The following is a 57,671-nucleotide window of genomic DNA, read 5'->3' on the forward strand; positions in this document are numbered from 1 at the left end:
GTTGCTAGGAATAACATAATTCGCTTCATTACTTTTCTCCGAGGAAGCTTATCGTTTTTTTAAAACGGATTGTTATAAGGAACAAATGGTAATCGCTATAAAAGCCAATTCCGTTGATTTTCATGTTCCGTACGTTATAGATATAGTCTATCCGCGATAAAAACAAGGTTAAGCAATAAATTGCAACATTTGTTTTCGGGACTGAAATATTTGATTCAAGCGATTTCAAAACATACTTTGGTAGGAGCTGGAACCTCCGTTCATATACATTTATCAAAATGATAAAATAAGCTCTGAGCTACCCATCATCTATTGATAGATGATCTTGGTGTTAAATCTATCACCTCTTCGCAACTTAGCTAGAAATTTTTTAATAGACCAAAAACAGTACGTTAGCTCTGCTATAGACTTTGGTCTTATTGTGCGGCCACATGGACATGCTAAATTCGAATGAGATGAACAAAACAGAGCCACTCTAAGTACATTGCAAAAAGTGCATTGGGTGAGCTCAAAAACTCCATGTATTGAGGGAAAAACCATGGTAGAAACTAACGACTATCAAATGGCTATTGATTTACTGCGTTGTCACCTAGGCATCTCAGAGGACGAGGCAAAGCAACAACTTGGTATTTCAACCGATCATCATATGTCTCAGCGTGTTGCTGAAACACAACAAGCATTGATGGGGCTCAGCCAAGATAAGTAATCTGACTTTTTAGGTTACACCAACAAGAAAGGGCTGCATTGCGCAGCCCTTTGGGTTTTTTAGTCTTTTATCCTAAACACCATTAGTCAGTGTTTAGCAACGGCTCTACATTAATGTACTTGCCCAACTCTTTGCGTTTAGCACTTGGAATATATGGAATTTCCCCAAGCTTAGGTGCATCGATACGTGCTTCTAGCATCTCGATAATGTCAGCGTAGTGCTCTGTGCCAGGGTTGACGCGGTTTGCCACCCAGCCAACAAGATTCAAACCATCCGCTTTAATACTCTCCGCTGTGAGTAAAGCGTGGCTCAAACAGCCTAATTTAATGCCAACCACCAGTACAACAGGTAACTGCTCTTCTTTTACCCATGTAGATAAACAGTCCGTATCGGATACTGGCACACGCCAGCCTCCAGCACCTTCAACGAGAACAACATCGGCTTGCTGCTTATGTTGAGCCAGTTTTTGACTCAGAACATCGTAGCTTATTTCGACATGTTCATGCTTCGCTGCAATGTGGGGAGAAGCAGGCAACTCTAAAGCGTATGGGTTCACATCATCATAGGCCACATCGAGTGTTGCGGCGTCTTGTAAGTGTAAAGCATCAGAGTTACGCCATCCGGCTTCAGTCTTGTCACTCCCTGCTGCCACTGGCTTATAACCAATAGTGTTTAGTCCTTTTGCAGCGATCGCTTGCAAAATGGCTTTAGACGCTACCGTCTTTCCAACATCAGTATCCGTACCAGCAATAAAAAAAGCATCAATCATAGATGTATTACTCCAAAACAAACCTGATAACTTGCAGGTAGAAGACCTTGATCGTTTTTAAACGCTTGGTACGCATGCTCAACTTTTAACAAAGTCTCGCGACTAGTTAAACCGTGTGAGCGCCCGCTTACGTGATTTGCACCTATACCTTTGAGGTCACGCATAACTGAAAATGCAGAGTCGTACCAAACTGTGATGGTGGTCAAGTCTAGTTGATGGCTGTCACATCGAGATTGCGCTAACGCAATTTTTACCTGATTGAGCGTTAGAAAGTTATTGACGTGTTGATATGCATCAATTTTTTCCCATGATGCACGCAGCTCATACAGTGATCCATCAACCAGTGTAGAGAACCACGCTTTCCCACCATTTTTTAGCACGCGGCGCACTTCTTTTAGTGGGTAACTTAAATCTGTACACCATTGCAGCGCTAAACTTGAAAACACGTAATCGAAGCTATCATCGTCAAATGGTAAGTTTTCAGCATCAGCAACTTGGTAATGCATTCGTACTGCACCACAACGCTGCTCTGCTTTATCTAACATGGCTTGAGAGATATCGCCGCAGACTACTTCCGCACCGCGTTGTTGAAGTAGTTGGGAGAAATAACCCGTGCCACAACCTAAATCCAATACACGTTTTCGCGTCAAGTTTTCAGGAAGTTTATCAAGCAGCTGATGCCCGACATCACGTTGAAAAGCCGCATGTTTATCGTATGTTTCTGCTGCTTTACCAAACGAAGAGGCAATCGCGTCTTTATCTTGATGGAAACTCTCTAACGCGAGCGTTTGCGCTAATGCGGTAGTTGCATTATCCATTACAGCGCTCCTAATGCTTGCTTCAATGCGATTGAAAGCGTTTTAACTTGTTCATTAGTGTGATTGGCAGTGAGTGTGATTCGAAGACGAGACGTTCCTTTAGGCACCGTCGGAGGGCGAATAGCAGTCACCCAAATACCGTTTTGGCGACAAGCACCTGCTACTCGCAAAGCCAATTCAGATTCACCAATCAAAAAGGGCTTAATCGAAGTTTGAGTCTCAACAAACCCCTCAAGGTCGCTAAGGCTATCTCGATACACTTCACTAAGCTCAGAGAGCTTTTCACGTCGCCAAGACTGCTCTTGAACCATAGAAACCGCATGCGTGAGCGCGTAGGCTTGTGCCGGAGGCATCGCTGTGGAATACACATGGTGACGAGCAAACTGAGTCAAAAAGTCTCCCGTTGCGTGGTCACATAAAATAGCCGCGCCAGACATACCAAACGCTTTGCCGAAAGTAACGATCAGTATCTCGGGTTTAACCGTTGCCAACTCGCAAGAACCACCACCGGATTGACCAAGAACGCCAATACCATGAGCGTCATCGACAGCAAACCAAGCATCATGACTACGAGTGACTTCAGCTATATCGCTAAGCGGCGCACAGTCGCCGTCCATGCTGAATACCCCTTCAGTCACAACTAGATGGTTGTCTTCGCTATTAATCAGCGACTTTAGGTGCTCGATGTCATTGTGTTTGAAGCGCTTCATCTTAGCTGGTGACAACGCCCCCGCTTCCATCAGTGAGGCATGGTTCAAACGGTCTTGGATCAATACGTCTGATTTTTCCAACAAGGTGAACAACAAGGCTTGATTAGCACTGAATCCAGAACCAAACAGAATTGCTCTGTCGTAACCCAACCATTCGGTCAGTGCGGCTTCTAAATTGCTGTGCGCGGCACTAAAGCCAGTCACCATCGGTGATGCTCCACTGCCACTACCATATACGCTTAAACCTTGCTGCCAAGCCCGAACAAGCGCTTGGTCATTAGCCAATCCCAAATAATCATTACTTGAGAAATTAATGTAGCGTCTACCTTCGTGTTCCAAAACGGACTGGTTACCGGCAAACACCACATTCATAGAACGATTCAACCCTTGCGTTTTACGCTCAGCAAGGGCGGACTCGATACGAGATTTAAACGCTGGCATCGTAGAAAAGGTCGTCTTTTGTCGGACGGGCAGCAACGCGCTCTACGACGCGATCGAGTAACTCGTTTTCTTCGATTTCATCAGGCTTTTGAGACACCTCTTGGCTGTTAATACCGAGCTTATTGAACAGCATCATGTCCTTATCTTCAGAAGGATTTGGAGTCGTCAGAAGTTTGCAGCCATAGAAGACTGAGTTTGCACCCGCCATAAAACACAGCGCTTGCATTTGTTCGTTCATGTTTTCACGGCCAGCCGATAGACGAACCGCTGATTGAGGCATCATGATGCGCGCAATCGCAATCAAGCGAATGAAATCGAATGGCTCAACATCGTCCACCTCTTCCAGTGGTGTGCCTTTCACCTTCACGAGCATGTTGATTGGCACACTTTCAGGATGCACTGGCAAGTTAGCTAATTCAACCAACAAACCTGCTCGGTCGTTAGCACTTTCACCCATACCGATGATGCCACCGGAACAGATCTTCATGCCAGCATCACGAACATGAGACAAAGTATCTAAACGGTCTTGATAAGTACGTGTGGTAATGATGTTGCCGTAAAATTCAGGAGACGTATCTAGGTTGTGGTTGTAGTAATCCAAACCTGCGGTTGCCAGTTGTTTTGCTTGATCTGGTGTCAACATGCCTAATGTCATACACGTTTCTAAACCCATGCCCTTCACGCCTTTGATCATGTCGGTCAAATGCGGCATGTCACGCTCTTTTGGATTTTTCCATGCTGCGCCCATACAGAATCGAGTAGAACCAGCATTTTTGGCTTTTTGCGCAGCATCGAGTACGCGTTCTACTTCCATCAGACGCTCTTTCTCGATGTCTGTGGTGTAACGAGCACTCTGAGGACAGTACTTACAATCTTCTGGACAAGCACCTGTCTTAATCGACAGAAGCGTGCTTACTTGAACATGGTTGGTTTGTTGATATTGACGATGTACAAGCTGCGCTTCGAATAGGAGATCCATGAATGGTTTTTCCATGAGATCGCGCACTTCAGCATGCGTCCAGTTATGACGAACTTCCACGTGTATTCCTTTAGTCACTTTTGTTGTTGTGTTGACAGTCTACTGAGTCTCGATAAACTGTCAACACAACGCAAAAGATCAAAGTTTACACCTGTCTGTTTTTTAACCTCAATTATTATTGGAATCGCACATGGATCTCGCCTTCGACCGCCAGCATATCTGGCATCCTTACACTTCGACATTGACACCTCTGACCTGCTACCCAGTGGCATCGGCAAATGGTGTTCATATTAAATTGGAAGACGGTACTGAGCTGGTCGATGGCATGTCTTCTTGGTGGTCGACGATCCACGGCTACAACCATCCGCATTTAAATCAAGCCGCTCACCAGCAAATCGATCAGGTCTCTCACGTGATGTTTGGCGGGATTACCCACCAGCCAGCAATCAGTTTGTGTAAGAAGCTATTGTCCCTTGCACCAAATAACCTTGAACATGTATTCCTTGCCGATTCAGGCTCCGTTGCCGTAGAAGTCAGCTTAAAAATGGCACTGCAATATTGGCATGCAAAAGGCGAACGCCGACCGAAGTTTCTTACTTTGCGACACGGTTATCACGGCGACACCTTTGCGGCTATGTCGGTTACCGATCCTGATAACTCAATGCACTCTCTTTACAAAGGCTTTTTGCCTGAGCATATCTTTGCGGAGTCAGCAACTTGTGGTTATTGGGATGAATGGAAGCCAGAGGACCTTACCGACTTCGAGCACAAGATTGAAACGCACCATGAAGAACTTGCTGCGGTGATCCTAGAACCTATTGTTCAAGGCGCAGGCGGCATGCGCATCTACCATCCAGAATTTCTCAAAGGCGTGCGTAGGCTTTGCGACAAATACGGCTTGTTATTGATTGCAGATGAGATCGCTACCGGATTTGGTCGTACCGGTAAGTTGTTTGCCTGCGAACATGCAGACATTCAACCAGACATTCTGTGTGTCGGGAAAGCACTCACTGGCGGCTACATGACCCTCTCTGCGACCCTGGCGAGCAAACACGTAGCAGACACCGTTTGTGGTGGTGATGCAGGCTGTTTTATGCACGGTCCAACCTTTATGGGGAATCCACTCGCCTGTGCTGTTGCCACCGCAAGTTTGGAATTGATTGAGCAAGGTAATTGGCAGCAACAAACCCAACAAATTGAAACGCTGTTTTCTGAGTTACTACCAAAACTTGAAGAATACGAGTTGGTGAAAAACACCCGTTGGCTAGGTGCCATTGGCGTAGTGGAGACGCATCGCCCTGTGAATATGGAAACCATCCAAGCCTTGTTTGTTGAACACGGAGTTTGGATTCGTCCATTTGGCAAACTGATTTATATGATGCCGCCGTTCATCAGCAAGCCGGAAGATATTGAGAAGCTAGTTAACGCGATTGATGCGGCGTTGCAACGTAAAGACTGCTTCGCTTCATAGTCCAATTCAATACGAAAACGGTTTGAGTATGAGACTCAAACCGTCTCATTATTTATTAGAACAGTAAAGTTATCGGAGTTGACTGTCTTTACTCGCTCGTCGATTGAACAATGCTTGGCGTTGAGACACCAATTCGATTGTTGACTGACATTCGATACACAAACGAACGCCTTTCATAGCAAAACGACGTGCTTCGGGATCTCATCACCACACTCATCGCAATAATGGGCGCTTTCACCCCTTGTGATACTGCCACGAACACGGGAAATCTCGTCGTCTATTGTGTTTTGAATTTGTTGGCTGACGCTATCGTCATTTGCCCACCCTACGGCCATAAGCCCTCCTCGTTACTTGAATGAGAAAATCTACTTACCGTGGTAAGGTGGATGATTATATCGATTACAAATAACAAGATAATTAGGGTAAATTCGAAAACACTATTGCAGCTTAGTAATAATCAATTTTCACTCGACGCAGATAACAAAAAACCCAGCACTAAGGCTGGGTTTTGGTGTTCTAGTGGTTAATGAATTAACCGATGTGCGTTGCGCCCGCCATGTACTTCTGAAGTACTGTAGGGATTGCAATGCGGCCGTCTGCTTCTTGGTTGTTTTCTAGGATAGCAACCATTGTACGACCTACAGCAAGACCAGAACCGTTTAGCGTGTGTACAAGCTCAGGTTTCTTCTCGCCTTTACGACGGAAACGTGCTTGCATACGACGAGCTTGGAAATCCCACATGTTAGAACATGAAGAAATTTCACGGTAAGTTTCTTGAGCAGGAACCCAAACTTCTAGGTCGTAAGTCTTACGAGCGCCGAAGCCCATGTCACCTGTACATAGAACCACTTTACGGTAAGGAAGCTCTAGAAGTTGTAGAACTTTCTCAGCGTGACCTGTTAGCTCTTCTAGTGCGTTCATTGAATCTTCTGGCTTAGTGATTTGTACTAGCTCAACTTTGTCGAACTGGTGCATACGAATCAAACCACGAGTATCACGACCGTAAGAACCTGCTTCTGAACGGAAACATGGCGTGTGAGCTGTCATCTTAATTGGTAGATCCGCTTCGTCAGAAATCGTGTCACGAACTAGGTTCGTTACAGGTACTTCTGCAGTAGGGATTAGAGACAGTTTACGTGGCTCTTCGTCGTTTACTTTTTCTACTAGCGGCTCAGTGTGGAAAAGATCTTTACCAAACTTAGGAAGCTGACCAGTACCGAATAGGCTGTCAGAGTTTACTAGGTAAGGTACGTACATTTCTGTGTAGCCGTGCTCTTCAGTGTGAAGATCCAGCATGAACTGAGCGATTGCACGGTGTAGACGAGCAAATTGGCCTTTCATCACGATGAAACGTGCGCCAGTGATCTTAACTGCACTTGCGAAGTCTAGACCGTCGCCCATTTCGCCTAGGTCAACGTGATCTTTCAGTTCGAAGTCGTAAGACTTTGGCTCACCCCAACGAGAGATTTCAACGTTGTCGTTTTCATCTTTGCCATCTGGCACTTCATCTGCTGGGATGTTTGGTACAGAAAGCGTGAATTCGTCTAGTTGAGCCATTACTTGCTCAAGTTCAACTTTCTTCGCATCAAGATCGCTACCTAGCGTACCGATTTGTTTCTTGATCTCTTCTGCGCCTTCTTTGTCGCCAGCCGCCATTTTTTGGCCGATTTGCTTGGAGATGGAGTTACGCGTGGATTGTAAATTTTCTACTTCTACTTGAATGGACTTACGTTGTTCTTCAAGTTTACGAATAGTATCTACGTCTAGCTTAAAGCCACGACGCGCCAGTTTAGCAGCTGTTTCATCCAGCTCTGTACGAAGTAATTTAGAATCCAGCATTGTTAATCCTATGCTTTTTGTTGTGAAATCACGCGCACTTTCCAAGCGTACGCGTTAAAAAAATTTACTAAACAAATGTATCCAAAAACGCCTACTTTTCATAGCGCTTTTGTGGGCTATTTGCGTCTAAAGTAGCCAAGTAATCTAACTTTTCGCCGATTTTGGTCTCCAGACCACGATTTGTCGGCTGATAGTACCTACGATCGCCCATTTCAGGCGGCAAATATTGCTCACCTGCTGCGTAAGCACCAGGCTCATCGTGAGCATAACGATACTCAGCCCCATAACCCATGTCTTTCATCAAACTGGTTGGCGCATTTCGAAGGTGATGCGGCACTTCATATTCAGGTAAGTTATGAGCGTCCGCTAGCGCTTGTTTCCACGCCACGTAAACAGCATTACTTTTTGGCGCACATGCTAAGTACACGATCGCCTGTGCAATCGCACGTTCACCTTCTGCTGGGCCAACGCGTGTAAAACAGTCCCACGCGGAGAGTGCCACTTGCATGGCTCTAGGGTCCGCATTGCCGACATCTTCTGATGCTATCGCAAGTAATCGACGGGCAATATAAAGAGGATCACAACCCGCAGCAATCATACGTGCAGCCCAGTAAAGCGCCGCATCTGGGTTAGAGCCACGAATGGATTTGTGGACCGCAGAGATTAAGTCATACCAGATATCACCTTTGTTATCGAAGCGAGAGACTTTCTCCCCTGCCACTTCAGCCAGCAACTTAAGCGTGATCTCTTTTTCACCTTGCGCATTGTCTTCTGCCATGTCGTAGAGCAGCTCAAGATAATTGAGAGACATGCGAGCATCACCGTTTACCAGTTCTGCTAGGCGGTCTAATACGTTATCAGCGAAGTGTGCGGGTGTATTGCCCAAGCCACGCTCTTTGTCACTGATCGCTTGATTCAGCGCCAGTGAGATTTCATCTTTATCGAGAGACGTTAGCTTGTAGACACGTGCACGTGACAGCAATGCGTTGTTTAACTCAAACGACGGGTTTTCTGTCGTCGCACCAATAAAGGTAACCGTGCCATCTTCGATATGCGGTAAAAACGCGTCTTGTTGAGATTTGTTGAAGCGATGCACCTCATCCACAAATAAGATGGTGCGGCGGCCCGCCATTTTGTTCTCACGTGCTTTCTCGATTGCTGCACGGATTTCTTTCACACCAGACGTTACGGCAGACACACGCTCTACTTCAGCATTGGCGTAGTTTGCAGCCACTTCCGCTAATGTCGTTTTGCCTGTGCCTGGTGGTCCCCAAAGGATCATAGAGTGAATGTGACCCGCCTCTAGCGCACGGCGCAGTGGCTTACCAGGGCCTAAAATGTGCTGCTGTCCAATGTATTGCTCGATTGTTTCCGGTCTCATACGAGCAGCAAGGGGACGAAAATCTTCGTCCCCCGAGAAATCTAATGTGTAATTACTCACTACCAATTAATTCCTTTGGTCATCCACTTCCACACCTTTTGGAATTGTGAATGTGAATCTGTCTGCTTTTGGTTTACCCAGCTTCACGTTGTTAAAGGTGAACAAACCTTTTTGGCCGTCTTGCTCAACCACATTGAAGCCTTTCACGACACCTTTGGCATCAATATTAATCTGGAATTGACCTTGTGTGGAGTCTACTGCAGTAGGAATGAGAGTGAACTGGTCACCTTTTTGAGATATTTTGTAGTTATTCCAATCACTTGCTCGGTTACGCGTTAGCAAAACAAATGGCGTTTGCTCTGTTGCTTGCTCTTGCCAGTAGATGCTCACTTGCTCGATGAATGGGCTGTAGTACCACAATGTCTTACCGTCAGAGACCAATAGGTTCTCATCAGGGAATGTTGTACTCCAACGGAACAGGCTTGGCCGAGCGATTTCAACCGTACCTTCTCCTTCCATAACCGTTTCGCCTTCAGGGCTGATAACCTGCTGAGAGAAATCCGCACTAAAGCCATCATTCATAGAAAGGCGTTTGTTTAATTCATCTTTAGGAGATGCTGCGTGTGCAGTAGAAAAGAGGGAAAAGCTTAAAACAAGCGCAGAGAAAAGTTTCGCTGAAAATAGTTTTTTCATTCAGATACCTATTATTAGAACCACTCACCTCAGTTGGACTGAGGTGAGTAAAACAAGTTCATTAATCTTTTGGTGGCGCAGGTGCCAGTACTTCACGGTTACCGTTATGACCCGGAGCACTTACGATGCCCTGCGCTTCAAGCTGCTCTACAATACGGGCGGCACGGTTGTAACCTATCTTAAATCGGCGCTGAACACCGGAAACCGAACCTCGACGTGATTGAACCACGTGCTCAACAACTTGATCGAAGAGCGGGTCTACATCTTCATCCGCTTCCATTTGCTCACCTGGCAATAGACTTTCTGGAGTTTGATCTCCACTGATGATCTCTTCAATATAGTTCGGTTTACCACGCGCTTTCCAGTTGTTTACAACAGCATGAACATCATCATCTGATGCAAATGCACCGTGAACACGAGTTGTATGACTAGATCCCGGCGGTAGATACAACATATCACCCATACCAAGTAGTGATTCTGCGCCGCCTTGATCTAGGATTGTACGAGAGTCCGTTTTAGTCGATACCGTAAACGCAACACGAGTTGGAATGTTCGCTTTAATTAGACCGGTAATAACGTCAACCGATGGACGCTGAGTCGCAAGAATTAAGTGAATACCTGCCGCACGCGCTTTTTGCGCCAAGCGAGCAATCAGTTCTTCAACTTTCTTACCTACCACCATCATCAGGTCAGCAAATTCGTCAACAACAACGACGATGTAAGGCAGCTTTTCTAGCAATGGCGGTTCAGTATCCATGCTGTCGCCTTCTTGCCAGAACGGGTCATGGATTGGGTGGCCCGCTTCTGCTGCCATCTTCAATTTTTCGTTGAAGCCCTTCACATTACGTACACCTAATGCCGACATCAATTTGTAACGACGTTCCATCTCGCCCACACACCAACGCAGAGCATTTGATGCGTCTTTCATATCAGTCACAACTTCAGAAAGAAGATGAGGGATACCTTCATAAATAGAAAGCTCTAGCATTTTCGGGTCAATCATGATGAAGCGTACATCTTCTGGACCTGCTTTATACAGCATGCTCAAAATCATCACGTTCACACCCACCGACTTACCAGAACCTGTTGTACCTGCTACTAACACGTGAGGCATCTTCGCAAGATCTGCCACCACAGCTTCGCCCGCAATGTCTTGACCTAGCACAACCGTTGTTGGTGACGTTGCTTGCTCAAACTGAGGGCTACTGATGACATCAGATAAATAGACCGTCTGACGACTCATGTTTGGCAGTTCCAAACCGATGTAAGGCTTGCCAGGGATTACTTCCACAACACGTACCGCCATCGCAGACAATGCACGCGCTAAGTCAGTTGAAAGACCAGAAATACGACTTACTTTCACCCCTGGCGCCAAATCAAGCTCAAAACGAGTGATCACTGGACCAGGATAAATACCAACCACATCGGCTTTGATTTTGTAGTCAGCGAGTTTGCTCTCTACCAATCGAGCGACCTGCTCTAGCGCATCACGGTCGATAAAGTTTTCACGTTTTTCTGGATGATAAAGCAACTCGAGCGTTGGGAGTGGCTCTTCCGGAACTGGCAAGTTTTCTTCTTTCTGTACCAAAAATGGGTTCTGTGTTGCAGCGACTTTGGCTTGCGCATTGGAAACCATATCTTGGAATGCGGTAACATCTTGGTCGTTGTCTTGGACCTCTTCCACCTCCACTTTTTGAGGTGCAGGTTCAAATGTTGTTGAAGGTGTTGCAACTTGCTGATGAGGCGTTGTTGGCTGTGCTTGCTGTGCAGGCTGAGATTCCACTTCGTCTTCATCATCTAACACATCAAAGTCAGAGATCGTAGGCTCAATATGTTGGCTCGATTCTGTTTGCGCCGTGATGCTATCTAATACAGCAGAATCAATTGCAGGCTCTTCATGTACAGGATGCTCAATACTTGGCGGCTGTACTTGCTCTGCTTCAAATTGTTCGTACTCCGCATAATCTGGTTCAACACTGATCGGTTCTTCTGTAGCTGTATGTGGCTCTACATAGGAAGAGTAAGTGTCTGCAAATGATGGTGCTGCCTGTTCTTCAGTTCCCCAGTCATCTGCTTGTTGCGCCGCTGCTTCAAGCTCTTCTATCGTAACATTCAGTTGCTTGGTGCGTTCCAAGAGCGGATCAACGTTATCAGTGTTAACCGTATGGATAGGTTGTATTTGAGGCTCAGGTTCAGAATAAACTGGCGCAGCATTAACCGTAGCCTTGCGTTGTGGTGGCGTCGGTTCTACCATCGCCTGTTCCGCAGGCTTATCAGGTTTCGCTTGCGGCATATAAATAGGATACTCATGCGCTGGCGCCGGCTCTTTCGGTTCATCGACATCGTACGCCGTTAAATGAGGAAGCGGCTCATCATCAATTTCATGGTCTACATTGTGTTTAGGCGTAGAGACTTTGTCTTCTACAAACTCATCAAGCTGAGGTTCTAAAACTTCCTGCTCTGAACCTCTTGCCTTATTTGCAAGCGCGGCAATTAGTGCTAACGCACGATCACCAAGCCATTCCACGATGTTAAGCCATGAGATGCCAGTGAAGAGCGTAAAGCCCGCTCCCCACAAGAACAGCAATACCAATGTGGTACCGAGTACATTCAATGTAGGTAAAGCGAGGCTAGACAACACATCCCCGACCACACCTCCGGATGAAAAATACCAAATGTCATCAAAATTAATATCGGCAAGACCGCAACTGGTCATAATAAGGACGACCAGACCGAGCAGCCTTGTACCCCATAGCATGAAATCAATGGGCTCATCTTCTCCTCGTTTACGGCAAATCACCCATGCAGCCGCCGCTAGCAAGAAAGGGATTGGGTAAGCGAGAGAGCCAAATGTGAAGAATAGAGTATCGGCTAGCCAAGCGCCGAAAAGGCCACCAGCATTATCGATATCCCCTCCCCATGCGGTTTGGGACCAAGAAGGATCGGCCGGACTGAAGGTAAATAGTGCAACCGCAAGCAATACCGAGCTAAGAACGCCAACGATAAAGCAGCACTCTTTTAAGCGTTGGAAGCCATTTAAGCGTGAAGACTGGGGCTCTTCACTGGTTTTGATAATGGTTTCGACTTTCTTTGCGTTCTCTTTGAACATAAATCAACTTGAATATGGAAATGAAATAGGAAATTGCAAAACATTCCGAGCGGCATCAAGCCGCTCGGTAAATTGATTTAACCATATCAAGGAGAAAAACCCAATTACTCTCTGGCGAAAGCGGAAGCATATACCGCTTTCTTTGCAAGAAATTAACGAGTTTTGATCACAAGCTGGTTAGATTGTTTCACTTCTTCCATAACAACGTATGTGCGAGTGTCATTTACGCCAGGTAGACGTAGTAACGTATCGCCCAATAGTCGGCGGTAAGCACCCATATCTGATACACGGGTTTTAAGAAGATAGTCAAAGTCACCTGAAACAAGATGACACTCTTGTATGTCGTCTAGCTTTTGAACAGCTGAGTTAAACTGCTCAAACACATCCGGCGCACCACGGTTTAGCGTAATCTCAACGAATACTAATAGTGATGCATCCAGGAACTGCGGATTCAATAATGCAGTATACCCTGTGATATAACCCTGACGCTCTAAGCGACGTACACGCTCCAAACATGGCGTTGGAGAAAGTCCCACACGTTTTGAAAGCTCAACGTTTGAAATACGACCGTCTTTCTGCAGCTCATTAAGAATGTTGCGGTCGATACGGTCTAGTTCCTTGGACGGCTTTTTATAGTTGTCTGCCATTTTTTATTCCACCTTATTACTTCCTTGCAAAAAAATATACTACAACTTTTTAATATTTGGTGCCAAATTTTACAAATCTATAACTATACTAGTTATTAATTCGACAATAACACCCTACTAACAGTTAATACAACCATTATAGAAAGAGGATACAGGATGATCATTGGCGTACCTAAGGAAATCAAGAATCACGAATATCGTGTTGGTATGATCCCAGCTAGCGTGAGAGAACTCATCTCACATGGTCACCAAGTTTTAGTTGAGACCAATGCAGGTGCCGGCATTGGTTTTTCAGACGATGATTACATCGCTGTCGGCGCATCCATTCTCCCTCATGCTGCTGACGTATTTGCGCAAGCAGACATGATTGTAAAAGTAAAAGAACCCCAAGCAGTAGAGAGAGCAATGCTCCGCGAAGGGCAAATTTTATTTACTTATTTACACCTAGCACCAGATTTTCCACAAACTGATGAGCTAATCAAGAGCAAAGCTGTCTGTATAGCCTATGAGACTGTAACAGATAATATGGGTCGTTTGCCACTGTTAGCACCAATGTCAGAAGTGGCAGGTCGGATGTCTATCCAAGCTGGCGCGCAAACGTTGGAAAAATCGCACGGCGGTCGTGGTCTACTCCTAGGCGGCGTACCTGGTGTTGAACCTGCAAAAGTCGTTATCGTTGGTGGTGGCGTTGTTGGTGCAAACGCTGCTCGTATGGCGGTTGGCCTTCGCGCTGACGTCACTATTCTAGACCGTAACGTAGACACACTTCGTAAGCTTGACGAAGAATTCCAAGGTCGCGCAAAAGTGGTTTATTCTACTGAAGACGCTATCGAGAAGCATGTTCTAGAAGCGGACCTGGTTATCGGTGCCGTTCTAATTCCTGGCGCAGCAGCACCTAAACTGGTCACTAAAGAGCACATTGCTAAGATGAAGCCTGGTGCAGCAGTGGTTGACGTGGCAATTGACCAAGGCGGTTGTTTCGAAACTTCACACGCGACAACTCACGCAGATCCAACTTACATCGTTGATGAAGTGGTTCACTACTGTGTAGCAAATATGCCTGGCGCAGTTGCTCGCACTTCAACATTTGCACTCAACAACGCTACACTTCCATACATCGTGAAGTTAGCAAATAAAGGCTACCGCGAAGCACTTCTAGAAGATAAAGGCTTCCTTGAAGGTCTAAACGTTATTCACGGAAAAGTAACGTGTAAAGAAGTAGCAGAAAGCTTTGACTTGGAATACGTTGAACCAACTCAAGCTATCGCTATGTTTAATTAATGACAAAATAAAACATAACTTGTCACGTTTTGTTTACAAAAGCCCACTCATAAGTGGGCTTTTTCATATAGAGCGTTTGGCTATAAAGAATAACTAAATCTTATATGCACAAATTAAAATATTTCTAGGCGTGACCGATTTAGGGCAAAACTCTGACAATCTAACACGGTAACCACGTTCTTCAAGATAAAGCACTTTGTCTAATGCGAGCCAGATCTCCAACGGACGTTGAAAAACAAGTTGCACTAAGCTCATTCTCTCCATTTGCCAGAAGCGTTGTTCGCTTAACTTTTCAAAATGAGAGAAATCGATTTCTTGAGGAAGAACAATGCCTTTTTGCTCCGCTGCCCAGCGACATAAGGCTTCAAAACCATCACTTAATTGCGACTTACGGATACTCGGCACAGGCTGATACTCTGCCATTCCCAAAGCTTGTCGCGTGATCAAATCAAACCCAAGACGAAACATCATTTCCTGCTGACGATGACGACGCACGCGCTCTCCTCCCGTCACCGTTTGTTGTAATGGGATACGCAGTTCTTGCTTAGACAATGAGAGAGAAGAAGCCCTGCCCGATTCCGACATCGGCTGGTATTGTTCCGACTGAATCAAGTGGTAACAACAAGGTGATATGGTCATCGCAGCAATCCCATTTTCACTGCCGTACTGCATTAGACGAACGTGAAGGTCACCGCATGCATGCAGTGCTACTGCGTGTTGCGTTGGCTTAAACACGGCTTTCGCTTTGCTATCAAACGCGTCGCCTTGAATAAACGTCATCTTCCAATGATGTTCATTGGCTGCTTGTTGCCCCGAATCGCACAGTGCTTGTTGGTATTCAAAGCTGGTTACAGGCTGATCGGTTTGCGTGGTCAGGATTCGCCCCAAGTAACCTTTACCTGAGCACCATTCTAGCCATTCTTCGCCACAGTGTTGTTGAATTGCAGCTTCACCCATCGAGCTAATTTGCTCCAACTTACGTCCCGGAATACCGTTATCTAAACCACGAGCGAGTTCCAAGCCGTTTAACGACAAAAGCTCTAAATGAGTCAGTTCTGCGAGTTGTTCAAGCTCAGGCAAAAACGGACTAAGTGCTTTTAACGCGAGTTCTGGTGCTGCTTTGTATTCTTCGATTTGAGAGGGAGTAAGAGACGCTAGCCATTGGCACAGTCGAGGATGTTGCTCCTGCCAAGGTAATGATGTGTGAATACTGCTTTTAAAAGGCTCGAATCGCCACAAAGATTGGTTTTCGATTAAGCAGTCATTAATAAACTGAAATTGCGTTTTCATAGCTCCCCCTACAACGAGCGCATTGTAGAGGGAATCGAAACATCAATGAAGTGTTATCTGACCGGAAGATCGATGTCTTTAAACATCTCTTCGATTTCTGCATTAGACTTCAACGAAATCGCCTGCTCAACCACTGGACGCGTTAAGTGCGGTGCAAAACGCTCCATAAAATCGAACATGTAAGAGCGTAAGAATGTACCACGGCGGAAGCCGATGCTCGTGGTGCTCGCGCCAAACAAATGGCTCGCATCTATTGCAATCAAGTCACCGTCCTGCTCTTCATCCACAGCCATGCTTGCAATCACACCCACACCAATACCCATACGAACGTAAGTTTTAATGACGTCTGCATCAGTTGCCGTGAACACCACTCGCGGGGTTAAACCTTCGCGGTTGAATGCTGTATCCAGCTCTGAACGGCCAGTAAAACCGAACACGTAAGTGACTAATGGGTAAGCGGCAAGATCACTGATCGTTACTTTGTCTTTCTTCGCTAGTGGGTGGTCTTTAGGCACAACTATTGAACGATTCCAGTGATAACAAGGCAACATGATGGCATCTTGATATAAGTGAAGCGCTTCTGTCGCAATCGCAAAATTCGCTGTGCCTTTAGCTATCGCCTCAGACATTTGTGACGGTGTACCTTGGTGCATGTGTAACGACACTTTTGGATAACGAGAAGTAAAACCTTTGATGACATCTGGCAGTGCATAACGAGCCTGCGTATGTGTCGTGGTGATATTCAGCGTCCCCATTTCTGGATGGGTGTGCTCTCCAGCCACCGCTTTGATACTTTCTACACGAGCGAGAATTTCTTGAGAGATACGTACAATTTCTTCTCCAGCTGGCGTCACTTGCGTTAAGTGCTTACCGCTACGTTCAAAAATCTGAATGCCTAACTCGTCTTCCAGCAACCGAACCTGTTTACTGATACCTGGCTGAGAGGTATATAAGCTTTCCGCCGTTGCAGATACATTCAGATTATGGTTTACAACCTCAACAATATACTTCAGCTGCTGCAGTTTCATCGTAATCCCTTACTTATTCATGAGAGAGTTTATTGGCCACTCAAGCGAGCGATATAATAATTAGTTATAACGCGTTCAAATCGAAATGAACAGCAATTTCTAACTTATACCTCAATCACATACTAATAATCTTCAAGCAAGAAACAATATGCACAAAGTTGAGCCAATAAATGACCGAAGTTCTATGATGTGACTTCTATCAGTAACTAAAACGTGGGAGAGACAAAATAATCAAACAAATAAGGTGCCGAGTAAGATAAGATTCATGTATTCTTTAACGCTAGCCGCAGAAAAGTAAAGCAGACGCAAAGATATGAATATTGGTTTAATAATCGCTTTGGTAGCCATCCTACTGGTGTTAATCCTAGGCTATAACATTATGTTGCAATATAAGGTTAAAGTTGAAACCGCAAAAAGGCAGGAATCAGCGCGATATGTAGCCTTGATAGATGGTACTGAAGAGTTGATTGGTCATGCGCACCATATCCCTTTTAGTAAAGAGCTGTTGCTGTGTCTAAACAATCGTATTCTTGACGCGCTAGAGAGCATGCATGAGCTGGACCCGAAGAACAAGCAACTTGCTCAACGTATCGAAAATATGAACCAGCAGATTACGCAGCTAAAAGAGAATGGTCCTACTGGCGAGAGTACCACTTTCAAGATGCCGAGTAGTGATAAACAAGCTATCGTCATGCTTAAGCTGGTTAAACGACTTCGCGACACTATCCGTAACGAGCACAACAAAGGCCGATTGGATACCCAGACTTACGTCACCGAAAATGCGCGCTTGGAAACGATGCAAATTCGCATCAACATTGAAAATGTCATCAAAAGAGCAAACGACTCTATCGCTCGTGGCCAACCAGGCACCGCGCTTCAACTGCTGCGTAAAGGTATCGATGCTTTGAGCACTAAGAGCGATCCTTATTCTATTCAAGCGAAACAAAAGCTTGAAGAGATGTTAGGTGACTTAGATAAAAAGCGCCAAGATAAAAGCGATGCCGAAATGCAGCAGATTGCTGACAAAGAGCGTGACAATGACATGGAAGCTCTCTTCGGCGAGAAGAAAAAGTGGTAACATTCACTTCAGGTCAAAAAAGGCTGCAATTGCAGCCTTTTTTCTATCCGCAAGACAACGGATATGCCCAATAAAAATGTGAAGTACTAAAACTAAAATGATGAATCTAGACGCCTATCAAGATCTTCTTGCTCCCATTAACCAATTTCTGCGATGCAGTACACCTGATGAATGGGTAGAGGAAGCAAAGAAACCAGAGAACCTTCAAACCATTTTGTTAGACCACCTACTGTGCGAACTAAAAGCTGGCCAATCTGCCATGTTTTTAATTCGTAAGTATGCCGTTGACCAATCCAGTTCACATGCTCTACTTGACTGGTTTAAGCCCTACGAAGATTTTGCTTACCGTAACGTAGGCTCATTGGAAACTTTAAAAGGCAAGAGCAATATTTCTAAGTCAATCATGGCTAAGTCCGACTCACCATACAGCCAAGATTTGATCGATAAGATGGTGCTTTTGATAAAAGAGGAGTTACACCACTTTTATCAAGTTTTAGAGATCATGGAAAGTCGTGGAATTGAGTACAAAAATATTCCAGCAAGTCGTTATGCTAAAGGACTGATTTCGCATATGAAGACTCATGAGCCGGAAACGCTGATCGATAAACTCATCATTGGTGCGTACATCGAAGCCCGATCTTGTGAGCGTTTTGCCAAACTAGCACCACATATGGATGACGATATCGCAAAGTTCTACATTTCTTTATTACGTTCAGAAGCACGCCATTACCAGGATTATCTTGTATTAGCGGAGCAAATCGCAGGCAAAGATATCAGCGAGCGCATCGCCTACTTTGGACGTATAGAGGCAGATTTAATTTCTACGCCAGATACAGATTTTAAGTTTCACAGTGGTATTCCAGCCTAGCGAACATATTCTCCCAAGGTTGAGCATACTCTGAACTTATATAGACAGAGAATAAATAAGCCGGACATTTCGTCCGGCTTATTTATTGTAGCAATGAGGTTAGGAATAAAGCTGAAACACAACAACTAGAGCTGGAATGAACCCATTCGAGTTTTCAAGTTGTGCGCTAGGCTACTAATCTGCTGACAAGCCACAGCCGTTTGTGTAGCTCCCTCAGCCATCTCTGTTGAAGCACTATTAATATGCTCCACGCTGCGATTCAGCTCTTCGGATACAGAATTCTGCTCACTGCACGCCGTTGCGATTTGTGTGCTCATTTGCGCTATGTTATCGACAGAATGTTCAATTTCTTTTATCTGGCTATCAGTATCATTAACTTGCTCAACACACTGAGAAATACCCTCCTGACAATCACGGCTTGAATGCCCTATTTTACTGCTGCTCTCTTGTAGTTGATTAACAATTTCCACAATTTGTGAAGTGGAGTCTTGAGTGCGTTGCGCCAGAGAACGAACCTCATCTGCCACAACAGCAAACCCACGTCCTTGTTCACCAGCCCGAGCGGCTTCAATTGCGGCGTTCAGTGCTAACAAGTTTGTTTGCTCGGCAATCCCGCGGATCACATCTACGACCACATTGATATTGTTTGAGCTCGATTCAAGCTCACGTGCCAGTTCATCTGATTCTTGGATCGTATGTGATACACGCTCAATTACTGCGATAGTTTGTTGTAACGTCACCGTTCCTTGCTTTGCCACTTCCGCAGCCGAATAAGCAGAGGTTGCGCCAACTTCGGTATTTTGTGCCACTTCACTTACAGCAGCTTGCATTTCTGTCATCGCAGAAGCCACCGAGCTAAGTTCAATTTGTTGATTTTGCATACCAGAAGCGGTCTGAGAAGAAATAGCACTCACTTCCTCTACTGCTGCCGTTAGCTGAATCGTTGAGTCATTAATCTCAGAAACCAACGAATGTAAGTTTGTTTGCATACCGACAAGCTCTTTGAGCAGCGTTCCTAACTCGTCTTTGCTCAATTCGCTTTCGTCGATTTGATTATTCAATTGACCCTTGGCGATTTTGGAAGCGAATTCCAGTGCTCGATCAACAGGCCCGCAGATGACTCGAGAAAGCAACATGGCAGACATTACCATGACCAATGCGACGACGAGCGCACCAACAGCAGCGCTGTATTGTGTAAATGCCGCTTCACTTTGTACTTCTTCACCAATCAAATTCACCAACTCATCGTTCAACGCGAGGGTATCATCCAAGCTGCTCAACGCTTTTGAGTAGGTATCGAAACTCGATAAAATCACATCATTTGCACTTTCAGCATCACCTTGGCTTAGCAGTGCGTTGTAAGTCTTCGTTTCTTTGATGTATTGATTCCAAGTTTCTTTAAAAACGCTAAAAGACTGCGTTTCACGCTTATTAAGGTCGAGCTTTTCGTATTCTGCAATACCAGCCTGCACATCAGAACGCCATTGGTCGAGGCCTTTTAACCACTCACCAATTTTGGGGTGATTTGCGTTTGGCAATAAAGAGAACTCATCTTTACGCACTTTAGTAATATCAACTTGGATACCTTTCAAAATCGCAACAGAAGGTAAACTTTTATCTGTTAACACTGAGATGTCTTTATTCAGTGTTAACAAACCTTGCACCAACATTACTGACACTAAACCAAACACGGCAAAAACGGTTAAATAACTAACCGATATTTTCTTTACGACACTTAAGTCTTTAATACGCATGCACTTTCTCCCCGCAGCCTTTCCAAACCTCTCACTTAAGTGAAAGCTTAACCTCTAAAACACACTGTTTTTGCGCTCGATATCATTGAACGCTCTTATATACATCGGCTTGAGAGATCAAATCTTGACCAGTAATTGATAGTTTTATCACATGCTATTTTAGAGATAGGCTCGTATGCTCCGTATTGTGTCTACATCTTTTCATGAGCGCTTCTCGGCGCAGATCCAAGATCTCATCGATGAGCTTTTCTTTCGCGTTTATCCCAAAATGCTGGGCATAATTTTTTACTTTTGCTATCTCATTAGGCTGCAAGCGGTACACCTCTTTCTTTAAACGCGCTTCTGCTTCACTTCTAATCAGACCTTGCTCTTGTAACAATTTAATGATGGTTTCATCAGTTGGATTTACTGCTCTAGCCATGGTGCTCCATCTATCAATTTGAGTTCTAGCCATATGGCTAGATGAATGACGCCGCACAACTTATAGAGCAAAGATGACAGCTTGATTGCAGTGAATGCAATTCGTTGACTGTTGGTATTATTTTCCACCGCTTCAACGGCAACACACTCAATACCTCCACCCTCACCATTGAATAAAGATCACATTCTGATAACAATTTTCAGCACTGACTTAGATGTCATCCATATTTAACGTGCAAGTAACATTTATAAACAAGAATGATTGCTCTAGTTCAAATGATGGAAAAATAAGATGAAATTTTCGCAGTGGAGCCTTTTAGTAAGTAGCTTGATAGCGTTACCCAGCATTGCAGATACCGACGTTTACCTAACGAATAACTCTGATCAACCGTTAACTATTCAAGTAAAACATGAAGGCAGTGATTTGCTTCAATACGGAGACGAGTGGCAACAACATGTGCAGGTACTTGGTCCGTGGGAAACTAAATCTGTATTAAGCTTCAACCGCTGGGAGGGCGTGAAATCAAATCAAACTTACCGTTTTGAAACTGTGGTTTCTAGCCCCGAAGGTGAAAGCATAACACTCAATCAAATAATGGAAGGCCATTGGTACAATTCGACCATTGAATATGGCTTATCCGCAGCCGATGTCGAGTTATCTCTCAAAGATGATCGTAACATTCATCGTGCCAACACTAACGCTTTTGGTACGAGAGAAACCGAACTGGCATTTAAGTCAGACAGTACCGCTCGATATGATGATCTTTACTACACCATCACGCCAAGCAAGGTAGCGGAGTCTGTCGACAACGAAGAACAAAACCTTAAGTTGATGACTTATAACATCTGGGCGTTGACGGCTATTGCATCGCACATTGGAGATCGTTACGAACTGATTCCTCAACATGTAAAAGGTTACGATGTTTTGGCGCTGCAAGAGGTGTTTGCCAGCGGCCGTGAAGCATTCTTACGTGAGTTAGCCAAGGAATATCCTTACCAAACAAAGATGTTAGATAAAGAAGGCGTTAATATTCATGATGGTGGCGTAATCATAGTTAGTCGCTACCCTATCGTGAATGAAGCGCAATATGTCTTTCCCGATTGCTCTGGTACAGACTGCTTTGCCGATAAAGGCGTAAATTATGCGGAAATAATTAAAGGTGGTCAGGCTTACCATGTGTTTGCTACCCATACCGCATCTTTCGATACAGACACCGCCCGTGAGTATCGTCAGCGCCAGTTCAAACAAATCCGCGCACTCGCCCAATCTCTTGACATTCCTTCGAGCGAAACTGTGGTATACAGCGGCGACTTTAACGTAAACAAAAGAAAGTTCCCTGGTGACTACCAACAAATGATCGCTAACTTAAGTGCCATAGAGCCTCACTACTCTGGTTACACGGAGTCAACCTTTGATCCCCGTATCAATAACTTCGCAGGTGAAGCGTTATCAGGTGGCGAAAACGTGGAATACCTTGACTATGTTATGGTGAGTAGTGAATACGGGGTGAAATCATTCAATGACAACCGTGTAGACGTGCCGCGCACAACCGCAGAGAGTTTATGGAAACACTATAACCTTTCTGACCATTTCCCAGTAAGCGCAACAATCAAGCCATGAAGAAAATCGCTTTGATAATCATGTCCGCCATTATGGCGGGCATGATATTTTTAACTTTCAGTCACGATGTTCAAAAAGAAGAGCTCGCTTCCTCTCCTTCCCCTAAGACAAAAAATCAGAGTGTCTCCAGTACATCACCACAAACAAGCAGCATCGTGCCCGATACAGATACTTCACCACAAACAGCTAAGCTCCCTTCCACAGTTCAAATAACGACTGAGCGATTAACTCAACTCAAAGGCAGGAAACTTGTCGCCCAACTTGAGACGTTTTGGCAAGAGTGTATGTTGAACCGTAGTTGTGAAGAGCAGGTCGCCTTGTTTGAGGCGCATTTATCTTCAGCTCGATTCCAGCTTTTGGCGAACTACCCTCAGCTCAGCAGCCAATGGCAAGAGAGTGTAGGAAATTTGTTATTTGATGAGCAGCAATCACTGGCGTCGCGTATTGCACAGCTGAAGAACGAAGCAAGACGCATCTGGGGAGAATTGGCTGATGTTGTTTTCGCGGATGAGTTCGCGCTGTACGATTTCAACTTAGAAGCCCAAAAGCTGGACACTCAAAGCCCAGATAACTTTTTGCGAGCTTTCGAGCAACTCACCATTGACTGGCAAGAACATGCAGGTGCTATCGGGCTAACAAGCGACCAGGAAAAATATGAGCGTGCGGTCACCCTGATTCCTAATAGTATAAGCCTACCAGATCGCTTGGCGCTCATCGCAGAGCTAGAACGAACTTACTTAACGAAAGAAGAAAGTAAAAACATTCATGCTCGTCAGCAGCAAATTACAGAGCAAAAAAAACGAGTCAAAGATTATCAACAAGCATTACAGCAACTTGAGTCCAAACTAAGAACGCAAAGAGCCTCTAGCCATTCACATTTGTCAGAACCGGAATGGCAAAGCTATTACCAACAAGAAGTCGCGGATTTTCGTCGTGAATTTTTTTCTTCTTAATAATGCGCTTTGACTGACTGGGAACTTAAAAAGGCACGTTGCTAACCAGCCGTCGTGCCTTATGTTCAACTCTCTACTTTTAATTCAGAACAAATTTAAACCAAATACATCTTTCACATCAAATAGCACTTTTTCGGTTTTCTCGCGAGAACGCTCACTACCTTGTTTTAAAATATCAATCAGCTGCGCTTTATCATTCAAATACATAGCGCGCTTTTCTCGAATAGGGCGAAGCATCTCTTGTAAGCATTCTTCTAACACTTTCTTGGTCAAACCATCACCTAATCCACCTCGCCGATAATGGTCTTTTAGCTGTTCGACATAATTTTTATCAGGATGAAAAGCATCGAGGTAGATGAATACAATATTCCCTTCGACTTGGCCAGGGTCCTCAATTTTCAGATGATTGGGATCGGTATACATAGATTTCACTGCCGCGGAAATCTCCTTTTCGGAGGCGCCTAAGTTGATTGCGTTCCCCATGCTTTTAGACATCTTATTTTTACCGTCAGTACTCGGCAAACGAGGTGCATCGCTAAGTAATGGACGGCATTCTCTAAGAACCTCTTTTCCACCCAGATGGTTTATTTTTCTCACGATTTCATTAGTTTGCTCTAACATCGGCAGTTGGTCATCACCCACTGGTACTAGCGTCGCATGAAACCCCGTAATATCAGCAGCTTGAGAAATTGGATACGTTAAAAAGCCTGCGGGAATAGAGCGTTCAAAACCTTTACTCTGAATCTCATTTTTAACCGTAGGGTTTCGCTCTAATCGTGCGATAGAAACAAGATTACTGTAATACATTGTCAACTCGGCTAACGCTGGAATTTGAGACTGCAACGTGATCGTAGTTTGAGCGGGGTTGATACCAACAGCCAAATAATCTGCAACGACATTGAGAATATTAGAGGATACCTTTGATGGATTATGCGCGTTATCCGTCAACCCTTGCATGTCCGCGACCAAGATCGTTTGCTCGTGCTCCGTTTGCAATTTGACTCGTTGTTGCAATGAACCAATATAGTGCCCTAGGTGTAATGGACCTGTTGCTCGATCTCCGGTAAGTATAATTTCACGCTGAGATGTATTTTTATGGGTATTCATATTTGTCTCCAAGTATTTAATAGATCGCTACTGGAGATAAAAAGATCAAACACTCTTAGCTACCATCCAGCAGCTTAAGAATGTAAGTATTCCGCGCCGCTCTATTTAGAGCGCCACCAAGAGAAGGTTGTTAATGAAGGGCGAACGTGTATTTTCATGTTTTTTAAACTAACAGCACACACCGCAGAACTCAATCTGTTTTGTACTGAATTAGTGTGAGTGTTCCAACAGCCAATTAAGAGGATTACATTGGTAAAGACATCGCAATGACCAAAACCGCACCAAATACCGAACCAGAGACAAACGCACACAGTACAGTTTTGTTGTGTTTCCTTTTCATTGATGAACTCCTATCCATAACTACGATGACCAGCCCTCACATCTAATACGCATGTGGATGCATCACGACAATGAGTTAACCAACATATCGCACGTAGGACCAGTACCGCTTTGTTAAATTGGGACCTCGTCCATAACTTGGAGTGTAAATGACTCCGGAACCTACAACAGAAGAAAATTTCATCACGTTACTGTCCTACCCTCCGGGTTTGTGGCTTAATAGGCAGCAGGAACACTTTTTTCTTTTGCTGCGGATACTTACATGGAAGCTGTTTTACATCAGTTGCAATTCTCTTTGTCGATAACCGGACCTATCTGTTTGATGTTGGTACTTGGCGTTCTTTTTAAGCGCTTTGGTCTAATCAACGATAATTTTATCGAAGTAGGCTCTAAACTGGTGTTTCAAGTTACCTTGCCTGCAATGTTATTTGTCAGCATTGTGGCTTCAGAACACGACTTTTCCGCGGCAAGTGGATTCGTCAATTTCGGCGTCATCGCTAGTATTTCGTTTTTCATTTTCACCTATCTTTCCGTCAAACTTCTATTCAAAGCATCGCCTGATCAAGGCGTTCTCATCCAAGGTGGGTTCCGAGCAAATACAGGTATTATTGGCATCGCTTACGTTGCCAATGCGTATGGTTCTCAAGGTGTGGCGTTAGCGGCTCTCTATGTCGCGGTCACCACATTTATTTATAACGTCCAAGCGGTAATTTGCTTATCTCCCAAAGGAGCAACGTCTGCCTCGCAAGCAGCAAAGATGATGGGCCGAACACTGACTAGGAATCCACTCATAATCTCTATTGTTCTAGGAATGGCTTTTTATTTACTCGCTATTCCAGTACCGAATGTGGTTATTGACGCAGGAGACTACTTGTCCAAAATGACATTGCCTTTGGCGCTGTTGTGTACGGGTGGCTCACTTGACTTTAGCTTGATGAGAAAAGAGAAAGGTTCATCTTGGTTTGCGAGCAGTTACAAGCTCATCGTAGCGCCAGTCATCATCACCATGGGAGCTTACTTAGTAGGATTTCGAGGAATTGAGCTAGGTATTCTTTTCTTTATGAACGCCTCTCCAGTCGCTGCTGCCAGCTATGTCATGGCGCGTTCCATGGGAGGCAATGCCACGTTAGCTGCAAATATCATCGCACTCACTACGGTGCTTTCTACCGTGACCTGTACGTTGGGCATCCTATTTCTTAAGTTCTACAGCTTAATATAATTGGTCCGCGATAAAATAAAGACGCTAAACGGCATTGATGTCAGTTACTGGTCGTGATTCGCAAAAGTGAGCTTTCTTACCAGACGAAAAAATTCATTCGCTTCAGATTCCGACAAACAAGAAAAAAACTCTTTCTGTAAATTCGTCATGATTTGATGAACTTGCTTTAAAGCATTTGCCCCCTCTTTTGTCATGCTTAGCATTTTAAGGCGCTGATTCGATTTACTTTTAGAAACTTGAACAAACCCTCTCTTTTCCAGATTGTCCACCATCCGCTTTGCTACACTTCGCTCAGTTCGAACCGCATCAGCTAACGCTTGCTGGCTCATAGGCTGAAATTCTTCTAAAGCGGCCAGTGCACTTGCCATTTCTAGTGTCATCAAATTTTGCCGAGAGAGCTCAGCTTGGGCACGATTGCGGTACATGCGCTGCATCACACCACAAACAAACATAGGACTTTGATCCAAAACGGAAATTGGGGAAATTTTCTGATCTTTCATCGTCGTTTTTCTTCTTTAGGCTTTCATTCGGCCGAAAAGGCTGTGCTGATACTGCACACAACACGCCGTCTTTCAGGCTCGCGTCATAGACGGTAACCACCAAGTGAAAACATAAAATAAAGAGCGCCGAAGCGCCCTTTTATTGTGTTTATTATCACTAGTATAACTCAGTTAACACAACCAAGTCCTACTCGCTTTGCTGACTGGGTTTAGTGCTGGTCTCAGACAACTCTGCCTCCGACTCTTTTCTCGCACGTCGATCAAACAATCGCTCAACCACTACAAAGAAGATTGGGACGAAGAATATACCCAATATCGTGGCACTGATCATGCCACCAAGTACGCCGGTACCCACTGCGTTTTGACCTGCCGATCCCACACCTGAACTGATAGCAAGTGGTACCACACCCAAACCAAAAGCAAGCGATGTCATGATAATTGGGCGCAGACGAACACGAACGGCATGCAGGGTTGCTTCGATAAGGCCAGCGCCTTTCTCGTAGTAATCTTTCGCAAACTCAACAATCAGAATCGCGTTTTTAGTTGCCAAGCCGACCGTCGTTAATAAACTCACTTGGAAGAATACATCGTTGTCCATACTGCGCGTCATTACCGCAAGCACAGCACCAAGCACACCAAGAGGAACAACTAACACCACGGCGAAAGGTACTGACCAACTTTCATACAAAGCGGCAAGAACTAAGAATACGACGAGGATAGATAGCGCATATAGCATTGGCGCTTGGTTTCCGGAAAGGCGCTCTTCATACGAAATACCATTCCAGTTCACCGTGAAACCTTCTGGTAGCTTTTCTACCATTGCTTCAATTTCTTCCATGGCTTCACCAGTACTTACACCAGGAGCTGCGCCGCCTTGAATGTTCATTGCTGGCAAACCATCAAAGCGCTGCAAAAGAGGAGAACCATAGGTCCACTCACCACTCGCAAAAGCAGAGAAAGGCACCATCTCTCCTTTAGCGTTGCGTACGTACCATGAATCGAAGTCTTTTGGCTGCATGCGGTATTCCGCATCACTTTGCACCATCACTTTCTTCACACGACCGCGGTCAATATAATCGTTAATGTAAGCCCCGCCCCATGCAGCTGACAGGATTTGGTTTACGTCATTGATACTGACATCCAAAGCACGAAGTTTGACGTGGTCAATGTTCACTTTGTACATTGGCGCATCTGCCTGACCGTTTGGACGAACACCGACAAGTTTCGGGTTTTGTGCTGCCATGCCCAGAAGTTGACCTTGAGCCGCAACTAATGCGTCGTGACCTTTGTTCAACGAATCTTGAAGATAGAAATCAAAGCCTGTCGAGTTACCCAATTCTTGAATCGCAGGAGGTGCAAATGCAAAGACCAGTGCTTCTTTGATGGTTGAGAAGTACCCCATCGCTCGACCCGTAATGGAAGCTGCATCAGCACCCGGCGCTTCACGCTCTGACCAATCTTTCAGACCGATAAATGCCATCCCCATGTTTTGGCCTTGGCCTGCAAAACTAAAGCCCGCAACGGAGAAGACGGATTTCACGTTGTCTTTCTCATCCACAAGGTAAAAGTCACGCATTTTCTCAAGTGTTTTTTCCGTCTGTTCTTGTGTTGAGTTAGGCGGCAAAATAGCCATTGAGAATACTGTGCCTTGGTCTTCATCTGGCAAAAATGACGTTGGAAGGTTCATAAATAACCAGCCAGCACCTGCACTCATTGCCAAAAATACAACCAACATGCGACCTGTGCGTTTTAGAAGTTTAGCAACACCGGTTTCATAGCCAGCTGTCATCGCATCAAACTTGCGGTTAAACCAGCCAAAGAAACCTTTCTTCTCTAGAAGCTCAGCATCGCCTTTTTTCAGCAACGTAGCACACAATGCTGGAGTCAGAATTATCGCAACCAAAACGGAAAGCGTCATAGCCGCCACAATAGTTATCGAGAACTGACGGTAAATAACCCCGGTAGAACCAGACATAAACGCCATAGGGACGAATACCGCTGAAAGCGTCAAACCCACACCAATCAAGGCACCAGTGATCTGCCCCATCGATTTTTTGGTCGCTTCTTTGGGCTCTAAACCATCTTCATGCATCACACGCTCGACGTTTTCTACCACAACGATGGCATCATCCACCAGCAAACCGATAGCCAGAACCATCGCGAACATGGTTAACGTGTTTACGCTAAATCCAGTCGCATACAAAATAGCGAAGGTTCCTAGCAATACGACAGGCACAGCGATCGTTGGAATGATCGTCGCACGGAAGTTCTGCAAGAACAGGTACATGATTAAGAACACAAGAAGAATGGCTTCTAACAGCGTTTTAACCACTTCTTGAATCGAGGCTTTGACGAATGGCGTTGTTTCAAATGGGTAAGCAATCTGCAGCCCTTCTGGGAACGTTGCACTCAGTTGTTCTAAACGCTCTTTTACCGCATTGGCTGTCTCAAGCGCGTTTGCGCCAGTACCTAATGAAATACCTAAACCCGATGCTGGGAAGCCATTATATTGGCCTCGAATATCATAACTTTCTGCACCACGTTCAACACGAGCAACATCTTTCAAATAAACATTAGAACCACTGGCGTCAGACTTAAGAATGATGTCTTGGAACTCTTCCACACTGCTCAAACGACTTGCAGACGAAATCGTTGCATTCAACAACTGGCCTTCCTGCGCAGGTGCTGCACCAAGTTGACCTGAAGAAACTTGCGCGTTCTGTTCACTGATCGCGTTCGCTACATCGATTGCGGTCAAGTTGAATTGCGTAAGCTTAAATGGATCCAGCCAAACTCGCATCGCATACTGCGCACCAAACGCCTGCACTTGTCCGACACCAGTTACACGACTTATCGGGTCTTGAATATTCGTTACAACAAAGTCGCCGATATCGTTTTCTGTAAAGTCTGGATCTTCAGAATAAACTGCGACAACCATGAGAAATGCCGTATTGGATTTATTTACGACAATACCTTGGTTTTGTACCTCCATCGGCAATGAAGTCAATGCCAATTGCAGTTTGTTCTGCACCTGTACTTGCGCGATATCAGGATCAGCTTCGCTATCAAACGTCAGGGTAATTGTCGCATTACCAAATGCATCACTGCTCGATGATAGGTAGCGAAGGTAATCTAATCCTGTCATGTTTTGCTCGATAACCTGCGTTACCGAGTCTTCAACGGTTTTTGCTGATGCACCTGGATAGCGAGCACTGATGGTGATCGTCGTCGGTGAAATCGTTGGGTATTGCGAGACGGGTAAATTAAATAATGACATTACCCCCGCCAACATCGTTAGAATCGCGAGAACCCAAGCAAATACCGGACGATCGATAAAAAATCGTGCCATGATTACTCCTGTTCACCGTTTTGGATAGTTACCGAACTGCCTGGCCCTACCTTTTGTAAACCGGCGGTAATGACTTTATCACCCGCGTTCAAACCATCAATAATGCGCCATTGGCTATTGATCGCTTCGGCAGTCTTCACTGGTTTCGCTTCCACTTTGTTCTCGCCATTAACCGTCATCACTGTCGCTTTACCTGTCGCATCACGAGATACCGTATTTTGTGGTATTAGAATCGCATCAGGGTCGACACCAGTAATGACCGTCGCACGAACAAACATTCCAGGTAGCAACAAACCGTCAGGGTTTGGGAATTCGGCACGAAGCGTCACGCTGCCCGTACTTTCGTTCACATTGACCTCAGTAAATTTCATTGTGCCTTTGTGTTCGTAAGTGCTGCCATCTTCAAGCATCAATGTAACTTGCGCAGAGTCATCTTCTTGCATATGGCCTTGGGAGAGTGATGCTTTCAAACGCAGCAGTTGCGCGGATGATTGCACAATATCAACATTGATAGGGTCAAGCTGTTGAATGGTCGCTAATTTGGCAGCTTGGTTAGCCGTAACCAACGCACCCGCTGTCACACTCGATTTACCGATCACCCCGCTAATCGGAGCTTTGACTTGCGTATAATCTAAGTTGATTTTTGCTGTGTTGATCTTGGCTTTTGCGACTAGGACCTGCGCTTTCGCTTCTTTGTATGCCGCTTCTGCTTCATCCAAGTCTTGTTGGCTGATGGATTTTTTGGTGATCAAGGTTCTGTAACGCTTCACCGTGGCATAGGTCGACTCTGCCGCAGCTTGCGCACGGATTAATTCCGCTTCAGCGCTCAGCAAATCCGCCTGAAATGATGAATCATCAATTTGATATAGCGACTGTCCTTGTTCAACAAGGCCACCTTCAACAAAATTTCGCTCCGAAATAATGCCAGTGACTTGCGGACGAACTTCTGCTTCTTTGAATGCTCTGCTACGACCCGGCAACTCTACTGTCAATGCTTGGCGCGTTGGCTGCACTGTTAACACTTCTACTTCGGTTACGGGCGCAGCCCCCCCACCTTGGCTCGATCCTTCTTCGCTAGGTTGACATCCAACCACAAAAAGGCTCGACGCAATCAGTAGAGATAGCGTGGTTTTACGTCTCATGAATTTTTCTCTCTTATCTACCGACAAGCCTTCAAGATTCCTTATTAAAAGCTTCTAGAATGACTTAATAATGACTAATGGATGTATATCCAGAACAAATTAATTAGGATGATAAATACCCAGTGTTGTACATACAACAAAATTTACAGTTCTATACGCTTACGAAAAACGTTTATGGTAAAGGTGTTATGAAGTTCTCAAATTTGAAGATTTTGGGTTGGAAATCACATTTTCCTGTGTGCAATTGCAATGGTTAAAAAGCAGCAAAAGTGATGATAAAAGCATCATCACGCTGTACAGAGTTTGTTACCGCTGTCTAGGGTTATTTGCCCACTCTGGTATACGAACTAAAGTGAGAAAGGAATGTAAATATAGTCGAAATTTCACAAGTCAGGTTCGCCACTTATCTAAAAAATAACCCGCTAAGAAGCGGGTTATTTCGTCAGTGAGATTGCTGTTCTCAAGCTTATACTTTGAACTGACTGACCTGATGATCTAAACGTTGAGTTTGCTCTGACAACATGGCTAAAGAAGCTTGTGCTTGGTTTACGATTTCCACAATTGAAGTGCTACTGTCTGCAATGCCTTGTACGTTGCTATTTACTTCGTCACTTACTGTACTTTGCTGGCTCGCAGCCGTTGCAATGTGTGTATTCATCTCGTTCATACGTGAAATCGCGTTCAAGATTTCAGAAAGGGATTCACTCGCTCGGCCAGCGGACTTGATCGTTTCATCACTGCTATTTTGGCTACCGCGCATCACTTCTACAGCTTGTCCTGCACCAGATTGTAGCTTTTCAATCATGGTTTGGATTTCTCCCGTACTCTGTTGCGTACGACTGGCTAAAGAACGAACCTCGTCCGCTACCACAGCAAAGCCTCGCCCTTGCTCTCCAGCGCGAGCCGCTTCAATGGCTGCGTTAAGCGCTAATAAGTTTGTTTGCTCGGCAATACCACGAATTACATCCAGTACGGACGCAATGTTACTCACATCATGATCCAATGTGTTAATGACGTGGCTTGCGCTTTCGATTTCACTTGCGAGGCTACGAATTGAGCTAACCGTTTGATCCAAAATAACATTGGTATTGGTAAGTTCATCATTCGCTGTTTGGCTCGCAACCGCAGCTTCGTTAGCGCTATCGCTTACATTTCTGCTGGTGACTTGCATTTCATGCACTGCCGCCGCTACCGCCTCGCTATCTTTTTGCTGAGAAACGGTCGAGTTCGCGATGGTCGTAGTCAACGAGCTAAGATTTGCCATTTCGTTACGTAAGGTATTTGAGCTTTCAATTACCTGAGCGACTGTCACTTGAATTTTAGACACAAACTGGTTAAATGCGTCTGCTAAATTGCCAATTTCGTCTTGTGTTTTTACATCGATTCGCTGACTTAGATCTCCTTCACCGGACGCAATTTCTGTCATCGCATTTTTAATATCATTGATAGGCTTCACAACCGTTTGTAACAACAAAAAAGCCATCGCGATAGCGGCAAAAATAACAATCACAATGCTAGCCTCAAGAATGAGTTCTGCTCTTGTTGCAGCCGCTGATATTTCGTCCTTCAATTGGCTTTGCTTTTCTTCTATTGCATCTTTTACAACGTTAAGCTGCGCTCTAACCTCGATAAATTGGTCTTCAAAGGTATGTTTGTGCTCGTTGTAGTAACCACGCCATTGAGATTGAGGTAAACGTAGCATCGCTTCATAACTTGCTAACCATTTTTCACCCAAAGAGACAAGCGTTCGAACTTCATTACCATGTGTAGAAGGCGTCACACCGGCTTGCGATAGCTCAATCATTTGTTCCATACGCGGCAGCGCTTTGTATGCGTTGTCTTTGTATTCACCGATGTGGTGATCAATATCGGTTTGAGTATCAGAAAGAGCAACACCTTGGATTGCAGATGTAGCTTGGTAAAGATCGCGGTAAGCATCCTCAATCGTTAACAAGTTCGGCACGATCTGTTCGTTGAGTGTCTCACTCAATTCAGATTGCTTCCAACTTGTCATAACGTTTAATACAGAGCTCACAATAAACAATCCAATAATCAATGACAGCGGAATCACTATCTTCTGCTTGATCGTTAAGTTCTGGAACATGAATAGACTCTCTTTATTTATGGTATACAAACTGCCGAAAATTATATCAAACAAATAGAGTATACTATTAGGTAAAATAGACTATTCAACATGAAATCTAATGACTTTTTGACAAGGGTTCTAATTTCAACAATTAGTTGATTTTATAGAAAATTTAACAAATAGATCTTTTCAAAATATGCAAATTAAAATGCTCTTTCAAAACGAAAAATATGTAACAGAAAGTGAATTAAAAGGGACCACATTTTGAAGAATAGATCGAATCAATGATTTACTGAGAACACATACAAAACACAGTTCTTGGATTGAGCACCACCGCGGAATATGCAAAGGTCCGAACATTTCTTCTAAAGCTCAAAAAAACCATTGTTTATCTGACGTATTTAAGGGTACTCCTTGATGATGTTAGTCGTGATGTTGGCAGACAGGATGCTTACAAGTTTTCGAAGTTAACCAGTAGCACAGTGAACGATTCAGATTTTCTTGAGCGCCAAGGCAATAAAAAAGTTTGCTATTTTCCTCTCAAGAGACGCATTAAAGAAAATAATGCAACCTAGTCACAAAGTCTTGCTACATCTTCAGAAAAGAATGATGTTGCTAAACAAATCTGGTGCAGCATACACATTGAAGCTAAACTCGTTTAAGGAACTTTTTCATATCAATATGAGAAAACATAGATTTCTCAAAGTTACACCGACCATTCAACGATTAAACTAATGTTAGCGTACCGGTACGTCCAAAAACTCCATGCATGAACCATTTGAAAGAGCCAAAATGTTCCAACCCAACTTCGCCTCAGTGGAGTGGCGAGTCGTTTCGCTCGCTCTCCTACTCTCTCTTCCTAACACAGCTCAATCGGATCCACTAGATAAGGAAATTAGCAACCTTCTCCAACAACGTTTTTCTATCGCGGTTTTGCTGTCCGACACTGACGCAATTGCGTTTGGTATTGGCGACTTTGATCCGAATGCATTATTTGATACCGCCAACCCAGAGTTCGGGACTGACGAGTCAATCAATGAACGTCGAAGCAAATCCGTATATGTTCTCCCTTACACGACTAACTTTGACATAGAGGGCAGCGAGGACTTACATGAGCTGTCGTTTAAGGCATTTACGATACAAACAGAGAATGATCTCAAACTATTCGGCACAAGTAAGGATCTTCTCAAGGAAAGGACATACGGTGCATCGATTGGTTATGGGTATCTATACAAAGCAAGTGAAAACGTCACCCTTAGCACCAGAACGACGACTCACCTTATGCGTTATGAAAACTCATTCTCTACCGATAATAAACTTTCCTCCATCATTGGAAGAATCCTAGACGGCCGTGCCGTTAACGTTTCAGCATGGGCGGCAATAGTTCAACCATCCATTAAAGCCAAATACACGTCTCCCACAAGTTGGGGGAAATGGCATGCCAGTTCGACATTGAATTCATTCATTGGGCACAGCTGGGGAAGCGCAAATAACGGCAATATAGGCAACCCTAAAGGTTGGTACCTATCTAATGAAATCACCGGTTACTACAATATTTATCACGGTGAGCAGGCTTTATTTACCGGGATTAAAAGAGTCGACCTTTCGCATGATTTAAGCGATGAACTGGGAAGCCCGCATTACTACGAAGCTTCTATAGGATGGCTATTTTATGCACCAAAGCCCTTTGATTGGTTGGACAATTTCGGCATAGGCGTTAACTTCAACTACGGCTCGACTCTCAGAGGTGGCAGCATTCAACTTTACTACAACAAACAATAACGCTGTCAGTACAGGAACCAGTTGGTAGCATATATAACAAGAAGAACGAGAAGACACAAAAGGAATGGCAGAGTTAGCGTCTTCGCAAACTTTTTCATGAGACTTGGGTTATCAAACACCACACCTTCCGCTTCTCTTACCCTTCGCTCTTCGTCAAAATGCCATTTAATGGCTAAGTAGGCTCCTATCCCTAATACAATAAGCTTAAAAGCTCCAGCAAAGTAAGGAAAGAAATTAGCCCAACTGTCGTTCATTATCCATCTCCATCAAATTCAATATCAGCTTTGCGGTGGCAGAATCCAAGATTCATGTAGAATGCCCCCCTCAAAGTCAGACTCTCTGGCTAGCGTCAGTCTACTGCTCGAGATAGCTGTCCACAACTCTCTTTACCATATCGGCATTTATTAATTATTTAATAAATAACAAGAAAGACACTAGCACACTTGCTGAAAAGTAAGTGTCAGTTTGGATTGAAACTCATCAGGAATCGAAAATGGTCCGCAGTCGACTTGTTGATTTAGTGAAAGCCGAATTACCTAGTGCTAAATCGTTCGCTAGTATAAAAATGTAGCCTATCGCACTTCTGGTCGAGTGCTAACGAACTTATGATGCATATGTCATTAACGGCGCAATTTTGAGTTTATCAATTAGCTAAAGTTTCCCACCTTAACTGTCAGTAAGCTTGCTGTGTTTGAGATGATCTCGACATGACTAGTGTATAAATAGTATGGAGGTTCAAAGTGAAGGCAAGGCAAATTTCCTTACTAAAAATATTGTTTCTGTAATTTTATTTCAGGATTATCGAAACCATCATAAGGATAATTCGAACTAATCTTAATCCATGCTCCTTCAGTTACATTTGCTTTCTTTTACTCACTTCTCGCGACTATTAGTGGCATTTTGAGACAATTTCCTACACTCCTTTCTTTGTCTTAGTTGATATAAATCATGGTTAGAAGAAAACAGAATCACCTGTATTTCTCGATACATGAATCCAAACTGCCCGACTTTTCGTAACTAAATTACAGATAGACACGATTTTTAGTATGGCACGTTTTTGAGGAACCAAGATGTTAGATACCCTCATGCTGTCGCGGATCCAGTTCGCGGCCAATATCAGCTTTCACATTCTCTTCCCGACCATCACCATTGCGTTGGCATGGATGTTGGTGTTTTTCAAGTGGCGATATAACCGCACACAAGCCCCCGTATGGCTCGATGTTTATTACTTCTGGGTCAAGATATTCGCTCTCACTTTCGCCTTGGGTGTGGTATCCGGCATTACGATGAGTTTCCAGTTTGGTACCAACTGGCCAGGCTTTATGGAACGAGTCGGAAACGTAGCTGGACCATTGCTCGGATACGAAGTGATGACCGCCTTCTTTATGGAAGCCACCTTCCTGGGTGTAATGCTTTTTGGACGAGGACGAGTACCGGAATGGGTTCATACTCTCGCCACCGTTCTGGTTGCTGTTGGGACAAGTATGTCCGCATTTTGGATTCTGGTGCTTAACAGCTGGATGCACACACCAAGTGGCTATGAAGTGATTGACGGCATTGTTCATGTGACCAGTTGGAAAGAAGTCATTTTCAATCCTTCTTTACCGTACCGTCTTCTACACACGCTATTAGCATCGGCGCTGACTGCCAGCTTCTTGATTGCGGGTATCTCGGCTTATCAAATAATGAAAAAGCCAGATCATCGCTCAGCCAAACTTGGCCTAAAAGTCGCGTTGTTCGCGGCGGCTGGGTTCATCCCGGTACAAATCTTTGTCGGTGACCTTCACGGGTTAAACACGCTTGAACATCAACCTGCAAAAATTGCAGCGATGGAAGGTGTGTGGGAGACCGAGCAAGGCGCACCTCTTCTACTATTTGCGATGCCAAATGAAGAAACTCGCAGCAATGATTTTGAAGTGGGCATCCCTAAGTTGGCGAGTTTGATTCTTACGCATGACTTAGACGGGGAAATCCAGGGACTTAACGAGTTTGCGCCTGACCACCCGCCAGTGAAGCCCTTGTTCTTTGGTTTCCGCGTGATGGTTGGTGTAGGTGTCCTTATGCTGCTGGTTAGCTGGTATGGCGCGGTGAAGCTAGCACGCAAAAAAGCGCTACCTAAACCTTACCTGTACACAGTATTAGCCATGACGTTCTCTGGTTGGATAGCCACACTGGCGGGTTGGTATGTTACTGAGATTGGTCGACAACCTTGGTTGGTCAGCGGTGTATTGCGAACATCCGAAGCCGTCACCACGGTTACGAGCAGTAGCGTGATGACTTCGCTCATTATGTACTTAGCCATTTATGCTGCATTGCTGGTTGCGTACATCCATACCCTATTCTATTTGGCGCGCAAAGACGTTGCTGCCCATGAAGTCCCACTGACACAACAAGAGGCCTAATCATGCTCGACTATCTACCAGAAATATACCTTCTGCTGCTTGGTTTCTCGGTCTTTATGTATGCCGTGCTCGACGGCTACGACCTTGGCGTCGGCATCCTATTGCCAAGTGATAATGAAGCGCAACGTGACCGAATGATAGCGTCTATCGGCCCTTTCTGGGACGCAAATGAAACGTGGTTAGTGTTAGCCGTCGGTATTCTGCTGATTGCCTTTCCTACTGCCCATAGCTTGATTTTGACGGAGCTTTATATGCCGACCGCTATCATGCTTATCGCACTGATCATGCGTGGCGTAGCGTTCGACTTCCGCGCCAAAGCGAACTCGGATCATAAACCTCATTGGGATTGGTGCTTCAGAATTGGCTCGTTAGTCACCGCGCTAACCCAAGGTTACATGGTTGGTCGTTACATCATGGGATTTGAGCAATCAACAGAAGCATTTGGCTTTGCTTGGTTAAGCGCACTTTGTGTAGCAGCGGCGTACGTTTACATCGGTGGCGCATGGTTAGTACTAAAAACGGAAGGTGATTTGCAAATACGCTCGGCCCGTTGGTCTCGCCGTGCTGGTTGGTTAGCGGCCTTAGGAATCTTGGTGGTTAGCGTTGTAAACCCAATTGTAAATCAACAAGTTGCCTTGCGTTGGTTCAGCTTTCCAGAAATCTTGTTGCTTGCCCCAGTTCCGTTAATTGTATTGGCAACCATCTTCCTAGTTGATCGCTATTTGCGTCAGGTTCCAATGGTGAATGATCTGGGTGTGCGTTGGCCTTTCTTTGGTGTCACCGTCATTTTCGCGTTGAGCTTTCTCGGTCTTGCGTATAGCTTCTTCCCAGAAGTTGTGCCGGGGTTGATGACCGCACAACAAGCGGCCTCCTCACCTGCGACATTAATAATCGTGGGCTACGGTGTGATGATTGTTATGCCGGTGATATTGCTTTACACCTTTGTGGTATACCGGATCTTCAAAGGCAAAGCGACAGAACTTAGCTACAAGTAGGAAAGGGAATTCCTCAACAAAGCGCCGCTGCTCATGCGGCGTTTTTTTTTGCAGTACTCAACGACTAAAGTATCTACCCAAGGCGACTGAGTGGGAACGCTGAGAGAATGTAGCGGCAGCCAGTAGTTTGTTCCTAACTAGAACGAGATAACCGTTTCTCAACTATAGCGATACAGGCACAAAAACAGAAAGAACATTTGATGTTACAAAAGGTAGACCGCCACTTTAAAACGCTTTGAGTATTTTTTTTGCGCTCAATGAGGTGCAAGTATACTTATGCTTTTTTATGACTTGTGAACACTCAATTGCATGTTATGTTGCTGTTGAAATAGTACATGAAATAAGGACAAGAACATGAAGATACGATGCGAAACGACGCAAAGCATTGAAAAATTTAACCCAGATGACCTCAATCCAAACACAGATCTCTTTGTTATGATTGCTGTTGTATTCGTGTTCATGGCTGTTTTGCTTAGCATCTAGTAGCAATACGTTCATTCTTGTGGCCGTATTCATACCTCATGTGATATGGGTGCTAAATTCTAGATTAAAGCGGATGGGCTAACCCGCACCAATCAGATTATGGCTGCCTCTGTATAGCTTCTTCAATTTTGGCGTTGTATCGAGGTGAGATATGAACAGTTGGCTTGTAGATAGAGTTGCGTTTGCACTCTGAGTACTCTTATGTACTTTCAATGATGCATTACTTTAGTGCAGATATGAAAAAAGGCCTGATAAATCAGACCTTATAGAATGTGGCGGTGAGTGAGAGATTCGAACTCTCGATTGCAAGCTGCCGAATTTAAATTATTTAATATCAATGAGTTAATACTACTTTAATTCTTAGCTTTGTACCAGTTCTTTGTACCATCTGCCCCCCAGAGAAGGAGCAGGACTGATAAGTCGACTCCTAAGAACCTTAGGTACTTGCAGCGATATACTTAAGTAACTCTATACCTTCATCTGTTAACTGATCATCGGTATCAATTATTTCTATCATTTGATGACCACTAGAAAACAAACATCTAATACCGGTTAAAGCCCCACCGTTAAGACCGACCACTAAACCGTTGTGAATTCTGTTTGTCACCACTCTAAAAAAAGTTCTGATTTCACCGTGAGTCATAGACAGCGTCTGCTCTGCTCCGATAACATCATTAACTATTGTCTGAAGTATGAATACCTTCGGCGGGCTAATCTCGATACCTTTATAGTCCATCGCTTCTGGAAAATTAGGCTTCTTATCAATCGTGGGGTTGTTCATTTCCACCTTTGCTCCTTTAATAGCAGTGACAACAGTATCAACATCCATCACAACATCGTTATAAGTTTCTACAGAACACTCTCCTTCTGCATGAATATACTTTTTTCCGCCACTAGTAAAACTATCGCTTATCCGAACCCCAAAATTATCTTCGTCACCATCATCAACATCATAAAAGCCAAAGTATTCTTTACAATCAGGACACCTACTAGGTCTTGTGGGAAGCAGCATAGTGATATTCAATCCACAATTAGAACAGTTGACATGATACTTTTTCATTTACCTCTCCACATCCGTATCGTTGAGCTTTACAACACCTTTATTAGATGCCTTTGCAACTCTTTCGTAGTTCTTTACCCTGCCTCCGTTAATTATTACTTCTCCTCCAGAATCAGCTTCGAATGCTCTTGACTTCGACTGAGGCCTTAGCGGTACAACGTTATCAACTTCATTACTTTGTACTCTCTCTTGATGCTCTAAGTAACGATTTACTAATATCAGAACAACACCCAAAATCATTGTAAATACTGATAGCAACAGGGTGGCAGGAGACGCACTATAGCCGTCTGATTCTGATGCTAAGTTTAAAGTGTTTCTTATTACGTCCTCAGCCAATGGGTACCAAAATGGAGATGAGCTACCAGCCAAGCCCGCAGTGATCAAAGTGCCTCCTATCAGATAACATTGATTCGGTTTCATCGCTTTTATTAGCTTTATAACGGAATCCACTGTCATATCTCACCCTCTATTATGCGAAACTGCCTACATATGTATATGGTAGTATTTGTGCAAAATTCAAGCCCTGCCTTTAGCACCCTCCCTAATCTTCTACGGTAATAAACAACCCACGGAAGGCTCTATATTCTTTAGTCATCGTGCCTATTAGGAATACCTAGCTCAAAACCATTCGTTTTCGAACCTACCCGCATAGTATGAGACAAAAACGTCTCATAAGTACCCCCTTGACATTTTGACCTAGGCTCATAAAATCCATACTACTTTTTCAGAGTGGTATGCGAGGGCTAATGAGTACGAGGACTTATTTCTATTGTCGAGTCTCTACAACAGAGCAGACAACAGCGAACCAAATACAAGCCTTCAAAGACAGAGGATATGAAGTCAACGAAGCTTTTGTAGTTGAAGATGTTGTATCAGGTGGTGTTTGTGCTTTGGAACGTAAAGGCTTCAGGATTCTTATTGAGCACAAGCTTGTTGCAGGTGACACGCTGGTGGTCTTAAAGCTAGACCGCTTGGGACGTGACAACATAGATGTACAACAAACGATCAAGCTTTTGATGGACAAAGGTATCAATATCCACTGTTTAGATTTACCACATAACGACCTAAACAGCCCTGAAGGTCAGTTAATGTTGAAAATGTTTTTAGCTTTTGCTGAGTTTGAAAAAGATCGTATTAGAGAACGAACAATTGAGGGTCAAGCAAGAGCAAGGGCTGAAGGCAAAACTATTGGTCGTCCTGCCAAAGCAAGTGCAGATAAAGTGGCAAAGCTAAGGAATGAAGGATTGTCCATATCCAAAACCGCAGAGAAGCTTAACATCTCTCAATCAACGGTTAAGCGCCTCTACGCAGAATCAAAGAAGAGTAAGGAGAAAAATGGAAACAACAGTAACTAGCAACGCTAAAGAAGTAATTAACGCCTACACAGACGGTTCATGTATTACGCAGAAATGCATAGGCGGCTGGGCATTCATACTAACCAGAGCAGACAAAAAACTAGAACGCTCTGGACATGAAAGAAAGACCACCAGCAACAGAATGGAACTAACGGCAGCAATTAAAGCGTTAGAGGTTATATATAAGAAATATCCGAACAACCCTATAACAGTCCACACAGACAGCCAGTATGTAAAAAATGGCATTACTACATGGATACGTAGCTGGAAGCGTAATGGTTGGCGTAGGAGTGACAGAAAACCCGTCCTTAACGCAGACTTATGGCAAAAATTGGACGAACTGAACGAATCAATGAATGTTTCTTGGGAGTGGGTAAAAGCACACAATGGTCATCCTCTAAACGAGAGAGTTCACATGCTTGCTTACTCTGCTATTCCACAAAAGTAAAATTACAAAGGTATAACAACATGGAACAAACTACATTAGTTGAAGATTTTATCCTACCAGAAGTTGAACTTAACGAGATAGACAACTACCACCGCATACCTGAAGTCAAAGCATGGTTTGTCTGTTCAGTGAAAAACGCAAAGAAAGCGGCAAAAGATGGTCTACCCGTAATCCGAACGCATGTAGGCAACTGGTATGGCCGTCTCTCTTAAAAAAATGAACTTTTGTAAATCACATTTTGTGTAAACGTCAGGGGGCGATGCAATCGAAGTAGGAACAAACTCGGAAGCTAACGCCCCCCTACCCACAATTATCAAGAGGTAGAGTGTTTGTGAGGTTCAATCATACTAACCAACCACAAGATAGAGTTATACCAGCAGTAAACGATGATGAAACAGTGCACTTTAGAGCAAATTGACCCTAGACAGCTTGTTCTCGATGAAAGGTTTCAAAGCAGACAAACACAGTTAATAGCTAAAAGAGCAGACAGAGCAGCTTCAGAAAACAGTAGACAAAGGCAACTCAGAAACATTCTTACTAGTTTAGAGAACGGTAATGGCATTAGGGAACCAATAGAAGCCTATGATATTTACGGTGAGTTGTATGTAGTGAGCGGTTTCCACCGCACAGAGGCATGCCACAAGTTCCTTAAAGACAACCCAAGCCAAAACCTTTTAGTCCCCGTAAAAATTTATCGAGGCTATACAGAAGCAGAGGCTTATTTAGATTCTCTTACTAAGAACGTGGAACACGGTACAGCCTTAGATCAGTCTGAGATATGGCAAAACAAGTTTAAGCAGTCTTTGATGCAGGGGGAAAACCTAGAACTACTTTCAAAGCGCGAAACCGCTAAGTTATTTGATTGCAGTGAAACCCAAGGATTACATATTTTGAACGCTCAGAAAGCCTGTATCGAGGTTGGTTTACCTAATGTGAAAGAGTGGTCGAGTGATTATCAAAAGGCGGCAGAAAAGCTTAGAAAAAAGCTATTAAAGAGATTTGAGGTAATGCCTGACGATTTCGATAAGGATGGATTTCCAATTATCAGCAGATTATCAAAAGCTTATAAAGGTAATAGGTTTGAGGCTGCTTTATCTGAAGAAGAACTAGAACTCAATGAAATAAGTTATCAGAAAGAGTCCCTCAAGGATTTAATCCAAAGAAACCCTATGGCCTTCAGAAAGGCATTAAATACTTTAGATAAAAGAGCTTTAGGAATTGTCGTAAAGCGTAGTTGGGATGAAAACGAAGTCATTCTAAAGTACGGTGATGGTGACGTTAATGAATACGAGAAATTCGAAGAAAAAGCCACGGTGAAAACCTAGCACTTACACCAGAAAACCCACAGAGAGATCTTAGCGGTATCCCCAAGCTGGTGGCTATCTTTGAGAAAACGCTAGGGTGGTCACTCGTGACCGCTGAGACCTCTAGGTGGTCACTATAGGAGTATTTAAACTTAAAGATATAAATTTAATATTTTAAAAACAACAACTTAAACAAAAACCTTTCAGAAAAGATGTTTAAACAATAGCACCTGTAAACTCTAACTAAGTAATGTTCTTATAGCCTGCTTAAAGCTAAACGAGGGAGACGGTCGATAGCTTCTTTCTTCGTCTCCAACTCAACCGTACCATATGAACCGCCTACACCCGCTGGAGTATGACCAGTAATAGCGTCACTAACAGTGTCAGCAATACCCAGTCTGCGCAGAGCCGTCTTGAAAGTATGCCTAAACGCATGAGCCGGTTGGGTTGTGTGTATACCTAGAGACCTGACTGTTTGACCCCACCACTTACTGAGTGCCGCTGATTTCTTGCCGTATTTGTTCTCTTTAAGCTCTGGGAACAAGAAGCCGCCTGACTCCGCAACATAATCTAAGAAACCTAGTTCTATCAGATGAGCAGGGATAGGTACGTGTCTCAGTGAAGAGTTATTCTTAACGCTTTGCCCCTCACCTCGACGGATATTGAGGTAATGTATGCCTGAGTCTGATTGGGATACATCTGACTTATGTAGTTGAGACATCTCCTCTAGGCGTGCACCTGTATATCTGCACAACAAAGGAACCCAATAACAAGCCATACCATAAGGTTTACGAGCATTAACATCATTAAATACGTCAGCTTGGAACAGTCGACGCATTTCTGAGTCAGTGTAGCCTTTTCCCTCATTAGCTTCAGTTTTCTTCTCCGCTGTGGCAACACGCACACCTACGTGTGGATTAGAGTCGATGATGCCTAGTTCAACGGCATAGCTAAACACAACAGAGGTCTTGCGTAGACAGTTCTTCACCGTAGTAGCACTTAAAGTCTCTAGACCTTGTATCTTTACAAGTTCAATTTGCTCTAGAAGAGGTCTATTCCTGATACTTGCAATTTTAGACTTAGGTAACTGAAGCAATGTATCTCGAAACTCAACGATATGCGCACGAGTTACTTCAGTAACATCCAGATCTCCGATAACTTCGATTAGACGCTCAATCTGAAGGCCTGCCTCATACAATGCTTTAGCGTCTTTGTCCTTAAGAGTTTCAGACTGGTGATACCTCTTAAACACATTAGATATAGAGTATTGAGATGCCTTTTTGCGTTTAGGCTGGTGTTTGTTAGCTAAAGGGTTGACTGACAGTGGTTTGTCTGCAATAGGATTAGATACTGCTTCGTAGCCATAGTCACGGTTGTAACGTGCTCTACATAGCGCTTCGATGCGATGAATGTAGTGATAGAAAGCTACTGCTAATTGACGGAAAGACTCACTGTGAGAAGAGACAACTAAACCCTCTCTATCTAGTTGAGCAACAATAAACTCTTTTAGTTCATCTGCTAGCTCTTGAAGCTGGTCAGGAGTAGCAGTATCAACCTCGTTGCCACATATGGACAAAGTATCAGACAAGCCAAATTCACGGACTGTGCCTTCCGCATCTACATCCCTTTTTAGGAAAAGATCGTAGTTACCAGAGGTATCAACTTCATTCTTTACGTGTTCATACCAACGCTCTGCGATGATTGCACAGTCTCTAACATTGAGTTCGACATTGGATGAATTAGATAGTTTTAACTGAGCAACGGCGATCTGCTTCTGCGCATCGAATAGACACTCAGTAAATCGTGGTTTAGCTTCAGAAAGGTTTTTCGTTTGAAGAGATTTCTTGAAGACTGTCTTACCGATTATAGGAACCAGCTTTTTGGGGACAGCCATTCTAAAGTAGTAAACACCAGTTTTAGGATGCTTATAAGGACTTGCCATGATGTTCGACATTGTACCTACTCTTTGTACCAGTAGGCAGCTTACATTAAAACACCAAACCCCTGTATTATAAGAAGTTCTTACACTACAAGGGCTTATAGAATGTGGCGGTGAGTGAGAGATTCGAACTCTCGATACGTTGCCGTATACACACTTTCCAGGCGTGCTCCTTCAGCCACTCGGACAACTCACCGAATCAAATTTTGGTTAGCATCATTGGCTAACGAGGCGCTAATTTAATGATTATGTGCCTGATGGTCAAGGCTAAACATAAAAAAAAGCGCCCTTTTCGAATCGATTGCTCACTAAGTAACTAAATTGAGCAAAACTGGGGCATTTAGATGCTTTGAGAATAACCGGGAACACGGAACCAACGGCGGCACATGTCCAAGAAGTACCCATACAACACACCCATGCCACAAGAAATAACAGCGTTACTTGCTACTGCGGTCACAATTTGATCTGTAGATGCGCCAACTGCGAATAAGATACCCGCATAAACTGGAGATTGAAATAGTACATAAGCGACCAGATCAGAGATATTCTTCATAAAGGAAGACGGTGACACCTTACTACCTTGATGCAGCACCCAATCACGAAAAACCCCATACGGCCAAGCAATGGCGATATTCACTGGAATCGATAGCGTACGCGATGCTAGAGATTGCTCAAATGTCATCCCTGAAATCAAAATCTCGACAATCATCCCTGTGATAAAGCAAAAAACAACCATAGCAAAGGTATCCGCTGCGGCGTGACGAATACAAAATGGTCCACGAGACTTCATTTACAAAACCCTTAAAATCAAACACTGCAATTAATGAAAATAATAAAACTATTAACCACCAAAAAGACATCAAACCAGTTAATGATGCAATTAGAACACACAAAAACTAGCTTATGGCTCTGTATTTAAAATTAAGTTGTAAATTTATAACCAACTTTTAAAGTAAAAGTAGTTTTTTTCACCAATGGCGAGTAAAAACGCCTAAAATCACGTAAAAATGGTACAAAAACACGGATTTCACTTACATAAAAAGGGGTTACGATAATTATTTTGACGTAAAGTTAGAACAAAACTCGGACCGAAAACAGTCACTCCTATAGCTTATGCTACCAAGCTGCGAAAATTCAGAGTATTACCGATATAATCACAGTAGAAGGTCTTGCTGTTTTACTCGTAAAAGTAAAACTGCAAGCCTGTTCATTGCGGGTTAGAAGAGTTTGTCACGAAGCTGGATGACGTATGAATAGTAAGAACAATTCACAGTTGCGCCATATTGATTAAATTATGGTGAGGCCAGCAAAATCGTTAATGTATCGATATCATCTTGGTCTGGGGATTGCTGACGCTTTAAGTTACTTCTTATCCGTTCGGCGACTGAAGAAACGTCGCCACTGAGTTCAAGGGGAGCCTCCGCAATGATCGCTGAAATAGCCTCAAGTGCTTCATTAAGATGTCCATTATCTAGAGCGACATAGAAGTTGAGTAACCACTTTTCAGCATTAAAGCTATCTGCTGCATTTCCATCAAAGTCCGATTGGTACTGATATAACTGTGTCGCATGAAGATACAGTGCATCATTTAATTCAGACTCCACTATTGGTTTCGCTATTATGTGGTCTGCTCCTACATTAATCATACGCTCTTGTGTTTCTTTGAACACATCCGCTGTACAGCCAAAAATCAGTACCGACTTAGCAGGTGAACTCATTGCTCGAATGGCTGATATGGCCCCAACGCCATCTAGAACAGGCATATGATTATCCATCAGTATCAAATCAAATGGTTTGATCGCAACCTCATCGACTGCAAGCTGACCATTTTCGACACTTGTGCACTCAAAGCCCTTGGCTCGGAGGAAAGTTTCCATAATGATCGCATTTGTTCGGTTGTCTTCAACAATGAGTGCTTTCAACCCTTTACAGTTCAATTTATGTGTATTGATTGACTCTACTTTACCCGGCTTGCAAGGTGTAAGGGCAATTTCGACAGTAAAAGTCGTTCCAGCGTCCTCCTGACTCTCTACAACCACTTGCCCACCCATATGTTCCGCGATTTCTTTGACTATTGCTAAACCAAGCCCTGTACCACCAAACCGTCTAGTCGTTGATGACTCTGCTTGCTCAAAAGGACGAAAAATGCGTTTTTGTGCCTCTTTTGAAATACCAATTCCTGTATCTTTTACCTTTAGTATCAGCTTGGTGCCTGCCTTACTCGATTTCTCGGCTAGCTCTACCTCTACGATGCCACGATCGGTGAACTTAACAGCGTTATTGAGTAGATTGAACAGTACTTGACGCAAACGGGCTTTGTCATTGTTGTACCAACGACCCGTTGGTAAATGCGAGACTACTCTAAAGCGAAGACCTTTTTCTGCACACAGCGTTTGATAAACACTCTTGATACTGCCGATAATCGACTCAATTGGGAAAGGCTTATTTTCAAACTCAACATGCCCTTGTTCAATTTTTGAGTAATCTAAAATCTCATTGAGTAATGTCATCATGTGATCACCTGAATCATAAAGTGTTCTCAGGTGCTTACGTTGCTCATCGGTAAGTGGTGTTTTTAACAGTATCTGGGCAGTTCCTAGTACACCGTTCATTGGTGTGCGAATCTCGTGGGACAATGTGGCTAAGAATGCCGTTTTAGCGTTTGTCGAAGCCTGAGCTTTTATTCTCTCCTGCTCCAAATAGATCGTCTTTTCATTGAACTTCTCGATAAGCTGTCCGATTTCGTCATCGCTATCGTACTCAATATCTATGATCCCACCTGTTTTAGAGTCGTCAATCTTAGCGGCAATGCGAACAATTGGTTCAACAATATAGCGATTCAGTAAGTAGTAACCGACCAAGACACACAAGAGCAAAAATGGAATGATCCTCCCCTCAACGCTCATCACTTGTTCAAACACTTGATCGGCGACTTTAGCTTTTGCGTTGACAACTTCCATGCGCCAATCGAACTCTCCGAAATCAAGCTCGCTGACATAAATTTCGTCCGTCAGTTGAAAGTTGTGCTCAATAATCACGTTTGAGTCAGCATCGCGAACCACTACCCCCAAAGAATGCTGGTTCGTGTGCTCTCGAATAAACTGAAAAAGTGCATCAAGTGATAGGTCTACCGTTACAACTCCAGCGAATCGACCGTTTTGGTAGTACGGAGAAGACGCGGTAATCATCTGGACCTGAGTAAAGGTATCGATGTAAACCGTAGACCAACTAACAGAACCTACCGGAGCATCGGCGGCAGCGACATACCAGGGTTCATTATCATAACCGCCAGATTCGGGGTTATTGTAGGAGTGAATTTGGTCAATACCACTATCACTGTTTTTATTGAAGAATAGACTTCTATATCTCCATTGTTCTGCTTTGAGCTCGGGTTTAGGCCATACGCCACCACTAACAAGCATCTTGTCACTCAATTGAAGAATATGTGGAATTATTGTGTTGAGAGATTGAATATTTTCAGTCCCTTGGGCTAGCCCTACTAAGCTGCTCAATACACCTGTAGAACTGAGGAGGGGCTCTTTTATCTCAAGAGCCAGGAGTTGGGTACGTAACTCTAGGTTTTGCTCTAGCTTTTGTCTAACCGGTGGCTCAACAACCAAATAGGCGACAGAACCGATAGTGGCGATAAAGAAGCACAGGTAAAGTGTTAGGGCGAGAATGCTTTTTTTTCTAAGTGATGAGCGAATTTCCATAGATGTGTGAATCATTCCCTAATATCGATTTATCACTAATTGATTGGTAAGATGAGCGCAATCAACCAGCCCATTAACAAATGGTATTCTATTTTGAAACTACAAGACATCCTTTCTCTCCCAGAACTTGACGGTAAACTACTAAACCTAGCAAAAACTCAAGGCTTTGTAACAGCGATGGCTGCAGCGCCAAACGTATTAATGCCTCAAGAGTGGTTGCCATTCTTATGGGGTGGAGAAGAAACAGCGCCATTTACTGACGGTGAGCAACTAGAGCAATACATTGACGAGATTGTACAAATGTGGAACCAAACTCGTCCCGCTCTCCTAGAAGGCACTTGGCAGTGGCCTGCAGGGTGCGCGCTAGATGAGCAAGACATTGTAACAAGTCAGGCTCGCGATTTCTGTGAAGGTGTATTACAAGGCTGGCAACTTGCGCGTGATGACTGGGAAACGTTGATGCCTGAGGATAGCGAAGATAATGCCCTACTCGGTGGTGTTTTACTTTCTCTTACTATGCTTTACGACCCAGAAACGACCATTGAAACATTGGCCGAACAAGGTATGGAAGGCTTAGAGCAGTTTGAGGAAATCTTCAATGCAATGCCAGTGATGTTATGTGGTCTTACCCAGCGCGGTGTTGCATTAGCTGAAGAACAATAGACGCAACGCTGTCGACCATCAAGATTGAACGGCTGAATAGACAAAAAGCTCTCCAAATGGAGAGCTTTTTTGATCATGTTAAAATTACATGTGGAATATACCGCGCCATATCTTGAGTCACTAAGCTACTGTCTTCCCTAATCGAAATACCGGCAGCTCTATCATTGACCAACCAACTGCCAATTAACGTATGGTTTTGCCCAAACTTAGGTAGTGGATGGTATTGCTGGACGATATTAAATTTAGATTCATAAGGCCCTGACGTTTTAACAAAACGTTTTCCATCGATGACGATCTCGATGTTCGCGCCCTCTCGAGAAAATAGTGGCTTGATGACATAATCTCTCATAGTGTTCGCTTTTGAATTGTTAGCAAAATAAGCGGGCAAAAGGTTCGGGTGGTTAGGAAAGCGCTCCCACAATAACGGTAAAAGTGCTTTATTGGATAGAATCGACTTCCACATCGGTTCTAACCAGTTTACGTTCGCAGTCGCTAAGTACTTCGCATATTCCTCTTCAAACATAAACTCCCAAGGGTAAAGCTTAAACATCCAACGAATCGCTCTGTCGTCAGCATCCACAAACAGACCATCTTCCGTCACTCCAATATCTTCGACATGCACGAATGCCGTTGCTAACCCTGCCTCTCGCGCGCAATCCTCTAAATACTGGACAGTCCCTTTATCTTCTTCAGTGTACTTGCAGCAGCTAAAGTGAAGTGTTTGTCCTGGTTGGTATTTTGCTATTTCAGCAAAGCGCTCGATCAAAAAGTCTTGAAGAATATTGAATTGATCCGCGCTCTGGTGAACTCGACCTTTATTTACAACATCTTCTAGCCACACCCACTGCCAAAAGCCAGTTTCAAACAAGCTGGTTGGCGTATCCGCATTGTTTTCCAGTAATTTTGCTGGCGAGGTCCCGTTGTACGCGAAATCCAGCCGCGAATAAAGCGAAGGTTCGCTTCGTCTCCATGAAGAAGCGACCTGCTCCCACATAGATTCAGGGATCGCACATTGCGTCAGCAACCGCTCACTCCGAACGACTTCATCCACAATAGCCAGGCACATCTGATGCAGCTCTTCAGTGGGCGCTTCTATATCGCGCTCAATTTGCTCCAGCGTGAATTGATAGTAAGCACTCTCATCCCAATACGGTTGGTCATACATGGTATGGAAACCAAAACCAAACTGGCGTGCTAATTCACGCCAGTTTTCGCGCTCTTGTATTTCTCGTCGAAACATAGTGCTTTTTAACCGCCTCGACTGACCGACACCGCTTTACCAAACCCGCCTCGAGACATCGCCCTGCCAATGGTGCCGCCGCCACGTTTATTAAGGCTATTCGTCGCAACTTTGGTCGGCTGATTTCGGTAGGAGCCAAAGAATTGTCCTGCTCCATTATAGAATTTGGATTTATAACGGTACATCGGCTCTGAGTAATAGCTCTTGTTATAACCTTTCAACCCGCTTAATGAGCGACTGTAAAAAAAACCGCCAAAGTTAGGTACATAAGCTCGGGAACTGGAACTGTAGTAACAATCATCCTCGTAGAAATCATTCTCGCATTCGAACTCGCTGCGGTAGCGAGGGGCATTTTGTTCGGCACGAGCTAAAGCTTCTTGGTATGCAATGTCACACTGTTCACTAAACTCAGGCGAGTTAGATTTACACTCATCAGCATCAGAAAAAATGTACCCTTCTGTTTTTGACTCGTACGTAGCAAAGAAGAAAATACCACCAAAGGCAGCAAAGGGAAGAATTTTCCCAAGCTTTAAGCTTTTGTCCATGGAAGAACGTTTAACGTTAGAACTCCGCTTCATCGTTCCTCCTAGTAGGTCATGCACGCGGCATTCAATACGCCAACCGAAACAGAAACTGCTGCTAATACAATACCGGCTGGCAGTTCATCTTTTTCGATACGCTCTGCCACTTTCGGAAGTAAAATAAAGCGTACAATTGCAAATGCAATAATTTGAGCAAGCATTGCAACAACGCCCCATACCATAAAATCGACGATATTGACTGAGTTTTTTGCCGCCCCCGAAATCGCGAGACAGTAACCAAGGAAGGCCCCACTTAGCGCAATCGCTGCTGCTGTATTTTGTTTTTCTTTGATCAGATGCCACTCATCGTATGGCGTCAACTTGACGTAGATGAACTTAAACGCCAATACAAAAATAATAGAAACAGAGAAATAGAGTAAAAAGTTTGGGAAGCCTGCTAACAGGCCAGCAATCATGTGCATTATTGTTCCTTGTTCATTTCTTTCCAGGCAAAATCTTCAATACGTTCATCTGCAATGTAAAACAGCTTGGTACTCGCGGGTACTTCAGCATCTAAATCTGGGTTGAGTTGAATACCATCGCCAATATCAAAAGCAATCAGCGTGGCATGATGGCGTCTTTTGAGAAAAACGAAGAGATTCTCAATAGTGGTGGCAGACTGCCCCTCAGGATAAATAACTGAGTATTGCGTCATACCTCGTGTTGAAGCCAAAAGCTCCTGATGAAGCGCACTTGAGCCCGGGTCAACCGCCGCTTTTGCCAACATTTCTGCGCCAACAGCAGGTATGCATTCCGCTTTCGGGCAATGCTGACTTAGAAGTCGGCCTAGCGCTTCATCTTTAAAGTAAGCGACCAAATGAGCGGAAGGGTTTACAGATGCGCAGTATAGAGCGGCTGACAAGGTAATGTCGTCCGAGAGATTATCCACAATAATGCAAGCGGCTTCGGCAATATTGGCGTTTTTCATTTCTTGCGAATCGGTATAACTGGTCACTTTGATAAAACTGATTTCGCCAGGTAACGGGTTCTCTATTTCTGAACGGCTGCATAAAACAATCGGACGCTTTCCCTCTTCTTCATGTTGTAACATGCGAATAAGGTGCATCGTTCTCGATCCATTCCAGCCCAACAATACAATATGGTTTTCCACTCTTACTCTCCGTTTTCCTAAAATACCCGCTCGCCAATAGTCCATCGCTGCTCCAGCGACACGCCCCAATAATGCGGCGAATAAGCTCAAACCGCCGGGGATTACAAATAATACGACAACCCATTTACCCAAATCTGTTACTGGAGAATGGTCGCCATAACCCACCGTACTCGCCGTAACCATGAGGTAATAGATAAAGTTAGCGAAACTGTCTGTTAATGCTGTTTCACCAGCGAGAACCAGCAGCCACCATGAAAGGCTCACATATAAGCCACTAAAGATGAGAAGGCTTCGGTTGCTCAATTTAAAAAGGTGTGAACTAAGCCACTTTTTAACTACTAACCACACCGCCATAAATTTATGACCTCGATATTCATTGATTGCATCAATAGTAACTCATTGATAGTAAGACACAAAAAAACCAGCCATATTCGACTGGTTTTTGAGATTTACTTTCAGTTACGCCTACTTTTTAAGCATTACCTTTCACTTGCATATTTAGCTGCTCAGCAAAATCTAGCATGCGGTTAAGTGGTATAAGGGATTTAACACGCAGTTCTTCGTCAACAAAAATCTCGTGCTCTTTACCACCTTCACTAAGCGCTTTCTCAATTGCTTTCAAACCGTTCATTGCCATCCAAGGACAGTGTGCACAGCTGCGGCATGTTGCGCCTGCACCTGCGGTTGGTGCTTCGATAAGTTCTTTTTCTGGCACTAGTTGCTGCATTTTAAAGAAAATACCTTTGTCTGTCGCAACGATCATTTGTTTGTGAGGAAGCTCTTTCGCTGCTTTGATCAGCTGACTCGTTGATCCAACGGCATCGGCAAGTTCTACGACGCTTGCTGGTGACTCAGGGTGAACCAAAATAGCCGCATCTGGATACACGCTCTTCATTTTTCGTAACGCATCAGCAGAGAACTCATCATGAACCACACACTCACCCTGCCAAAGCAGCATATCTGCGCCAGTTTTGTTAGCGATGTACGATCCTAGGTGACGGTCTGGTCCCCAAATAATTGGCTTATCTTCAGCGTCTAAGTGTTCCACGATTTCAAGCGCAATACTCGATGTAACGACCCAGTCGGCACGGGCTTTAACCGCTGCTGAGGTGTTTGCGTAAACTACAACCGTATGATCAGGGTGAGCATCACAAAACTCGCTGAACTTATCCGCAGGACAGCCAAGGTCGAGCGAACATTCCGCTTCCAACGTTGGCATTAGAATGCGCTTTTCTGGTGTCAGAATTTTGGCCGACTCGCCCATAAAGCGAACACCACCAATAATCAATGTACTTGCAGGGTGACGATTACCAAACTTCGCCATTTCCAACGAGTCACCAACAAACCCGCCAGTGTCTTCAGCTAGGGCTTGAATCTCAGGGTCGGTATAGTAGTGCGCGATAAGTACCGCATCTTTTTCTTTGAGTAACTTTTTAATACGCTCAATGTAAGATGCTTTTTCTTCTTCGCTTAATGGAACTGGTTTCGGTGGGAATGGGTAAACAGTGTCGATTTTATCTAATATATGGCTCATTGCTCTTGCTCTACGCAACTTCCTTTAATCCGAGTATTGTAACCTCGTTAATTTTCAAAAACCAACTTGTCGCGGGGATTTCTAGCGGTCTAGCCGTATATCTTTGTTACAGGTAGCATTTCCGAGTAGCGAAATTCGGTGCAACACAAGGTCAGAGGCTCTGCATCATTGCTATCGACTTAGCCGTTCTGCACCAACAGAAAATGGAAAAGAAAAAGGAAGCCGAAGCTTCCTTTTTAAAACATAACGTCTTACAGCTTAGAGCTGGCAAGTTTTGCAGATGCACTACCTGGGTATTCATCAACCACTTGTTGGTAGTACTTTTTCGCTTGAGCTGCATTGTTATTACGCTCAGCGATTTCGCCTAACTTAAGCAACGCATCGGCTCGCTTATTAGAGTCTTTATAAGACACCACAGCGGCAAAACTTTTCACTGCATCCTCATCCTGCTTTTTAGCGAAGTACAACTGACCTAACCAGTAGTGAGAATTCGCTGAATATGTAGAATCAGGATAATCTTTCTGGAACTGCTGGAACGCTGCAATTGCACCAGTGTAATCACGCTTTTTGAGAATGAGGTCAACTGCATTCTGATATGCCGTTTGCTCATCAACATTTGGAGTGTACTGGCCACCTGTTTTCACAGGTTGTGCTTCTTGTGCAGGTGTGGATTTTATCTCTCCACGAACACGATCCAGCTCGACAAACAACTCACGTTGACGTTGCAACATTTGTTTCATTTCGTAGCTATTTCGCTCTAATTGACCACGCAATTCACTGATCTCTTGCGACATTTGGTCAATTTGCTGTTGCATTTGGAGCTGAACGCGATTGCGGTTTTGGAGCAAACGTTCTAGACGCTCTACTTCCGTTTCAGATGAACGGCTCTTAGAGACGGATGATGTGCTGTTGAGATCAGATACTGGAGCTGGTGCAGCGAACGCAAAGTTCGCTGCACTTGCCAGTAACGTAAGCGCAACAGCGCGCTTAGTGTTACTGAACATGAGGATTACCTCGAATTAGTATACTAGAACCGCGCGACGGTTCTTAGCGTAAACTTCATCTGATTGACCTAGAAGAAGTGGCTTCTCTTCACCGTAGCTAACGATTGAGATTTGGTCAGCTTGAACACCTAGTGCTTGTAGGTAGTTCGCTACTGCTTGTGCACGACGCTCACCTAGAGCAATGTTGTACTCAGGTGTACCGCGCTCATCAGCGTGACCTTCGATAGTTACGTTAAGTGCTGGGTTCTTGCTTAGGTAAGAAGCGTGAGCCGCTAGCATCTCTTCGTAATCTGCTGCAATTGTTGAGTTGTCAAAAGCAAAGTAGATTGTTTGAGTTTCACGTAGCGCTTGCTCTTTTAGCTCTTGCTCTGTCAACTGACCGCTTTGATCAATTGGCGTTGCTACTGTTGTTTCCACTGCGCCATTGTTGTTTGTTGCTGCACCAGTGTTAGAAGCAGCGTCGTCGCTTGAACTACACGCTGTAACAGCCATTACAGGAAGCGCGATTAGTAGCCCTTTTAGAACCTTGTTCAGTTGCATCTTATTTTCCTTTATTAATCAAACTTATTACTACAAAAACGGTGACCATGCAGGCGCTCGAACACGCCCATTTGTTGCCGGTAATCTAGCTTTGAATCGACCATCAATTGACACCATCGATAGTACGTTTTTCTTGTTGTAAATCGAGCTATACACAACCATGCCACCATTTGGGGCAATACTAGGAGACTCATCAAGCAAGGTCTTAGTTAAGACTTGAAGAGCACCAGTTTCCAAATCTTGTTTCGCCAAATTAAATCCTGCGTTGCTGCGGTTCACCATAACTAGGAATCGCCCATCAGGAGTAATCTGACCACCCAAATTTTGGCTGCCTTGCCAAGTCAAACGGTCAATAGAACCGCTGCCCAAATTTACTTGATAAATCTGTGGTTTACCACCCCTATCCGATGTGAAAATCAACGATTTTCCATCCGGATGCCAGAACGGTTCCGTATTATTTGATCTGCCACGCGTAATTTGCGTCAGCTTACGAGTGTTAAGGTCAAACGTATAAACATGAAGCGAGCCTGTTTTAGAAAGAACAATCGCTAACTTATTGCCATCTGGCGAAAATCTTGGCGCACCATTGTGACGTGGGTATGAAGTAATTTTCTCACGTTCACCGGTGTAGATGTTCATGATGAAGATTTCTGCTTGGCCATTTTGGAAGCTAACATATGCAAGCTTTTTACCATCGGGTGACCACGCTGGTGACATTAATGGTTGCTTAGAGCGTAAAACCAGACGCTCATTGTAGCCATCGTAATCAGCGACTCGAAGTTGGTAAGGGAAACGGTCTTTATCGTTCACTACCACATATGCGATACGAGTCATGAAAGCGCCACGGTCGCCAGTTAACTGCTCATACACCAAATCAGAGATACGGTGAGCGTACTCACGCATACGAGGCCCTTGAACAGTGGCTACTTTATTGAACAGCACATGATCTTTTGACAGGACTAATTCACCGTCACTACCAAGCGCCTTACTCTTCCCACCTGTTAACTGACCACGCACAATATCAACAAGTTGATAGTTGATAACGTAGTCACCTTGGTCGTTTTGCTTGATTGAACCAGTCAATAGCGCATCCACACCTAAATTGGTCCAAGCATCAAAATTAACTTCTGATTCACTGAACGGTGTTTGTGGCATTTTGCTCGTTGGAACTGGGCTGAATTTACCACTACGTTGTAAATCCGAGGCGATAACAGCAGAAACATCCGTTGGAAGCGCTTGTGTGCCCTCCCACTTAAACGGAACAACAGCAATTGGTCGTGCTGAATCAATACCATCGGTAATGACCAACTCTAATGCGGCATTCGCCACATTTGTCATACTGCTAAGCAGTACAAACATTCCTAGTAAAAGGCGTCTAATCACGTCTTATTCCTTTTAGTCCAAAGCAACAGTTATGTTGATGTCTTTTAGTCTTTCATTGACCGCTGATTCTGAAGATTTAGGGAACGTCCCTACCTGAGCTATTGCTCGCTTTGCCGCAGCACATACTCGAGTATCGCCACTCAAAACGGTAACACCAGAGACCATCATATCAGTTCCTGTCGGAATCAATTTGATGTTTACCCTACACTCCTTTCCCAGCAAGTAGTCATCCTTAATCAGCTTTTGCTGAATATTTTGAGTATAGATGGATGACATACGAGAAAGTTCGTCGTCAATAAATTGATTGCGCGCAGCACTGTTTTTACTGACCTCATCCTCGAGACCCGCAAAAATATCATCTAACGCGGCTTCTTGAGCTTTACGCTCACGCTCGGCACGCTCAGCTGCTTCTCTCGCTTTACGCTCTCGCTCCGCCGCCTCTTTTGCCGCTTTCTCTTTTGCGATGCGCTCTTGTTCAGCTTTTTTAGCAGCTTCACGCTCACGACGTGCTTTTTCTTCCGCTTCTTTTGCTGCTT

Annotated in this window: 50 protein-coding genes, 1 tRNA gene and 1 pseudogene (1 of these 52 running past the window's edge); 17 read left to right on the forward strand and 35 right to left on the reverse strand. The window is 44.2% G+C overall.

What is annotated here, in order from left to right; genetic code table 11:
• The first annotated feature begins 502 nt into the window (after nt 1-502).
• Nucleotides 503-706 carry a hypothetical protein gene (locus R8269_RS08050; RefSeq protein WP_054575128.1) on the forward strand — a complete coding sequence of 68 codons (204 nt, stop codon included), beginning with the start codon at nt 503-505 and terminating at the stop codon, nt 704-706.
• A gap of 82 nt (nt 707-788) precedes the next feature.
• Here R8269_RS08050 and bioD read toward each other — a convergent pair whose 3' ends face one another.
• The 4 genes from bioD to bioB are packed head-to-tail and all read right to left on the reverse strand — an operon-like array spanning nt 789 to nt 4,483.
• Nucleotides 789-1,475, reverse strand: a complete 687-nt coding sequence (bioD, locus tag R8269_RS08055; RefSeq protein ID WP_005378217.1) for a dethiobiotin synthase — start codon at nt 1,473-1,475, stop codon at nt 789-791.
• Complete coding sequence (bioC, locus tag R8269_RS08060) at nt 1,472-2,293, reverse strand: malonyl-ACP O-methyltransferase BioC (RefSeq protein ID WP_053307453.1); 822 nt, start codon at nt 2,291-2,293, stop codon at nt 1,472-1,474. The genes bioD and bioC overlap by 4 nt, the downstream gene beginning before the upstream one ends.
• Nucleotides 2,293-3,444 carry an 8-amino-7-oxononanoate synthase gene (gene bioF / locus R8269_RS08065; protein WP_017821706.1) on the reverse strand — a complete coding sequence of 384 codons (1,152 nt, stop codon included), beginning with the start codon at nt 3,442-3,444 and terminating at the stop codon, nt 2,293-2,295. The genes bioC and bioF overlap by 1 nt, the downstream gene beginning before the upstream one ends.
• Nucleotides 3,431-4,483, reverse strand: coding sequence for a biotin synthase BioB (bioB, locus tag R8269_RS08070; RefSeq protein WP_005378222.1), 1,053 nt, complete (start codon nt 4,481-4,483; stop codon nt 3,431-3,433). The genes bioF and bioB overlap by 14 nt, the downstream gene beginning before the upstream one ends.
• 130 nt (nt 4,484-4,613) lie before the next feature.
• On the opposite strand from bioB, the gene bioA reads away from it, so the two are divergent.
• Entirely contained in the window at nt 4,614-5,894 is a 1,281-nt protein-coding gene (bioA, locus tag R8269_RS08075; RefSeq protein ID WP_017821705.1) for an adenosylmethionine--8-amino-7-oxononanoate transaminase, read from the forward strand.
• A gap of 69 nt (nt 5,895-5,963) precedes the next feature.
• Here the strand turns inward: bioA and R8269_RS08080 are convergent.
• From R8269_RS08080 to lrp, 6 genes and pseudogenes are all read right to left on the reverse strand, one after another.
• Nucleotides 5,964-6,229, reverse strand: a pseudogene (locus tag R8269_RS08080) (DksA/TraR family C4-type zinc finger protein).
• 196 nt (nt 6,230-6,425) lie between these two features.
• Nucleotides 6,426-7,733: a serine--tRNA ligase gene (gene serS, locus R8269_RS08085; RefSeq protein ID WP_005437179.1), complete on the reverse strand. Its 1,308-nt coding sequence runs from the start codon at nt 7,731-7,733 to the stop codon at nt 6,426-6,428.
• Nucleotides 7,734-7,824: 91 nt separating this feature from the next.
• Entirely contained in the window at nt 7,825-9,180 is a 1,356-nt protein-coding gene (locus R8269_RS08090; protein WP_017821702.1) for a replication-associated recombination protein A, read from the reverse strand.
• On the reverse strand, nt 9,181-9,807 hold the full coding sequence (gene lolA, locus R8269_RS08095; RefSeq protein WP_005388103.1) for an outer membrane lipoprotein chaperone LolA: 627 nt from the start codon (nt 9,805-9,807) through the stop codon (nt 9,181-9,183).
• Nucleotides 9,808-9,868: 61 nt separating this feature from the next.
• A complete protein-coding gene (locus R8269_RS08100; RefSeq protein WP_025766892.1) occupies nt 9,869-12,916 on the reverse strand; it encodes a DNA translocase FtsK 4TM domain-containing protein in 3,048 nt (1,015 codons plus the stop codon).
• Nucleotides 12,917-13,068: 152 nt separating this feature from the next.
• Nucleotides 13,069-13,563, reverse strand: a complete 495-nt coding sequence (gene lrp, locus R8269_RS08105; protein ID WP_005378234.1) for a leucine-responsive transcriptional regulator Lrp — start codon at nt 13,561-13,563, stop codon at nt 13,069-13,071.
• A gap of 156 nt (nt 13,564-13,719) precedes the next feature.
• Here lrp and ald point away from each other — a divergent pair, with 156 nt between their 5' ends.
• Complete coding sequence (gene ald / locus R8269_RS08110) at nt 13,720-14,844, forward strand: alanine dehydrogenase (protein ID WP_005378241.1); 1,125 nt, start codon at nt 13,720-13,722, stop codon at nt 14,842-14,844.
• A gap of 93 nt (nt 14,845-14,937) precedes the next feature.
• Here ald and R8269_RS08115 read toward each other — a convergent pair whose 3' ends face one another.
• Entirely contained in the window at nt 14,938-16,134 is a 1,197-nt protein-coding gene (locus R8269_RS08115; protein ID WP_158156125.1) for a methyltransferase, read from the reverse strand.
• A gap of 53 nt (nt 16,135-16,187) precedes the next feature.
• The gene (cysB, locus tag R8269_RS08120; protein ID WP_005378244.1) at nt 16,188-17,162 is read right to left on the reverse strand and encodes an HTH-type transcriptional regulator CysB; all 975 of its coding nucleotides are present in this window, start codon (nt 17,160-17,162) and stop codon (nt 16,188-16,190) included.
• Between the two features lie 313 nt (nt 17,163-17,475).
• On the opposite strand from cysB, the gene R8269_RS08125 reads away from it, so the two are divergent.
• Entirely contained in the window at nt 17,476-18,240 is a 765-nt protein-coding gene (locus R8269_RS08125) for a DNA repair protein (protein WP_215810629.1), read from the forward strand.
• A 97-nt stretch (nt 18,241-18,337) separates the two neighbouring features.
• Complete coding sequence (gene miaE, locus R8269_RS08130; RefSeq protein ID WP_017634952.1) at nt 18,338-19,108, forward strand: tRNA isopentenyl-2-thiomethyl-A-37 hydroxylase MiaE; 771 nt, start codon at nt 18,338-18,340, stop codon at nt 19,106-19,108.
• A 125-nt stretch (nt 19,109-19,233) separates the two neighbouring features.
• On the opposite strand, the gene R8269_RS08135 is transcribed toward miaE, so the two are convergent.
• Complete coding sequence (locus R8269_RS08135; protein ID WP_215810630.1) at nt 19,234-20,862, reverse strand: methyl-accepting chemotaxis protein; 1,629 nt, start codon at nt 20,860-20,862, stop codon at nt 19,234-19,236.
• Nucleotides 20,863-21,016: 154 nt separating this feature from the next.
• Entirely contained in the window at nt 21,017-21,283 is a 267-nt protein-coding gene (locus R8269_RS08140; RefSeq protein WP_005388970.1) for a hypothetical protein, read from the reverse strand.
• Between the two features lie 291 nt (nt 21,284-21,574).
• On the opposite strand from R8269_RS08140, the gene R8269_RS08145 reads away from it, so the two are divergent.
• Both R8269_RS08145 and R8269_RS08150 read left to right on the forward strand, forming a co-directional pair.
• The gene (locus R8269_RS08145) at nt 21,575-22,903 is read left to right on the forward strand and encodes a sphingomyelin phosphodiesterase (RefSeq protein ID WP_215810631.1); all 1,329 of its coding nucleotides are present in this window, start codon (nt 21,575-21,577) and stop codon (nt 22,901-22,903) included.
• Complete coding sequence (locus tag R8269_RS08150) at nt 22,900-23,856, forward strand: hypothetical protein (protein WP_054575121.1); 957 nt, start codon at nt 22,900-22,902, stop codon at nt 23,854-23,856. The genes R8269_RS08145 and R8269_RS08150 overlap by 4 nt, the downstream gene beginning before the upstream one ends.
• 84 nt (nt 23,857-23,940) lie before the next feature.
• Here R8269_RS08150 and trpS read toward each other — a convergent pair whose 3' ends face one another.
• On the reverse strand, nt 23,941-24,963 hold the full coding sequence (gene trpS, locus R8269_RS08155; protein WP_005378260.1) for a tryptophan--tRNA ligase: 1,023 nt from the start codon (nt 24,961-24,963) through the stop codon (nt 23,941-23,943).
• 601 nt (nt 24,964-25,564) lie between these two features.
• On the opposite strand from trpS, the gene R8269_RS08160 reads away from it, so the two are divergent.
• Entirely contained in the window at nt 25,565-26,521 is a 957-nt protein-coding gene (locus tag R8269_RS08160; RefSeq protein WP_053349488.1) for an AEC family transporter, read from the forward strand.
• Between the two features lie 44 nt (nt 26,522-26,565).
• Here the strand turns inward: R8269_RS08160 and R8269_RS08165 are convergent, their stop codons facing one another.
• The 4 genes from R8269_RS08165 to R8269_RS08180 form a co-directional block, all read right to left on the reverse strand.
• Nucleotides 26,566-27,021: a MarR family winged helix-turn-helix transcriptional regulator gene (locus tag R8269_RS08165; protein WP_033905066.1), complete on the reverse strand. Its 456-nt coding sequence runs from the start codon at nt 27,019-27,021 to the stop codon at nt 26,566-26,568.
• Nucleotides 27,022-27,208: 187 nt separating this feature from the next.
• Nucleotides 27,209-30,370 (reverse strand): efflux RND transporter permease subunit, encoded by a 3,162-nt coding sequence (locus R8269_RS08170; protein WP_054577971.1) that lies wholly within the window; start codon nt 30,368-30,370, stop codon nt 27,209-27,211.
• A 2-nt stretch (nt 30,371-30,372) separates the two neighbouring features.
• Entirely contained in the window at nt 30,373-31,512 is a 1,140-nt protein-coding gene (locus R8269_RS08175) for an efflux RND transporter periplasmic adaptor subunit (RefSeq protein WP_054576390.1), read from the reverse strand.
• A gap of 466 nt (nt 31,513-31,978) precedes the next feature.
• Complete coding sequence (locus R8269_RS08180) at nt 31,979-33,616, reverse strand: methyl-accepting chemotaxis protein (protein ID WP_215810633.1); 1,638 nt, start codon at nt 33,614-33,616, stop codon at nt 31,979-31,981.
• Nucleotides 33,617-34,390: 774 nt separating this feature from the next.
• On the opposite strand from R8269_RS08180, the gene R8269_RS08185 reads away from it, so the two are divergent.
• Nucleotides 34,391-35,380: a Solitary outer membrane autotransporter beta-barrel domain gene (locus R8269_RS08185; RefSeq protein WP_130546637.1), complete on the forward strand. Its 990-nt coding sequence runs from the start codon at nt 34,391-34,393 to the stop codon at nt 35,378-35,380.
• A 5-nt stretch (nt 35,381-35,385) separates the two neighbouring features.
• On the opposite strand, the gene R8269_RS08190 is transcribed toward R8269_RS08185, so the two are convergent.
• Nucleotides 35,386-35,634, reverse strand: a complete 249-nt coding sequence (locus tag R8269_RS08190; protein ID WP_005378271.1) for a hypothetical protein — start codon at nt 35,632-35,634, stop codon at nt 35,386-35,388.
• An 816-nt stretch (nt 35,635-36,450) separates the two neighbouring features.
• Between R8269_RS08190 and R8269_RS08195 the strand changes: the two genes are divergently transcribed.
• The 3 genes from R8269_RS08195 (at nt 36,451) to R8269_RS08205 (ending at nt 39,260) form a co-directional block, all read left to right on the forward strand.
• Entirely contained in the window at nt 36,451-37,782 is a 1,332-nt protein-coding gene (locus R8269_RS08195; RefSeq protein ID WP_215810634.1) for a cytochrome ubiquinol oxidase subunit I, read from the forward strand.
• A gap of 2 nt (nt 37,783-37,784) precedes the next feature.
• Complete coding sequence (locus R8269_RS08200; protein WP_017820054.1) at nt 37,785-38,777, forward strand: cytochrome d ubiquinol oxidase subunit II; 993 nt, start codon at nt 37,785-37,787, stop codon at nt 38,775-38,777.
• A 354-nt stretch (nt 38,778-39,131) separates the two neighbouring features.
• On the forward strand, nt 39,132-39,260 hold the full coding sequence (locus tag R8269_RS08205; protein WP_257789285.1) for a hypothetical protein: 129 nt from the start codon (nt 39,132-39,134) through the stop codon (nt 39,258-39,260).
• Nucleotides 39,261-39,696: 436 nt separating this feature from the next.
• Here the strand turns inward: R8269_RS08205 and R8269_RS08210 are convergent, their stop codons facing one another.
• Both R8269_RS08210 and R8269_RS08215 read right to left on the reverse strand, forming a co-directional pair.
• Nucleotides 39,697-40,320 (reverse strand): hypothetical protein, encoded by a 624-nt coding sequence (locus R8269_RS08210; protein WP_031791932.1) that lies wholly within the window; start codon nt 40,318-40,320, stop codon nt 39,697-39,699.
• On the reverse strand, nt 40,321-40,776 hold the full coding sequence (locus tag R8269_RS08215; RefSeq protein ID WP_031842384.1) for a hypothetical protein: 456 nt from the start codon (nt 40,774-40,776) through the stop codon (nt 40,321-40,323).
• A 290-nt stretch (nt 40,777-41,066) separates the two neighbouring features.
• On the opposite strand from R8269_RS08215, the gene R8269_RS08220 reads away from it, so the two are divergent.
• From R8269_RS08220 to R8269_RS08235, 4 genes are all read left to right on the forward strand, one after another.
• Nucleotides 41,067-41,675: a recombinase family protein gene (locus tag R8269_RS08220; RefSeq protein WP_005459841.1), complete on the forward strand. Its 609-nt coding sequence runs from the start codon at nt 41,067-41,069 to the stop codon at nt 41,673-41,675.
• Entirely contained in the window at nt 41,656-42,123 is a 468-nt protein-coding gene (rnhA, locus tag R8269_RS08225; protein ID WP_025592914.1) for a ribonuclease HI, read from the forward strand. Before R8269_RS08220 ends, rnhA begins: the two co-directional genes overlap by 20 nt.
• A gap of 20 nt (nt 42,124-42,143) precedes the next feature.
• On the forward strand, nt 42,144-42,335 hold the full coding sequence (locus R8269_RS08230; protein ID WP_005459836.1) for a hypothetical protein: 192 nt from the start codon (nt 42,144-42,146) through the stop codon (nt 42,333-42,335).
• A 174-nt stretch (nt 42,336-42,509) separates the two neighbouring features.
• Nucleotides 42,510-43,448 carry a hypothetical protein gene (locus R8269_RS08235; protein ID WP_005459809.1) on the forward strand — a complete coding sequence of 313 codons (939 nt, stop codon included), beginning with the start codon at nt 42,510-42,512 and terminating at the stop codon, nt 43,446-43,448.
• A 235-nt stretch (nt 43,449-43,683) separates the two neighbouring features.
• Here the strand turns inward: R8269_RS08235 and R8269_RS08240 are convergent, their stop codons facing one another.
• From R8269_RS08240 to R8269_RS08255, 4 genes are all read right to left on the reverse strand, one after another.
• Complete coding sequence (locus R8269_RS08240) at nt 43,684-45,381, reverse strand: site-specific integrase (RefSeq protein ID WP_005459819.1); 1,698 nt, start codon at nt 45,379-45,381, stop codon at nt 43,684-43,686.
• A 93-nt stretch (nt 45,382-45,474) separates the two neighbouring features.
• Nucleotides 45,475-45,562: transfer RNA gene (locus tag R8269_RS08245), tRNA-Ser, on the reverse strand.
• A 144-nt stretch (nt 45,563-45,706) separates the two neighbouring features.
• Nucleotides 45,707-46,156, reverse strand: a complete 450-nt coding sequence (locus tag R8269_RS08250; protein ID WP_054575116.1) for an L-alanine exporter AlaE — start codon at nt 46,154-46,156, stop codon at nt 45,707-45,709.
• Between the two features lie 502 nt (nt 46,157-46,658).
• A complete protein-coding gene (locus R8269_RS08255; protein WP_149191980.1) occupies nt 46,659-49,079 on the reverse strand; it encodes an ATP-binding protein in 2,421 nt (806 codons plus the stop codon).
• Between the two features lie 51 nt (nt 49,080-49,130).
• On the opposite strand from R8269_RS08255, the gene R8269_RS08260 reads away from it, so the two are divergent.
• A complete protein-coding gene (locus R8269_RS08260; protein WP_005378278.1) occupies nt 49,131-49,742 on the forward strand; it encodes a YecA family protein in 612 nt (203 codons plus the stop codon).
• A 73-nt stretch (nt 49,743-49,815) separates the two neighbouring features.
• On the opposite strand, the gene R8269_RS08265 is transcribed toward R8269_RS08260, so the two are convergent.
• The 9 genes from R8269_RS08265 to tolA form a co-directional block, all read right to left on the reverse strand.
• Complete coding sequence (locus R8269_RS08265) at nt 49,816-50,982, reverse strand: glutathionylspermidine synthase family protein (RefSeq protein ID WP_054575114.1); 1,167 nt, start codon at nt 50,980-50,982, stop codon at nt 49,816-49,818.
• Between the two features lie 8 nt (nt 50,983-50,990).
• Nucleotides 50,991-51,560, reverse strand: coding sequence for a DUF1190 domain-containing protein (locus R8269_RS08270; protein ID WP_025766906.1), 570 nt, complete (start codon nt 51,558-51,560; stop codon nt 50,991-50,993).
• 8 nt (nt 51,561-51,568) lie between these two features.
• Nucleotides 51,569-51,985, reverse strand: a complete 417-nt coding sequence (locus tag R8269_RS08275) for a DUF350 domain-containing protein (protein WP_005378281.1) — start codon at nt 51,983-51,985, stop codon at nt 51,569-51,571.
• Nucleotides 51,985-53,028, reverse strand: coding sequence for a potassium channel protein (locus R8269_RS08280; RefSeq protein WP_017635053.1), 1,044 nt, complete (start codon nt 53,026-53,028; stop codon nt 51,985-51,987). The genes R8269_RS08275 and R8269_RS08280 overlap by 1 nt, the downstream gene beginning before the upstream one ends.
• 118 nt (nt 53,029-53,146) lie before the next feature.
• A complete protein-coding gene (gene nadA / locus R8269_RS08285) occupies nt 53,147-54,208 on the reverse strand; it encodes a quinolinate synthase NadA (RefSeq protein WP_017635054.1) in 1,062 nt (353 codons plus the stop codon).
• A gap of 251 nt (nt 54,209-54,459) precedes the next feature.
• Entirely contained in the window at nt 54,460-55,212 is a 753-nt protein-coding gene (gene ybgF, locus R8269_RS08290; protein WP_005378285.1) for a tol-pal system protein YbgF, read from the reverse strand.
• 15 nt (nt 55,213-55,227) lie between these two features.
• Nucleotides 55,228-55,752: a peptidoglycan-associated lipoprotein Pal gene (pal, locus tag R8269_RS08295; RefSeq protein WP_005378293.1), complete on the reverse strand. Its 525-nt coding sequence runs from the start codon at nt 55,750-55,752 to the stop codon at nt 55,228-55,230.
• A 30-nt stretch (nt 55,753-55,782) separates the two neighbouring features.
• Nucleotides 55,783-57,135, reverse strand: coding sequence for a Tol-Pal system beta propeller repeat protein TolB (gene tolB, locus R8269_RS08300; RefSeq protein WP_081048878.1), 1,353 nt, complete (start codon nt 57,133-57,135; stop codon nt 55,783-55,785).
• 12 nt (nt 57,136-57,147) lie between these two features.
• Nucleotides 57,148-57,671, reverse strand: partial view of a cell envelope integrity protein TolA gene (tolA, locus tag R8269_RS08305; protein WP_215810636.1) — the 3' portion only. Its footprint extends 544 nt past the window's final position; the window shows 524 of its 1,068 coding nt (coding positions 545-1,068); its start codon lies beyond the right edge, outside the window — the gene reads right to left on this strand; the stop codon is at nt 57,148-57,150.

It is taken from the genome of Vibrio sp. Vb0667 (assembly GCF_033391095.1).

Coding starts and splice junctions, on each gene's coding strand:
- lrp (WP_005378234.1), bottom strand. CDS start 13,563: ATGGCAGACAACTATAAAAAGCCGTCCAAGGAACTAGACCGTATCGAC.
- bioC (WP_053307453.1), bottom strand. CDS start 2,293: ATGGATAATGCAACTACCGCATTAGCGCAAACGCTCGCGTTAGAGAGT.
- R8269_RS08260 (WP_005378278.1), top strand. CDS start 49,131: ATGAGCGCAATCAACCAGCCCATTAACAAATGGTATTCTATTTTGAAA.
- R8269_RS08220 (WP_005459841.1), top strand. CDS start 41,067: ATGAGTACGAGGACTTATTTCTATTGTCGAGTCTCTACAACAGAGCAG.
- R8269_RS08160 (WP_053349488.1), top strand. CDS start 25,565: ATGGAAGCTGTTTTACATCAGTTGCAATTCTCTTTGTCGATAACCGGA.
- R8269_RS08240 (WP_005459819.1), bottom strand. CDS start 45,381: ATGTCGAACATCATGGCAAGTCCTTATAAGCATCCTAAAACTGGTGTT.
- bioA (WP_017821705.1), top strand. CDS start 4,614: ATGGATCTCGCCTTCGACCGCCAGCATATCTGGCATCCTTACACTTCG.
- R8269_RS08250 (WP_054575116.1), bottom strand. CDS start 46,156: ATGAAGTCTCGTGGACCATTTTGTATTCGTCACGCCGCAGCGGATACC.
- serS (WP_005437179.1), bottom strand. CDS start 7,733: ATGCTGGATTCTAAATTACTTCGTACAGAGCTGGATGAAACAGCTGCT.
- R8269_RS08205 (WP_257789285.1), top strand. CDS start 39,132: ATGAAGATACGATGCGAAACGACGCAAAGCATTGAAAAATTTAACCCA.
- R8269_RS08140 (WP_005388970.1), bottom strand. CDS start 21,283: ATGGCTAGAGCAGTAAATCCAACTGATGAAACCATCATTAAATTGTTA.
- R8269_RS08280 (WP_017635053.1), bottom strand. CDS start 53,028: ATGGCGGTGTGGTTAGTAGTTAAAAAGTGGCTTAGTTCACACCTTTTT.
- R8269_RS08190 (WP_005378271.1), bottom strand. CDS start 35,634: ATGAACGACAGTTGGGCTAATTTCTTTCCTTACTTTGCTGGAGCTTTT.
- R8269_RS08195 (WP_215810634.1), top strand. CDS start 36,451: ATGTTAGATACCCTCATGCTGTCGCGGATCCAGTTCGCGGCCAATATC.
- cysB (WP_005378244.1), bottom strand. CDS start 17,162: ATGAAACTGCAGCAGCTGAAGTATATTGTTGAGGTTGTAAACCATAAT.
- R8269_RS08150 (WP_054575121.1), top strand. CDS start 22,900: ATGAAGAAAATCGCTTTGATAATCATGTCCGCCATTATGGCGGGCATG.
- R8269_RS08270 (WP_025766906.1), bottom strand. CDS start 51,560: ATGAAGCGGAGTTCTAACGTTAAACGTTCTTCCATGGACAAAAGCTTA.
- bioF (WP_017821706.1), bottom strand. CDS start 3,444: ATGCCAGCGTTTAAATCTCGTATCGAGTCCGCCCTTGCTGAGCGTAAA.
- R8269_RS08210 (WP_031791932.1), bottom strand. CDS start 40,320: ATGAAAAAGTATCATGTCAACTGTTCTAATTGTGGATTGAATATCACT.
- R8269_RS08275 (WP_005378281.1), bottom strand. CDS start 51,985: ATGCACATGATTGCTGGCCTGTTAGCAGGCTTCCCAAACTTTTTACTC.
- R8269_RS08180 (WP_215810633.1), bottom strand. CDS start 33,616: ATGTTCCAGAACTTAACGATCAAGCAGAAGATAGTGATTCCGCTGTCA.
- R8269_RS08215 (WP_031842384.1), bottom strand. CDS start 40,776: ATGACAGTGGATTCCGTTATAAAGCTAATAAAAGCGATGAAACCGAAT.
- R8269_RS08185 (WP_130546637.1), top strand. CDS start 34,391: ATGTTCCAACCCAACTTCGCCTCAGTGGAGTGGCGAGTCGTTTCGCTC.
- miaE (WP_017634952.1), top strand. CDS start 18,338: ATGATGAATCTAGACGCCTATCAAGATCTTCTTGCTCCCATTAACCAA.
- R8269_RS08235 (WP_005459809.1), top strand. CDS start 42,510: ATGATGAAACAGTGCACTTTAGAGCAAATTGACCCTAGACAGCTTGTT.
- R8269_RS08125 (WP_215810629.1), top strand. CDS start 17,476: ATGAATATTGGTTTAATAATCGCTTTGGTAGCCATCCTACTGGTGTTA.
- R8269_RS08135 (WP_215810630.1), bottom strand. CDS start 20,862: ATGCGTATTAAAGACTTAAGTGTCGTAAAGAAAATATCGGTTAGTTAT.
- pal (WP_005378293.1), bottom strand. CDS start 55,752: ATGCAACTGAACAAGGTTCTAAAAGGGCTACTAATCGCGCTTCCTGTA.
- R8269_RS08145 (WP_215810631.1), top strand. CDS start 21,575: ATGAAATTTTCGCAGTGGAGCCTTTTAGTAAGTAGCTTGATAGCGTTA.
- R8269_RS08165 (WP_033905066.1), bottom strand. CDS start 27,021: ATGAAAGATCAGAAAATTTCCCCAATTTCCGTTTTGGATCAAAGTCCT.
- R8269_RS08255 (WP_149191980.1), bottom strand. CDS start 49,079: ATGGAAATTCGCTCATCACTTAGAAAAAAAAGCATTCTCGCCCTAACA.
- lolA (WP_005388103.1), bottom strand. CDS start 9,807: ATGAAAAAACTATTTTCAGCGAAACTTTTCTCTGCGCTTGTTTTAAGC.
- ald (WP_005378241.1), top strand. CDS start 13,720: ATGATCATTGGCGTACCTAAGGAAATCAAGAATCACGAATATCGTGTT.
- R8269_RS08100 (WP_025766892.1), bottom strand. CDS start 12,916: ATGTTCAAAGAGAACGCAAAGAAAGTCGAAACCATTATCAAAACCAGT.
- ybgF (WP_005378285.1), bottom strand. CDS start 55,212: ATGTTCAGTAACACTAAGCGCGCTGTTGCGCTTACGTTACTGGCAAGT.
- R8269_RS08230 (WP_005459836.1), top strand. CDS start 42,144: ATGGAACAAACTACATTAGTTGAAGATTTTATCCTACCAGAAGTTGAA.
- R8269_RS08265 (WP_054575114.1), bottom strand. CDS start 50,982: ATGTTTCGACGAGAAATACAAGAGCGCGAAAACTGGCGTGAATTAGCA.
- R8269_RS08115 (WP_158156125.1), bottom strand. CDS start 16,134: ATGAAAACGCAATTTCAGTTTATTAATGACTGCTTAATCGAAAACCAA.
- R8269_RS08200 (WP_017820054.1), top strand. CDS start 37,785: ATGCTCGACTATCTACCAGAAATATACCTTCTGCTGCTTGGTTTCTCG.
- bioD (WP_005378217.1), bottom strand. CDS start 1,475: ATGATTGATGCTTTTTTTATTGCTGGTACGGATACTGATGTTGGAAAG.
- trpS (WP_005378260.1), bottom strand. CDS start 24,963: ATGAATACCCATAAAAATACATCTCAGCGTGAAATTATACTTACCGGA.
- R8269_RS08175 (WP_054576390.1), bottom strand. CDS start 31,512: ATGAGACGTAAAACCACGCTATCTCTACTGATTGCGTCGAGCCTTTTT.
- nadA (WP_017635054.1), bottom strand. CDS start 54,208: ATGAGCCATATATTAGATAAAATCGACACTGTTTACCCATTCCCACCG.
- rnhA (WP_025592914.1), top strand. CDS start 41,656: ATGGAAACAACAGTAACTAGCAACGCTAAAGAAGTAATTAACGCCTAC.
- R8269_RS08170 (WP_054577971.1), bottom strand. CDS start 30,370: ATGGCACGATTTTTTATCGATCGTCCGGTATTTGCTTGGGTTCTCGCG.